Consider the following 57,671-nt stretch of genomic DNA (forward strand, 5'->3'; position numbering starts at 1 on the left):
GTCAAAAGCATTTTTTCTATCTCAGACGCAATGCGTTTAGTGTCTAAAGAATTTTTATCTCAGACGCAGTGCGTTTAGCGTCAAAAGTATTTTTTTCATCTCAGACGCAATGCGTTTAGCGTCAAAAGTATTTTTTTCATCTCAGACGCAGTGCGTTTGGCGTCAAAAGTATTTTTTTTACCTCAGACGCAATGCGTTTGGCGTCAAAAGTATTTTTTTTACCTCAGACGCAGTGCGTTTAGCGTCAAAAGTATTTTTTTTACCTCAGACGCAATGCGTTTAGGGTCAAAAGCATTTTTTTACCTCAGACGCAATGCGTTTAGCGTCAAAAGTATTTTTTTTACCTCAGACGCAGTGCTTTTAGCACCAAAAAAATATTTTTCATCTCAGATACTGAGTATCTAGCGTCAAAAGAATGTTTTTCATCTTAGATACTGAGTATCCAGCATCAAAAGAATGTTTCTCATCTTAGATACTGAGTATCTAGCGTCAAAAGAATGTTTTTTATCTTAGATACTGAGTATCCAGCATCAAATGTGTACTTTTTACCTCAGATACTGAGTTTCTAACCTTAAAAAAAATGATTTTCTGTAAATAGTTGTAAGTATGTATAAACCGACGTGCTTTTTTTGAAAATGTGTTTGGAAATATAGAAGTGGTTGATAGTAGCGGTAGCCTGTTATTGCGAGGGACGATGCAATGAACAGCTATAACGAATAGCGGGAGGAGTGTGCTGTGTGGCACTTTGGTGGTGCTCCTTAAAATAGGAGGGGAATACTAGTCTTGTAGATACAACCAATTATTCTTCGGATATCATTTTTTTATAAATGGCTTCTCTCCATTTTTCTATTTCTGTATGTAGTTGAAAAAATAGTGTTTCTGATTTATTAATTGGTTGCTTTTTTTTTAGTTGAATCCCGATTCCAACATTATGAGAAATAGTTGAATGGTTGATGACAAAGTCTTCGGTTTGAGAATCTTCCATGAAGGTATCTGCATAGCATCTTTCTAATTGCAGTTTGTCTACTTTTAATAGAAGTGTAATTGTGTTTTTTATTTCAATGGGTGTTTTTATTTCAATTTGCTTTTCAACTCTTTTAGTATATGTTTTTTTGTTTTTTCTATAATTGGGGATAAAATAACTACTATTAATTTTGCAATTGAAATAGATATCGATATAAAATGCTACTCTTAATGCTCTTTCTGTCCACCCATCTGTATAGGTATATGATAATAAATAGAGTTCATTTAGATGGTAGTTACCTGTTTGATCTATTTTTTGTATATCAATTGCGTTAAAATTCATTTGTTATGCTATTTTTCGTCCTTTAATACCTGTTGCACAACCATAAAAATAGCTTACATATTCTACTTCGAAATGTGGAATAGTAAACAGTTGGTGCACTTTTTTTGAGTTTTGGAATTCTTCTGTATAGATACCTAACATTTTATAGGTTTCATTATTCCCAAGGCATATTTTTCCGATAAGGGGGATTATTATTTTTAAATAGAACATAAAGAATACTTTTAAGATGCCATTTTTTGGAACAGAAACATCTATTAATGAAAATTTTCCATTTGGTTTTAATATTCTATTAATTTCATGGGCCAATTTTTGAAGTTGTTGGTCATTAAATGTTTTTAAACCAAACCCTGAAATTACATAATCGGCTGTTTCATTAGGGATTGAATTTTGAAAGACGTTTTCTTTTAAGATTTCAATTTTAGAATTTTTAAACTTAGTTTTGTTTTTCTTTGCTTTGTTTATCATTTCTGTAGAAAAATCGAGTGCAATTAGCATACTGTTTTGGTTACTTTTTTTTAGAATATGTTGCCAGCATTCTCCCATTCCTGTCATTAAATCAACCACAGTTTTTCCTTCTTGAATTTCAATTTCTTCTACGCATTCGCGTCTCCATTTTTCGCTAAAACCAAATGAAGTGATGTAATTCATTTTGGAATAGGAACCGCTCATTCTATCGAAGAGGTTCTCTACAAATTGAATATCATATATTTCTTTCATGGTTTATTTTCTTGTGGTTGAGTTCATTATTTTATTGATAACAGAATCTCGTTGGTTAATTTGGGTTAGGATAGTATCCATCATTTTTAGTTTTTCTTCTAATTTGTGATAACTACTTTCATTAATAGTTTCTTTTAATTTTATGTTTTCTGCTTTTACTTTTTCAAGTTCTGTAATGCAGGCTGAACATTGGTCGTTTTCTTTGCAACTGTTTGCAGCAAGAAGGATTAGTATGCTAATTAAATATTTCATGGTTTGTTTATGCGGATTATTTCTTTGATTCGTTTTTTAATTAATTCCGGACGTCTTTTCGGATTGTATAAACTTGGATTGTTTGTCATTATGATGAGTGTTGCCATTTGTTCAAAGTTTAATTCGGATAGTTCTTTTTGGAAGTAATAGTTTGAGGCTTCATAAACCCCTTTGTTATTATAAACAAAATCTACGTTTTGAAGATAATAGTTGAGACACTGTTCTTGTGTGACTTGTTTTTCTAGTTTCCAAGACAATACATAATTATTGCTGGTACTATTATTTTTGTAGAAAGAGTGAAGCATTAGACTAATTTCATTACAGGGACATTTCGTGTCGTATTGCTCTGTGAAACGATTGTATATTATACCATTAGTTGTGGTAATTGGATAGATGGATTTGTATACTTTTAGAAACTCAGGAGGCAAGGGTTTTGCATTTGCAATTGCTGTTTTTAAGTTGTTTAAATCACCTTCATCTATGGCTTTGTTCCAATCGCTTTTTAAATACTGAATGAATACAACTCCAAGAAATACAATTAGGAATAGGGCTTTTAAGGTGAATTTTATTATTTTTTTCATGGGTTTAGTCGTTCAAATTATAAATAGGTATTGGCTTTTAGTTTACATAAAATACTCGAAAAAGGAAAGAATGTAAGACGCGTCTTTTTCGGGAGGATTATTGCTAATCGTGTAGTCTAGTTTGTTTTTAAGCATGGGTTTGTTTAAAAAGGAATGCATTGTTTTAAATTCTCTAATACCAATTGAAAGTTGTATGCTTTGTTTGTTTTCGAAAATTTCTAATGTTGCTCGATGTACTATTTTTGTGGTATAGAACCCGAATTTTTTGACTCTAATTTCAACTTTATATGCAGTTAGTTGTAGTGCTGTTACTTCGTCTATTTTTATTCCAAAACAGTATATTTCCTGATTCAAATTGGCTCTTAGTAACAAACCGTTTTTTAAAACTTCCAAATTAATGAATATCGGATAGTTCCCTTTTGCAAGTATTGAATTATCGAGTTCCGAAATGCCACTTTTATAGATAAGTTTTGATGAACCAACGCCTTGCAATTGTAGTTTTTCTTTATAACTAAACGATCCTCCATAATGGTTTAGGTCTTTAGAAAATAAGTCGTTGCTGTTGTTAAGTGTAAGCTTTTGCATAGTATGAAATAATAGCGTCGATTAGAATCCGAATCGGTTTGTATATAATTGCGCTCCAATTTTTAAGAAAATAAAAGCAATAGGAAGGTTTGCTAGAACAAGAAAAATAGTATTTCGAATAGCAATTCTATTTTCTTTTTGATGGACCCATAAATAAATTAGTTGAAAGAGTATGATTCCGTTTGCCATTATTGCTAAAAGAACAAACAGTACGCCCATATAGGCTAAATTTTCGATGCTAAACAATACAAAAGAGACGAAAATAAGAGTGCCAATTAGGAAAGAACCAATGGCCATATTTTTTGCGTAATCGAGTATGTTCTTCTCAAATTCTTCCATTATTAACTTTGTGTTGTTTGTTTATGATGAATTTTGTCTATCCTAGCCAAATATAAAACAAACTTTTAATTGAGTAAACAGCAGCAAGACAAATTGTAAAAAAAGGAAGGCAGCACTTCTAAAAATAAATCCATAATTTTACAGCATCAATTTCAATAGATTTAAAACTCAGTACTACATCATGAACAATCGCAAAAATCAACTCGAAGCCTTCAATAGACTATTAGACATCATGGACGACCTACGTGAAAAATGTCCGTGGGATAAAAAACAAACCTTGGAAAGTTTACGCCATCTAACCATTGAAGAAACCTATGAATTGGGCGATGCAATATTGGATAATGACTTGCAAGAAATTAAAAAAGAACTGGGCGATTTATTATTGCACATTGTTTTCTATGCCAAAATTGGTAGCGAAACCAATGATTTTGATATCGCAGATGTTGCCAATAGTATTTGCGATAAATTAATAGACCGTCATCCGCATATTTATGGCGATGTGGTTGTGGAAGATGAAGAAGAAGTGAAACGCAATTGGGAAAAACTGAAATTAAAAGAAGGAAAAAAGTCGGTTTTAGAAGGTGTTCCGAAAAGTTTGCCAGCACTAGTGAAAGCCAGTCGCATTCAAGATAAAGTGAAAGGAGTAGGTTTTGATTGGGAAGAGTCGCACCAAGTTTGGGACAAAGTACAAGAAGAGCTAGACGAATTACAAGTTGAAGTAAAAGCAGGCGATCAAGACAAAATAGAAGCCGAGTTTGGAGATGTTTTATTTTCGATGATTAATTATGCACGTTTTTTGAAGGTGAATCCTGAAGATGCTTTGGAACGCACGAATAAGAAATTCATGAAACGCTTCATGTATTTAGAAAGCAAAGCAGGACAACTTGGTAAACCATTATCTGACATGTCTTTAGATGAAATGGATGTTTTTTGGGAAGAAGCGAAGCGCTTACCAAAATAAAGGAATTGGAAAATCTCTGATTTTCAAATCGCACTACTTTTTGGGAAGAAGCGAAGCGCTTACCAAAATAAAGGAATTGGAAATCTCTGATTTTCAAATCGCACTAACTTCGGGAAGAAGCGAAGCGCTTACCAAAATAAAGGAATTGGAAAATCTCTGATTTTCAAATCGCACTACTTTTGGGAAGAAGCGAAAAAATTGTAGAAGTTATTAAACAATAAACAGTTGAGTATAATAAGTTTTAGAATCAGCGCTTATCTGTTGAATTAGCGTGCTTTTTTTATTTTCACGCAGATTTTACTGATTTTCACTGATGAAATTAGTTTCTCTATACGACCTTGATAACTATCAGGTCGTATAGAGAATTTTTGTTTCTTTTTACTGCACAAAAAACACTCCAACTGAGGGTTTTAATAATTGCACACTACGGGTAAAAAATAAAAAACCACATAGCAATTTTTACATTTTGCTATGTGGTTTTTTTAAACTCTTACATTGAACTAACGCAAGTTCCTATTATTTGAATTTTCTCTTAAAGTTATAAATAGTTTCACTCACTGTAAACCAACAGAAATAGAAAATACCCACAGAGAAAATAATATCACCAATCATACGTAACCATTTTAAGGTTTGCACGGTTGGAGAATATAACAATTCGGAATCTCTTGCAAAAGAATAACCTTTTGTAATAGAAGTATAGGCTTGAATAATTCCAATAGGTAACAAACTAAAAATCACCATGGCTACAAGTCCAATGTTTAAACACCAAAATGCTCTTTTTAGTTTTGTACTTTCCCAAGCACGATCAGAATAGAAACGCAAGCAAATGAGAATGAATCCCATACCCAACATTCCGTAAACTCCAAACAAAGCGGTGTGTGCATGAACAGCAGTCGTGTTTAATCCTTGAATGTAATACAACGCAATTGGTGGATTAATTAAGAAACCAAAAACGCCAGCTCCTACAAAATTCCAAAATGCAACAGCGATAAAGAAAAAGATAGGCCATTTGTATTTTTGCATCCAAGCTTTACTTTTTAATAGATTCCAGTTTTCTCTAATTTCAAACCCCATTAAAGTAAGTGGCACAACTTCTAAAGCACTGAATGTAGCCCCTAATGCAATAGCTTGAACAGGTGTTCCAGAAAAGTATAAATGATGCAGTGTCCCGATAATTCCACCAGCTAAAAAGATAGTAGCCGAAGCTATAGAAACTCTTCCCGCGGTTTTAGTTGCAATAATTTTCATACGAGAGAAAATAAAAGCAATCACTACAGTAGCAAATACTTCAAAGAAACCTTCAACCCATAAATGCACCAACCACCATCTCCAGTAATTAATAACGGGTAGACTACTGTTTTCGCCATACATTAAACCAGAAAAGAAGAACATACCAATTGCCATTACCGAAACCAATAGGATAATCAATAAATCTTTCGATTCGTCGTTTTTACGAATACCATAAAGAATATGACGACTCACCATTACTACCCAAAGTACTAAACCAACGGCTAGAAATAGTTGCCAAAAACGACCTAAATCCATATATTCATACCCTTGGTGACCAAAGAAGAAATTGGTAGTTAAATCTAAAAATTGGTGTACACCCAGCCATTCTCCTAGCATAGAGCCTAAAACAATAATCAAAAGGGCAACGAATAGGAAATTGATTCCAAAAACTTGGTATTTCATTTCTTTACCCGAAATCATAGGAGCTAAGAACAAACCAGTTGCTAACCAAGTAGCAGCAATCCAAAATACTGCTAATTGTGTGTGCCAAGTACGCGTAATAGAGTAAGGAAGGAAGTTTGCCAAATCAAAGCCAAAGAATGCCTGACCTTCTACGGTGTAATGTACCGTGATGATTCCTAAAATGACTTGCAGACCAATTAGTAATGAAATTACAATGAAGTATTTCAAAATGGCTTTTTGAGAAGGGAATAACTTCAGATTCGTTAACGGATCACTTTCTGGTTTATCGATTAATTCTCCTTTTTCATGATTTAATAAATAATAATAAGTAAGTATTCCGATGAACAGTAATAATAAAACGATTGATAAACCCGACCAAATTATCGAATCATCTGTAATATTATTATCAATCAAAGGTTCATGAGGCCAATTGGAAGTATAGGTATACTTATGATTAGGTCTATTAGTACTTGCTGCCCAAGAAGTCCAAAACAAGAAAGCATTTAGCTGTGCTAATTTCTCTTTGTCCATTAAAGCTCCTTTCGGAATTGCATATTCTGCTTTACCTTCTGAGAATATTTTGGTGTAATGTTTTATATTGCTCTGAATGGCATCATAACGTTCTTGCGAAATAGTAATAGCCTTAGAGGAAGCATCAAAAGTATTCGTTTTAATATGCTGAATTAAACGTGCTTTTAAAGCCGCTTTCTTTTCAGTATCTAAGGCATCATAAGACAAGTTAAAATCTTTTTTCGCCCACGCTTCTAGCATGAACATCGCTTCTTTGTGAATCCAATCGGCTGTCCAATCAGGAGCCACATAACTACCGTGTCCCCAAATAGAACCTACTTCCATTCCTCCAATAGATTCCCAAACATTCTGACCTATTTGAATATCTTCTTTAGTATAGACTGTTTCATTAGTGTTTTTTACGATTACCTTTTCAGGAATAGGAGGTTGGGTTTGATAGATTTCTGTTCCCACCCAAATTAGTGCGACGAAGGATAGTACCACAACACTAATAAATGCAAACCATATTTTTTTCATTTTCTTCTTTTTTTTAGTTTTTAAAGTACGTTGTTAACACGTTCTACAGTGTCTTTTTTGTGCAATGTTAATCGGATAATTGAATCTTCAATACCTGTTAAATCATGAACTACATTCGCTTCAAGCGAAATAAGGTCTCCTTTTTTTAATTGGTATTTTGTTGTATCTACACCAAATTGAATAGCACCTTCAAAGAGTTCAATAACTATAGGAAATGGAGCTTTATGTGCTTTCATTACTTGATCTTTTTGAAGCAAAATTCGAATCTCTTTTGAAGATTCTGTCTCTAATAGTACCGATATTGCAGGCTTTGTTTCGTTATAGACACAGTTCTCTGTAAGTGACGTTTTTTTCATTATTGTAATTGTTTTAATTGATTTTTACCAAAAAGAAAAAGACTTATCACTTTGATGATTTCTAGCGCTACGAAAACAAAGTGAAGTTGACTTTTTGATGTGGTAATTCCTTGTATAATTTTGATGGCTCTTTCATTCAGTGCAGGTAATAACCAAAAGGTTTGCAACAGGAGAATGACAAAAGCGATAATAAAATATAGATTGATGTTTTTAGTTTTTTTAATTTGCAATAACAATAAGACAATGATGCTGGTACTCAAGAATAATTCTACTTTGTTGAGTGCACCAAACACGAGCTGACCAATTCCTAAACCAAGAGCTGTTGTAATATTGGGTGCTTGAAACTTTAACCAAGCTTCCATAAAACTAATCGCACAAACAAACCCTATCCATATAAAGGCAATTGCAGTGGTTATTTTTAGTGTTGTTTTCATAATAAGTATAAAAAGACCTTTTTATCTTTTATTTAGAGTTTAAAAAATAAGTTATCGCTTTAAACAAAAATTTTGAGTACTCATATCAGTAACAAGCATTTCTAAAGAAGTGTTTTCTAACATTTCTTTAAGTTGTTCTCTAATAGCTATAAATTTAAAATGGAGTGGGCAAGGATTGGCTTCATTACACTGACTTAAACCTAATCCGCAACCCGTATAGATAGAGTCGCCATCTAAAATTTTTACTACTTCACTTAGTGTAACTGTTTTCATTTTGTCATTTTCAATAACAAAGCCACCATAAGGACCTTTTATAGAGGTAACTACATTATTTTTGGTAAGTTGTTGTAAAATTTTAGCAGTGAATGCTTGTGGAGAATCAATAGCTTCAGATATAGTTGTTAAGCTTACCTTATTGTTATGTTCGGTTTGTTGAGCGATATATATTATAGCTCTTAATCCATACTCACACGATTTTGAAAACATAGCCTATTGATTTAATACTGCAAAGATATAGTATTTTTTATAAAGGATAAAAATATCCGCTATGTTTTTTTATGTTGTTATTTTAAAGTTAGGGGTATATAAAAAAAGAATATGCTAAAACGAAGTGGGAATCAACTTTTTAGCATATTCAAAACAATCAAAACTTAAATTTATATAAATAAAAACACTCTATTTAGATGTAACTACTTTTGCATTCTTCCATCGTACTATATCTGCATAAACATGACTCAATTTACTAGGTAATAAAGTTGGGCCTGTTTTTGCAAAATCATGATGACAATAAAAACAAGATCCATTTTCGTTATATGTAGTTCCATTTTGGATATACGTCTCCATAGTAGAATTAGCCAATTGACTTGTTCCAATAGCAACACCGCTACCCGTATTAGTTGCTGAGTAGCTACTACCGTTTGGTGCTTTTCCACTATCTGTCCAAGTTGATCCAATGAATAAATAATTTCTACGTACATCTGTACCTATTAATTGAGAAAATACAGAGTTGTTTATTGACAACACTTGACTATTGGAAGCAGCAACACTTGCATTTTCCGGATTGGGTACTCCTGCATTTGCAACACCCCAAGGTTTTGTTCTTGAAGTATTACTTGGACTTATAGTATTATTTGTTGTAGCAATGATACTACTTGTTTCTTGACTAAATGTCATGTGAGAAATATTAATATTTGTAGTATCTGTTGGTTTAGAATTCAATACCCAAGAACCACTAGTATCAGCAGAAACTGTTTTTGTTTTATTATTTTTATCTAGATAGCTATAACTTAGATTAGGAGTAGTTTCTTGATGTTCAAAAGTAGACCAAACCATTTCTGGATGTCCTGCTGTACTACCCACAATATGTACGCCTAAAAGTGCTAGTTTTACTTGTTGCGTCTTTTCAAGAATAGTCCATTTTGTAGGTGTTTTATCGTAAGTTGGTACTAAAGCATCAATAACTACATAGCGATCTAAATCTTTTGGATCAATTGTACTTGCATCTACCCAAGAAGTTTTAATTTCCATTGCTAGCGCTGTAGCGTCCGGTAATGGCATATTATTCGCTTTTGCATAAGCAATAATAGCATCTAATTCAGCTTGTGTTGTTGGAAATTGATCTCCTTTCATTTTTCCTGCATTAACTGCAGATAAAAACTGAGCATAAACATCATTAACCATTGTTATATAATATATTAATGCACCATTTTTAGACATTAAAGCATCTCCTGTTGCTTGTCCTTCTTCACTATCAACACCCACACTTTTTTCTAAACTAGGTAATGCACTTAATAATATTCCTGGTGCATGCGGAATTAATTTTCTTTCATTATTACCAAACTCTGGAGAAACGGTATAAAATACAGGAGATTCAAAAACACGTCCACTGGTACCGTAAACACCTGTATTAGGTGATGTAATCCATAGAAACATTTGCTCCGACCATTTGTAAAAATCACAATTGTCTTTGTGTCCAAAAGTAACACTATTGGCAGCTTTAACAGCTCCATTTTCTGTCGCTGTTCCGCTTTCGAACCAAGAATTAAAATCAGTAGAGCTAACTACGCAAGATTGTAAAACATCATTGGGTAGATAATCTGTAGGTGTAATTTCTAATTTAGCAACTTCTGTTTCTACTTTTTCTTCTTCTTTCGGCTTACATGCTACTACTAGCGTAAGAGTAAGCAGAAATAATCCACTTAATTTTAATACATTTTTTTTCATCTTCTTTGTTTATTTGTTATGTTGGTTTTAGTTATTGTAAAATTAATGTTTGTAGAATGAATGGGTATAGGTATAAATACCTGTTTTTTTTTAAGTAAAAATATAAAAATTAATATGTAATTTACTGAAATACAGTTATTAATATTAAAAAATAATCTTTTTTTAATATTTGGTTTTATTAAAAAAGGGTGATTCTATCCTTGTTGAAGAGATTGGTTAACTAATTATTTTGGATGGTGATGAAAGTAGATTTCTATCATAAATTTTTAAAAAAAATAGTATGATTAACAACAATTGGATTTTTGGTGGTAATGCTGGACTAGATTTTTCTACTTCGGTACCAACACAAGGAAACTCAATAGATGCAAAAGAAGGTTGTGCTTCAATTTCAGATACAAATGGCACACTCTTGTTTTATACTGATGGTAGTAAACTTTGGGACGGAAATCATGTACAAAGAGCTATTGGAGCTTCTGGACTAAAGGGAAATAATTCATCTATACAATCAGCTATTATTGTTCCATATCCAGGAAATGACAAACAATATTATGTATTTACTGCAGATGGATCGAGTGGTTCAAATAATCATTTTAATACTTTTTGATTACTAAAAAAACTCTAACAGCTTACTATTGATAGATTATTTTATTGTAGATAATAACCAAAGAATTCTCTAATAAGCGAATAAACATCCCTAAATTCAAAATAATAAGGACTAGCACTATAGATTGAAATAGTAGTATTTTTTCGAAATAACATTTTAGTTCTCGTAATATGAAAATATTGAGAAACGACAGTAATACTTTTAAAATTGTACTTTTCTTGAAGCTTTATAACATTTTGTACTGTAGCTCTTGTGTTGTTTCCCTCGTTATCCACAATAATATCTTCATTTGGAACGCCACAATGTATAAGATAGTTTTTCATTGCATCGCCTTCATAATGTCCTTCTTTTCCTAGACCACCACTTACTATTATAGTTTCTATTTGATTGTTCTTATATAATGCTAAACCACAATCCAAGCGTTTTTTTAAACGATTAGACAGCGTACCATCTTCATGAACAGTTGTTCCTAAAACTACAGCAACATCTGCTTTGTGTATATCATCATTTAATCCGTCATAAGTAATATAGATAGTATGAATAATGAACCAGCATAGCCCAATAAATAGTAAAAACTTAATTTTAGGCAATTTGTTTTTCATAGATGATTAGTATAGTAAAGGCAAAGATATTGTTTTAAGCCAGTTCTATTTTCTTAAAACAAAGGAACTTTTGTCCTTTAACGAAATATTAATAAACGTTATTTTAATTGCTATATAAGAAAGAGTACCTTTATGCTAATGAAATCGCTATAAAAATAGAATTATATAGTGAAATAAATACCAATTATTATAAAGCGATACCCTATGTTACCGCTTAAAAATAATTTTTAAACCTATGAAAAAGAACGACTATAAAACAGGGTTTCAGTTTACCAAATACGAAGCTCCTTTTCAAACCCCCTTCGAAAAATTATTCCCGATTTTTAAGGAATTAATCACACACACATCGGGCGATTTTGATGAAGCTATTGATTGGTTACGTCAGTTAGATGTAGAGTACCAATTAACCACACCTGACTATACCATTGATGATTTTGTAGAAGATTTGAAGAAAAAAGGCTACATCAAAGATGAGGTAAAGCCAGACGGTTCAGGAGGAATGGCAATTACAGCAAAAACTGAACGAGCCATTCGTCAGCACGCTTTAGAACAAATATTTGGCAATTTAAACAAAGCAGGTTCAGGAAATCATAAAACTAAACAATCAGGAAAAGGAGACGAGCAGACGGGCGATTTGAGAGCCTTTCAGTTCGGAGATACTGTAGAACAAATTTCGTTAACCGAAAGTCTAAAAAATGCTCAAATTAATAATGGAGTAGGTGAGTTTATCCTTACTGAGAATGATTTAGTAGTAGAAGACAATCATCACAAATCACAAATGAGTACCGTACTGATGATTGATATTTCGCACAGTATGATTTTGTATGGTGAAGACCGAATTACTCCAGCCAAAAAAGTAGCCATGGCATTAGCCGAACTCATCACCACGCGCTATCCAAAAGATACTCTAGATATTTTAGTATTTGGTAATGATGCTTGGACTATTAAAATTAAAGATTTACCCTATCTACAAGTCGGACCTTATCATACAAACACTGTTGCAGGATTGCAATTGGCAATGGATATTCTACGAAGAAAAAGAAATACCAACAAGCAAATCTTTATGATAACGGACGGAAAACCAAGTTGCGTGCGCGAGAAAAATGGAGAATATTACATGAACAGTAACGGTTTAGACCAATATATTGTAGATAAATGCTATAACCAAGCAGCACAAGCTAGAAAATTACACATTCCAATTACGACTTTCATGATTGCAAAAGATCCTTATTTGCAACAATTTGTCAATTATTTTACCGAAGCCAATCAAGGGAAAGCATTTTACACTGGTTTAAAAGGTCTTGGTGAAATGATTTTTGAAGATTATGAGAGTAATAGGAAGAAGAAGATTAGATAATTTTCAGTTTCCAGTTTGTCTCGAAAATTCGGGAGAGTCAAAACCCTTTTTTTTAATTCAATATTTATTAGATATTAAATGAAGCAAATAATTCTTGTTTTTACAATTTTAATTTCCAATTGGACTTTTAGTCAAAATGATTCTATTTCATTAGTAAACCAAATTTATGCTAGGGAGTTTGAGTTATCAAAACCATTAGATTTACCAAATTATGATTCCTTCAAAGATTTAAAAATTAATTCAATATTTAATTCATTGATGTTTATTGAGTATGTCAACAGGTTTAAAAGCAATAATGAATTTGCAAACTTAAAATTACAAGTATTTGATAGATTGAAAGAAATGTCCTTACTATTATCAGAAGAAGGAATATTTGTCCACCTAACAAACGGTTTGGATTGTTCTTATAATTCTGAGGAAAGGAATGAAAAGTTCAATGATACTAAAGAACTATATGTTTGCGTTGGTGATTGTATCATAACTTCGGGCGAAAGAGAAGGAATGGAAGTATTCAATAAATCCACAAGAGAAATCCAAAATAAATTAGCATATCAAAGAACAAAAAAAGAAAAATAATACAATATAAAATTACATATGAAAAACATAAAAACATTAGGTGAATTAAAAAAATCAGGATACCAACCTAAAAACATAAAAGACGAATTACGAATTAATCTACGCAACAAAATAAAAGCAGGAGAAACTACTTTTGATGGTGTTCATGGTTTTGAAAACACCGTAATTCCAGAATTAGAAAGAGCCATTTTATCGCGTCACAATATCAATTTATTAGGACTTCGAGGTCAAGCCAAAACCAGATTAGCGCGTAAAATGATTGAATTATTAGACGAATACATTCCAGTTGTACAAGGATCAGAAATAAATGATGATCCTTTAGATCCTATTTCTCGTTTTGCAAAAGAATTAATTGCAGAAAAAGGAGACGAAACTCCAATAACTTGGTTACACCGTAGCGAACGTTTCTATGAGAAATTAGCGACTCCAGATGTAACTGTTGCCGATTTAATTGGTGATGTAGATCCTATTAAAGCAGCCAATTTAAAACTAAATTATGCAGATGAAAGAGTAATTCACTTTGGAATGATTCCGCGTGCAAATCGATGTATTTTTGTCATTAATGAATTACCCGATTTACAAGCCCGTATTCAGGTAGCTTTGTTTAATATTCTACAAGAAGGAGATATTCAAATTAGAGGATTCAAATTGCGTTTACCCATAGATGTTCAATTTATTTTTACAGCAAATCCTGAAGATTATACCAATAGAGGAAGTATCGTTACACCTTTAAAAGATAGAATTGGTTCCCAAATATTAACCCATTACCCAGAAACCATTCAAATTGCAAGAACCATTACAGAACAAGAAGCTAAGTTTGACAAAGACCAACAAGAAACAGTTTATGTGCCTAGTCTAGCGAAAGATCTATTAGAGCAAATTGTTTTTGAAGCTAGAGAAAGCGAATACGTTGATGTGAAAAGTGGTGTTTCTGCTCGTTTGAGTATTACTGCTTATGAAAACTTAATTTCAGCAGCAGAAAGAAGAGCTTTATTGGCAGGTGAAGACAAAACAACAGTAAGATTATCCGACTTTATGGGTATTATTCCAGCCATTACTGGAAAAGTAGAATTGGTTTATGAAGGCGAACAAGAAGGTGCAGCAACGGTGGCACAATATTTAATAGGAGATGCAATTAAGACATTATTTCCAAACTACTTCCCAAAGATTGAAAAATTAGAACGTGAAAATGAAAAAACAGCTTATACAGAACTGTTAGAATGGTTCTTCGCAGAAAGTGGTTTTGAATTAACCGATGATGCAACAAACGAAACGTATCAGAAAATATTAGATGAGGTGCTACCTTTAGAAAGTATCCTACAAAAATACCAACCTGAATTTGCAAAAGAAGATAAAAACTTCTTAAAAGAATTCCTGTTATGGGGATTAGTAGAACATGAAAAATTATCTAAAAACCGATTCAAAAAAGGCTATCAATACAAAGATCTATACAGCAATTTTTTGAGTAAATTGTAATTTTTTAATACGATAATTATAACATAAAGGGTAGCAATAACGCTACCCTTTATTATTTTAATTTGTACTATTAATTTAATCGATAGGCAGCTACTCTAATTTCGTGTGCATATTTTTCAACGATATTAACCGTATACTTTTGACTTCCATTTTGAAAATCCCAAAAATAAGAAGAAGCTGGTATAGCCCAAAAATAATGACCATTTACTCTTTTACCATAATCTGCACCAACATAACCTCTAAACTTTACAGGCACTGTCCATAAACTATTAATAGGTCTCCATCTCTCTTCTAAAACAAAGCGTACTCTTTTACCTGGATCAACATCAATATGCGGTGTTCTATAATTTTCTGTAAACGTTGTACTCTTTGAACCACCACCACCAGCAGTTGCAGACAAACTTACTTCTACACTTCCTTCAGTTACAAAAGGAATACCAATTTTCCCACCAATTTTTAACCCAGTTGTAACTGATACATTCCAATTCGAAGTATTAGTGGTTGCTCTATTGTATAAAACAAACCCACCAAGGTCTTTCGTAGCATTAGAATAATTTTCTTCAACCCTAGCAGAATAACCGCTTACAGGTCTCCAGCTTACATATGGTCCAGCAGCAGTTGAAGAGCCAGAACCTTCAAACCTACGTTCTGTAACCCAATTTTGTCCAGAATTAGGATTGGTACCACTTCCTAATTTCACATCGTTTACACTAACATTTCTAGGAACATCATTAATGCTAATACGATCGTTAAACCTTGTTTTAGCAAAGTTTTCATTAAGAAATTGACCTAAATTTCCTAAATCGGTTCGAGTGACTTTTGTCCAACCAGTTTCTGTGCTTTTAGAAGCAGTCGCAGTTATTGTAGGCCTTTTTGAAACATAAGTTTCACTTGTTGCAGAAGGACTAGTTTGTACATTTTCTAAATCCTCATTTTTTTCACAACCTATCATAACGATAGTAGTAACTCCTAAGAGTAATAATTTAATTTTTTTCATAATTTGTTTGTAATTATTTGTTTTTAAAAGCTTTAAATTAATAATAAAAGGAGATTAAATAGATGGTTGTTGATATTCAATGAAAAAAGTATAGTTTTACTGTAATCAACTTAAAATCAAGTTTAAAATTTAGTACACTTCGGTTAAAAATGACTATCAATACAGCCATTTTTTGAGTAAATTGTGGCAGATTCATTTTCTGAATATTTTCAATTACTACAACCTATGTCAAAGTTCTAAAATTTGACATAGGTTATTTCTTTTAAAAAACGTAACGAATTAACTTAGAGATAAGTAAATTTATTAAGTTTGAGAATATAATTAAGTTGTGATTTTTTTAATATTTTATGAATATAACTAACGAGCCATTAGAACCTCATTCATTTTATCATATTTACAATAGAGGGATAAACAGTGTGAATATATTTAACGAGGAAAAGAATTATCACTTTTTTCTAGAAAAATTTTCTAAATACTTAGATAATGTGTGTGATGTATATGCCTATTGTTTAATGCCAAATCACTTTCATTTTTTGATAAGAATTAAAGCAGAAGATGAAATTACAAAGAAAGAAAATTTTACCTCTATTTTGAAAAATGAGTTTGGACTACATTCATCTTCAAACTATGTGAGTAAACAAATAGGGAAATGTATTAGTAGTTATACACAAGCTTTTAATAAATATGATAATAGACATGGACCTTTACTAGAGTCACCTTTTAAGAGGAAAAAGATAGTTTCTGAAGAATATCTAAAAAGACTAATTATTTATATACATCATAATCCAAAAGATCTAAATACAGATTTTACAAACTATAAATTTTCTTCATACAAAGCAATGGTTTCTAAATCAAAAACAAAATTGCAAAGAGATGAAATAATGACACTTTTTTAAGGTTTAGAAAATTTTGTTTATTGCCATGAAATTAATTTAAAAGAAGAATTTACTTGTTTTTAAATTAAAGATAATCGCAGATTTACCTCTGTCAAAGTTCCAAACTTTGACAGAGGTAAATAGGTAAATAGTTAATTATAAAGTTCCAAACTTTGACAGAGGTTAATCATTGCTTTGTCTCCCTTGAAAAGTTATAAATAGCACAATTAATTCGAATAAGTTGAAAAATCTAAATATTGAGTTAATTCTAGGCTAAAAAACTATAGTTTGAATAATACTATTTTTTTTTAATGTATTTTTACTTCTTATTTTAGATTAAAAATAATAGTTAGCATAAAAATATACTATTATTGCTTAAATTTGATTACAAACAAACAATAACATGACAGAAAAGAAAGAATACCGTCAAAGAATATTCCAGCATCTTGACGGAATAGTAACAGCACCTTCTGCTTATATGCTATATAAAAAAGGTATAACAGCCTATATTTTAGAAAAAGAAGAAATTACGCTGTCAGAATTAACAGAGAAATTTAAAGCCAACGAAGGATATTTAAATGTTTCCTTACGAACACTAGCTTCTCAAGGATTTTTAGAATACGATATTGACACAACAACCGATACCATTACAGTAAAAGTAAATGAAAAAAGTAGTTATGCTTTTTCACTGTTTCCTTTATACGAAGATGTCGTTACTTTACTAAAAGAAACCGAGCTATTCACCTCTGTTCGTATTGCTACAGATTCAATAACGCAATTAGATGTTATTTTCGATAAATGCAGAAATAATTTTGGTATTACCTTATCAGAAGACTTAGATAAAAAAGCCATTGAAGAACAAGTTCTACTTCATATTGAAGGGTATTTAGTGGCACCCATTATAGTAAGTCTTGGAATGTCGGGAATGTTTCATAAATACTTTATGGAAACCTCTTTCCGTCCAGAAGAGTTTCACAAACAACCCGAAGTTTTTAAATCGATTTTGAACTTCTTCACCTATTTAGGTTGGTTCAATGAAAAAAACGGAAATTATCAATTCACAGAAATAGGTTTGTTTTTTGCAAAAAGAGCTACAGCCTATGGTGTAACAGTGTCCTATTTGCCAATGTTTAAAAAACTAGAAACCTTATTGTTTGGTAACCCTAGTTTGTTAAGAGAAATTGCCCATAATGAAGACGAAATACACGTGAATAGAGAAATGAACGTTTGGGGAAGTGGTGGTGCACATGCTACCTATTTTAAAGTCATTGATGAAATTATTATAGAAGTATTTAACAAACCAATTCACGAGCAGCCTAAAGGTATTTTAGACATGGGTTGTGGAAACGGAGCTTTTTTACAACATATTTTTGAAGTAATTGAACGACAAACATTGCGTGGAAAAATGCTAGAAGAACATCCGTTATTCTTAGTTGGAGCCGATTATAACCAAGCCGCTTTGAAAGTAACTAGAGCCAATCTTATTAAAGCCGATATTTGGGCAAAAGTAATTTGGGGCGATATTGGAAGACCCGATTTGTTAGCAAAAGATTTATTAGAGAATTACACTATCGATTTGAAAGACCTATTAAACGTGAGAACCTTTTTAGATCATAACCGTATTTGGGAAGAACCATTGATTAAAAAAGAAGATAGAGTAAGCATTTCAACGGGAGCTTTTGCACATAGAGGAGAACGCATTGCGAACAATGCGGTAGAAGATAATTTGTTGCAACACTTGAAAAAATGGTCGCCTTATGTTCAAAAATACGGATTGTTAATAATTGAATTACACACAGTTTCTTCAAAATTAACTGCTCAAAATATTGGTAAAACGGCCGCCACTGCCTATGATGCTACACATGGCTTTTCAGATCAGTTTATTGTTGAAATAGATGTGCTACACAATATCGCTGCAGAAGCAGGATTGTTTCCTGATCCAATGTATTTTAAAAAGTTTCCAAATACAGACTATGCTACAGTAAGTATCAATTTACTAAAAGGATAATTGAAAAAAATCTTGCGTAATTTGGGTTAAAAAATAGATTGCGGACACTAATTTCATAAATAGAATTGTAAAATTTATGGAATTAGTGTTCTTTTTATAATGATTTAAATATTTTTGCCCAAACTTTTAAAAAATGAAATGCTATTGTAAATCAGAGTTAGAATTTGAAAACTGCTGTAAACCCTATATTTACACCTTAAAAAATCCAACAACACCAGAACAGTTAATGCGCTCTCGATATACAGCCTATGCATTGCAAGAAGCCGATTATTTAATACAAACCACACACATTTCACAACGACGACATTATAAAAAGAAAGACGTTTTGGAATGGTCAAAAACAAATACTTGGTTAAAGTTAGAGGTTGTACAAGCTGAAGGTGCTATAGTAGAATTTAAAGCCTATTATATAGATGAAACACTGCAAGCACAAGTGCATCATGAAAAATCTACTTTCAAACAAGAAAAAGGAATTTGGTATTATGTAGATGGTAAATTCTATTAATACCATTTATTATTTGAATTTACTGGTATAATAAACCTAGTTTGGCCCATTAAAACAAAACACCTTGAACAGGTTTCAAATGAGAATTGCCTTCAAAAGGAAAATAATCAATGGCTTCAAACTGTTTTTTTGTAGTGTCTAGCTTTCGTAAAACCAATCCTTTAGCAATAAACGTCAAATGTATAGTTGTAAAAAGCTGATTAGCCATTTGTAGTTGTTCTTCCGATAATTTTCGACCAATAGAAAGGTGAGGAGCATTGCTTTTATAGCTGTTTTTCAAACCCAATTCGGTAGTCACTTCCTTCATAATAGTTTTCAACGATAGCGTAGAAGTAGCATCTGGAGCAATAAAAAAAGCACCATTAGGATAGGAATTAAAATTATTCAATACTACATCAACAGCATCAATTGTAGCACAAATTCGCTTTAGTTTTCTCTTAATAATAACCAAGGGCTCTTCAGTAGTTTCAAACTCACAAATTGTAATATGTCCTAAAGAATTTTTACTGTGATACCAACCAATTTTTTCAGCTAATACTGCCTTCATCGCCTTTATTTCGTTAAGTACTAATTCTGGTGGTTGAAACACAATAGAGTAGCGGTCCATTCGGTTATTTTTTGTAGAAAGGAATCATTTTTTGTGCAGTTGCATACCAATCCTCTTCAGTAGTCAAATACATCACTTCTAAAGGAAAATCCAAAGTGTGCCCTTGCATTCCTTCATTAATAGCATTAATAACCGCTTTTCTGCTGTTCTCGGTATGGTTTTTAATAACAAAAGCCAAAGTAAAAACCCTTTCGTCATTTTTTGTCATACCAAAATGAAATACCTCATCTATAGCAGAAATCTTTTTGAAAGCAGTTTGCAATTGCAATTTGTTTGCTCCATCAATAGGTGCTTCTGGATGCCAAACCAATACTTCTGTAGCCTCTTCAATAACTTCCGTTTTTATATTGGGAGCCGCTTTTTCTAATACAAACATAGTATCTTGGTCACTATCAATAACAATACGACCAAAACCTTGTTCCTGTGCAATTTCGAGTACCGCTTTTGCTGGAATCATTTTATAAGGCTTCATATCGCTAGCCCAAGCCATTAACTTCTCTGGAGAAGTAAATACCCCAAAAACTTTCAAACCATCCATGTCGAAAACGGTCGAAAAAGTAATAGTGTCCCCCTTTTCAAGCGTAGACCAACTATTAGATTTTACTTTGTCATCTATAGTTGTTGGCACAACCAAAAAAGTTTCCTCTTTTTGTAGTGCATTAAAAACAGCCATAAAATGTTCGTTGTCTCTATTGTTTTGAAAGGCTTTAAGCGATTGAATTAATTCCGAATTGTCTGGTGAAAGCATGGTGATATAAAATAGTGTAATAAAGAAGCAAAGATAGAAAAAAGGAGGGAGTTATTGATGATTAGTTACAACTTAAAAAGTACAAGGTCGAAAGAAGTGTTACCATGTAAATGTGTTTGTATTTGTAAATAGATTTGTAAGTGTGTGTAGTGTTCAACCATCAACTATTACCATTAATAATTGAAAATTAACCATCAACCATCAACTAGTAACCATCAATAATTACTAATATTGCAGAAAGATTAAAAAATGTATCCAGACAAATATATTTACTGCCTAGAAGGTGTAGCCGATGTAACTGAAAACAATAAAAGCCAAATACTCCCTTCGTTAGAAAACCTAGCGCTACATTTCGGAATAACCAATGTTTACAAAACCTGCGATTGTATTGAAGGTTTAGAAGAAAGCCTAAGTACGTTACTCTATGAAGACAAAAGCTTTAAAGACTATGCCATACTATACTTAGTTTTTGAAGGAGAAGGAAATAAAATAGAATTAGACGATTACTATTATACCTTAGAAGAAATTGCTGAGTTTTTTGAAGGCAAACTAACCGATAAAATTATTCACTTTACCAATACCATGCGTTTGGATTTAGACGAAGAAGGAGCACAGTACTTTCTTGACGTTACAGGAGCAAAAGCCGTTTCAGGATATAATAAACCAGTACCCATATTAAGTACCGTCTTAGATAATCCTTACTTTTCCCTTTGTCAGGAATATGACGATGTTGTAGCTCTTGTAGAAGAACTCTACGAAAGACACTATGCATTGTGCAACACAATGGGGTTTGTCTTGTATTATTAAGTCAAAAGGCGAAAGGCAAAAGTTGAAAGTTGAAAGTTGAAAATGATTTGATTACGGAATACAATTGCAATAACTTGTTTTTATTTTTGAAAGATATTTGTATTTATGTAATTATCTTATTAATATAGTGTAAAGTAATTAAAATCAAAAGAATAAATGATTAAAAAGTTAAAAGTAATTTGATTATGGAATACAATTATAATAACTTGTTTTTATTTTTAAAACTTGTTTGTATTTAATTATCTTGTCAAAGTATTTCATTAGAAACGCTACAAAATAGGAGTAAATTCTAAATTGATTAATTTGGTTGATTAATTATTATCACGCAGATTCTTTTGATTTTAGCAGATTTTATATACTCACAATCTTTATCCGCAAACATTAAAGACTGTAAACCGTAAACTGAATACTGAACATCTATAACAGAGCACTTAAAACTTAAAACAAATTGCATATTGGTAATTAACTGCTTATCTTTACTTACAATTAAGCCATAAAAAATATATAGATGAGTTCTACAGAGTTTTTAATTTCTTTTAGCACAATAATGATGATGTTAAGCCTCATCTCTGAAAGAGCCTCAAATTTTGCAAAACTCTATTTTCAAGGGAAAATACTCTACATTCCTTTTCTATATAGATACGATAAAAAATGGATTACCCACCTAAAAGTCAAACTCGATATTTTATCCTACAGGCAACCCACTTTAGCAGGAGAAAAAGAGCGAGAATATCGGTTAATGGTTATTAATATACTTATTGGTGTTATTATTGCCACTTTAGCAAATGCGAATTTATTTGAAATTATTCGAGCCATAAAAACCAACATCAAAACAGTACCCATAAGCGGTCATAACATAGAAACAATAGATTCCTACCAAGTTGTAGGCTTTTTATATATGTTCTTCTTTATTTGGTCTGTCAGTATCATATTATTCACAAGATTACCCGAATATCATTTAAAAATAAAACAAAAAGTATACAAATACCCATTTCTGCTTTGGGCACTAGCCACAATTGTATTTGTATACCTAGGTTTAAAACATGAAGTAGCATGGTGCTTACCCGTTGTTACACACACAATAGGATATGTATTGGTTGGACTTTTTATTAGTCTAGGTTCAAAATTTTGGCATGATATTCTTGATATTCTGTTTAAATTAAAAAATACCCAACAAGTTCTAGCCGACGAAAAAACCTATACCAATTATGATACTGCCGATGAACTAATGGCACTGTCTGAAACTTCTCAATATGAAATTGCAGAACAACTTTTTGAACTGTATAAAGACGACATTGCGGCAATAGACGGAGTGGTTTCTTATGGTTTAAACACCATTTTAGACGAAAAGACAAAACTGTATAAAAAAATAATAGAAGTAGAGTTTATGAGCGATACTGCACAAGGAAAATTGCAACGCGTTACCTTTAGTGGTTCTATTACAATAAACTACAATACCTTCTATTTGAAGAACTATTTAGAGTATCGCTATACCTCACAACTAACGGCAATATCGGCTATAGAAACACACCCAATTTGCTACGCCTATAATGCAAACCCATTAAATAGTAACCCTTCTAAAGGTTCGTTTTCTGTTTATAAAGATGGCGATAATTATTTTGCAGTTGGAAACCTGCATGTTTTTGCCGATGATGTAGAGTTTAAACAATTCGAGAACAACCCTTCCTATGCTTTAGTTAATAGAACCGTTCAATTTGTTATTAACGGAGATACTACCCAGACAGGAACCATTATAGACTATACTTTTGGAACATTTGAAGGCTATGGTATCGACCGTTGTGTTTGTAAGGTAGATAAAAAACTATACGATTTGTTTTTGGAGCACATCGATATTGATAACCTTATAAGCATTGACGAAAGTACTATGAAAATGTTTGGAGCCTATACCAAATATGCTCATTTTCATCCTTATAGAAAACCAACCACGTGCTATGTTGAGTATAACGGCTTTAGAAAAAGGAAAGAAATGTATTTGTTTAAGATAGCCATTTCATCAATAGGAATAAAAAACATTAGTAAAGGAGATAGCGGAGCCACGCTATATTATAAAATTAAAAGCAATGACAATATTGAACTTTTGGCAACAGGGATTTTAGTAGCCAAGAGCGATAACTATGCTTATATCTTTAGAGGAAAATTATTTACAAACACCAATACACTCGAATTATGGAAAAATGGATCACAAGTTTAGCACTTTTGTTTACGTTCAATTGTATGAACGCACAAATAAAAGTAGAAATAAAAGACCAAGTATTAAATGTTAATGATGGTAATGAGAATAAAAAAGAGTTTCATTTAATTCATGGAACAGATATAAACAAGAATAAAACAATTAATTATGGAGTCTATGATTTAATGACAGACGGAGCAGAAGCAACGTTTGAAGGAATAATTAACTATAAAAAAGTAGCTGCAGAAAACAAAATTATGTTTTGGAAGAAGGGAGATTTGGAAGGAAATGCATATATATATTACTACTGTGCAACAGATTCAATATTTGTAAAAGACATTTCAAAATGTACAAAAGAAAGCACTTCCAAAACAATTTCCTATGAGCATGCGAATCAGATACCATTTCCTTCTTTTCAAGAACCAGATGATACGAAGTTAATAGCCAATAAAACCAATAGATATTTAATTATTGATGCTAGTGCTAATCATAACAAAAAAATAAACAATAGTCTTTTTAAAGCAAAAGATGTAGATACTTTTGGAGAAGCAGATGAGTTTGATAAGAATTTTACAAAAGCCGATGCATTGCCGGTTAATGGTAGCGTTACCATTTTCATTAGAAACTATAATTTTCACGATTTAGAGAAAATAGCAGTCGAAATGAGTGGTGCCGATTTCTCCTACAGTTACAGCATTAAAGACATACTAGCACAATTAAAAGACAAAATAGACGATCCAAAAAAAGAAGTAACAGCAGCTACAGCATATAAAGAAAAGGAAAAATTAAACAACGATCTAACCAATATATTAGCAAAGTTTAAAGAATACACCTATTTAAACCTAAACGATTTGTATAAAATTGAAGAATACAAAAGACAACTGTATCAATTCTATGAAAAAAACTATGCCACTTTCGGAGAAGAAGAAATAGCCATTTTTAGCGAAATAATACATTGGTATCCAGCTTATTTATCCATTACACCCATTGCGATAACCGTTCCAGAAAATGATGAAGTGGCAATAAATGTTACCCTTAAAAACAAAAACGACGATACACCCTACCAAACCAAAGTAGGACAATTTAAAACCACAGGAGGAATAGGTTTCAATTTAGGAGGAATGTTCTATATTACCAATTTAAAAAATAACTCGGTCTATACCAAAGCATCCGAAACCACAGGACAAGTGAGAGCCTTTATGAATTCAGACAATCAAAGTTCAGTAGGGATAGGGTTAAACTCCGAAATCTATTTTAGAACAGGCTATCTAGTGCGACCTACTTTAAACATGGGCTTTTTTCTGCCATTCGATGAAGACTTAACGCCCTTTGGAGCTATTGGTCCAGGAATAAGCATAGCCTCTAAAAAAGTAAAGTTTAGTATCTCTTGGGGATTAGCAGTAGGTAAAATAAACACCATTAGAGAACAATACAAAGACGTAGAAATAGACCCAACCGATTTAACCAATGACCAACTAGGCGAAAAAGTATGGAAATTTGGTAACTATTTCGGATTTGGTCTCACTTACAATTTATAATCCTTCAATAGCACAGCATACCATAAAGAAACCCGTAAAACAATCTGTTTTGCGGGTTTTTTCTATTAATTATAAGTTGAAAGCTTACAGATGAAAGTTGTTTCAAATTGTAGGTTTCAAGTTGAATATTTCCACAAACAAGACCATTAACAATCAATCATGATCCACAAACTTGTCATCCTGAAAGGATCCCATTAGCAACTCCTCAAACAAGACCATTAACAATCAACCATCAATAATTCACCATCAATTTCAGAGCCATCGGCTCGATATATTTGTAAGGCAGGGTTTCAACCCTGTCATTACAACGTACCACGAGGAAAAAGAGCCGTAGGTTCGGTATATTTAACCACAAACCAAATCCCCAATCTTGTCATGCCAAAAGCATCGCATCAGCAACTCCACAAACAACATCATTAACCATCAATCATCAACAATTTACCATTAATAATCAACCATCAATAATTCACCATCAATTTCAAAGCCGTAGGTTCAACACATTTTACATATTCACCCCAACCATTCGTTTCATGGTGTCAAAGAAAGCCTGATAGAAAGCATCATCTTTAGCATAGAGCTTATACAAATTCAATTCGTTTTTTCTTTGTTGCGACATGATTTCATCAAGTATCTTTTTAAAAGCCAAATCCCTATTGGCAATATCTTTATTTTCAGCCACCTTAGATAAATAATCAGGATGCGCTTGTATCTGTTTTGTTAATGTAACAAATTTAACCCTTTGATCTTCTGGAGTAACATCCCAACCTTGAAACCATTTCTCATTAAAACTATTAATAATTAAATCTAAAGGATCTAAATCCTCATCATTACCATGTGCACCTCTAGGATTTGGGTTTTGGGGGTCTAATTCAGTTTCCGAATCATCCAAGCCAATACTTTCATTTAGTTTAACACGTTCCAATCCATAGGTAGATAAATCAACAGATTCTAATAGTTCGTCAATAGGATCAATAGTGTCATTAATAATTAATTTAGGAATTAAAAACTTCAAAAACCAAAATAACTTTTCCCAATTTAGTACTTCATATTTTAAAATAGCAGCCATTTGACCGTAGATTTTAACAAACTGTTTCGCCTTAATTTTAAAATCCGCTTTATCGGCATCTTCTAACTCTAATTCAGTATTAAAACGTTCAGCTGCTATATCAATAATCGGACTTAACAATTGCGCATCTACTTTATTAAAATACTTAGTAACAAAATCTTCTACTTCATGCCATTCATAAACGCCCACATCATCTAAAATCCCTTTAATTTCATGCAATACATTTACATCTGTTGCACCACTTAATGTTGTAGCGGTATAAAAAGGGTCAAAAGCTTCTTTGATATCTTCTACCGAATTAAAGAAATCCAATACAAACAAATCTTCTGTTTTCTTACCTAATTTATCAGCAGCTCTGTTTAGTCGAGATAAAGCCTGTACAGCCAAAACCCCTTGTAGTTTTTTATCCACATACATCGAAGACAATTTAGGCTGATCAAAACCAGTTAGGTATTTATTCGCAACCACTAAAATGCGATAATTATCCTCATCAAATTTGTCTTTAGTGTCTTTTTCTGGGAAGTTATTCAAACCATCTTCACTATATTCAATACCATCCACCATTTTCTTACCCGAAAAAGCAATGACTATCTCAAAAGGATTGCCTTTGTCTTTTACTATATTTTTTATGGCAAAATAATAACGAATAGCCGATTCAATACTTTGAGTAATCACCATTCCTTTGGCTTTTCCTTTTAGTTTTTTAGTATTGACTACTTTATGAATAAAATGATCCATCATTATTTCCGCTTTAGAAGCGATAGTTTCTTTGTGTCGTTCCACATAAGCGCGTAATTTTTTCTGAGCTTTTGTAGTATCAAATAACGGATTATCTTCAATCGATTTTTCTATTTCGTAATAACTTTTAAACGTAGTATAGTTTGCCAATACATCTAAAATAAAACCTTCCTCAATAGCTTGTTTCATAGAATACAAGTGAAAAGGCTTAAATGTTCCATCTTCTTGTTGTACCCCAAATTTTTCTAAAGTAATACTTTTGGGAGTAGCTGTAAAAGCCAAATAAGAAGCGTTGTCTTTCATTTTTCGAGAACGCATTATTTGATTAACTTTATCTTGTGTATCATAGCTATCCTCATCTTCAGATTCAATATTAGCAACACCCATAGCTCGATTCATATTATCCGAAGCAGTACCACTTTGACTACTGTGTGCTTCATCAATAATAACAGCAAAGCGTCTGTCGCTCAAATCGGCAATACCGTCTATAATGAAAGGGAATTTTTGAATAGTGGTAATAATAATCCGTTTGCCACTTTCCAAACTTTCTTTTAGTTCTTTAGAAGAATAAGCAGGAGCCACTATGTTTTTTACTTCAGAAAACTCTTTAATGTTGTCCCTAAGTTGTTTGTCTAATAACCGTCTATCCGTAACTACAATAACCGAATCAAATAAAGGATTGGAAGTGCCTTTACTTCCTGGTAATGTATCACTTTCTGGATAAGTTTCTATCAATTGATAAGCAGCCCAAGTAATGGAATTTGATTTTCCTGAACCAGCTGAATGTTGAATTAAATAATTCTGTCCAACCCCTTTTTTACTGGCATCGGCAATAATTCTTCTAACTACATTTAATTGATGGTAACGTGGAAAAAACAAAGTTCTTTTATTCAAACCATCTTTCTCCGAACCATCAAAACGTACAAAATGCTGAATGATATTAGCAACACTTTCTCTGGTCAACACTTCATCCCACAAATACGATGTTTTGTGTCCAAACGGATTGGGTGGATTTCCTTTTCCGTGTTTGTTTCCTAAATTGAAAGGCAAAAAGAAAGTACCTGCACCATTTAATTTGGTAGTCATATAAACTTCATCAGTATCCAGTGTAAAATGGACAATACAGCGCCCAAATTGCAATAAAGGTTGGCTGATATCTCTTTTAAATTTATATTGATTTTGACCATGTACTTTTGCGTTTTGTCCTGTCCAATGGTTTTTGAGTTCCATAGTAGAGAAGGGCAGACCATTGATGAACAAAACCATGTCTATTTCTTCCGCTGGATTGGTTACCGAATAACGCAATTGTCGTGTAACACTAAACTCATTGCTTTCAAAATTATCTTTTACGGTTTTGCTACTACTTGCCAAAGGCAATACATAAAACAAAGTAAAGTGTGCATCATCAACTTCTAAGCCTTTTCGGAGTAACTTTAAAACCCCATACTTTTTTATCAAACGATCCAAACGCTCTAGAATCTTTAATTTCCAATCGCTTTGTTTTTGAATTTTTGCTAATTCTTCGGCTTGGGTAGTTTCTAGAAAATGCCAAAAACGTACTTCATCAATAGCATATTTTGCATTGAAATCGTTAGCCTGACCAATGTAATAGCCATTGCCTAAACGATACAATGCTCTTGGGTCGTTTACATTACCGGCTTGTTTGTTTTCTTCTAAACAAGAACCTGTTAGTTTTTTTTCTATGGCTTGCTCTAAGGCTGCTTCGTTAGTTTGGCTTGGCATAATAATTTATTTTATTGAATCAATGAATTCTTCAATTGTCTTGAATTCTAATAATTGCTTTTCTTTATGAATATAATACTTTTTCGTGTTATGATTTCTTCTCAAATTTATCGTTAAGTCCCCTTTCTTAAAAACAATACCAGGTTCATTATCCTGTCCTTTCACATAGTCATATGAAATTTCATATTTTGGAATAATAGAACAACCTTTTTCATTTTTCAAAAACCAAGCATATGTGTAAAGTTCAACAAAATATCCTGAAATTCTTGTTGAATTTAATAAATAATAATTTTTATTATGTTGTCTGATAATGTTCTTTTTGGCGTAAAGAAATAATTTATAATTATTTACAAACTTGCCATGATATTTACCTTTTGAATTTGGGAATTCAGTTTTAATAATAGAATTAAGAGACTGGATTATATTATTTGCATTAAAATCAGGTCTATTAATTATAGTTTCGATGAAATTTAGTTTTGAATCAAAAAACTTACGCCAATTTTCAGTTCTATTTCTGAGAGTTCCTCTTACATTTGAATTAAAAATTCGTTCGTTCCCATTTATATAAAAGCAATCACCTATTGCTAGTAAACTTCTTGTGAGTAAAAATGTTGTATCATTAAGTACTTCTTCAGAAAATAACGACGCTACTTTTGTATAATTAATGGTAAAAGTATTAATATCAATCGGGCTATTACATAGTTTAAATATGAAGCCTATTTGTCCATAAAAATAAATATGATTTTCTGCTTCAATAAATAGTTTTTCCCATCTATTATCTTGAACTATTAATTGTGCCTTAAAAATTTCTTCCGTTTTTTGTGATGGAGAAAAGAAGATCATTTCTTCTTCTCTTAAAGTATTTATTACTTGATATATGTTTTTTGAGTCAACTCTATCAATTAATAAATCTATACTTCTTATTGCTTCAATAAATAATTTTGGAGTATCTATTTTGGTATTATAAATTAAGTTAGAAATTACTCTCACCCATTCACTAAAATAAGTTGAATTATTCTCAACTTTTAATAAATATCTTGTTATAGCATAATGTAAAGTTGTATCCCACCAGGTCAATTTATTCAGTTTTTCACCAAAAAGGAGCTTAAACAAATCAGTATCAATATATTTTTTTAATAATTGATCTTGATTAATAAAAGCTACTGAAGATGCTAAATCTAGAATTTCGACATATTCATTAATTTTATCTTTGAATAAATCATAGTTTTGGAAAATCTCTAAAGGATTAGAATCTTTTTTTCTTAAAATTCCAATTACAGATTTAAAATCATCTAAATCTAAGGTTTCAGTATCATAATTTTCTAATTCAGCATCATCATTCATCCTTGAATCATTTGAATTTTGAGACTTCATATAATCTCCTAAAAATAGAATTTTGAAATGTTGTAAAAACTCTGAATCAATTTTATAAATTGATTTTTCTTTAGCCTTCCAAAACAAATCATACCATTTAATGTCAAATTTCTTTTTCCAATCATCTTCCAAAATAACACCATCATAATCTTTAATTAACCAAGATTTGAATATTTCAAAATTCGTCAAATGTCTGCCTCTAGCATTCATTTTGATATACAAATCGTCTGTTAATTCAAAATCATCTAAATCAAAAAAATCAAATGTGATTAAATTTTCATTAGTTAATTTATTCCAGCAATCTTTATAATCAACATCCTTAGATTTAAATAATTTATGTATTTCATCAATGACAATTAGCATACTATTTACTGTTGGATCTTTTTTCCATGAAGAAAAATATTCTTCACTATTTGAAATCAAATCTGAAACAGAATCAGTTTTAGAATCAAAATTGTATTGTTTAAAACATAATATTTTACAAAATTCTTTAGAACTAAGCCTTGTAGAATAACTAAACTTGTTTAATGAACTCAAAGCAATTACATCATTATTTCTTTGTGCTATATACCAATGAATTAAAAATAAAGTAGTCAATCTTTGCTGACCATCTAAAGGGATGAAATTTATTTTCCCTTCTAGCTTAGCATTACGACTTACAACTTCATCAGAAATTTCTATATTCAAATCAGAAGCATATAGTTTAATTGTTTTTAATAAAGATCTAATATTATTCTTATTTCGTTCTTGTGTTATATGGTTTTCTTTACCTAAAAGTTTACCATAAACGAAATCAAGATTGAGAGGGTTTGGAACAATTATACTATTTATTATATCAGCAACTAATTTTTCTCTAATTGTTGTTGCCGATTTTCTACCATAAGTATAATCCCTTTGAATTGTGGGAATTTCAATTTTATTATCATTTATGATACTCCAGAATGTATTATAATTCTCTATACTCATTTAAGCTCCTTTAAGATTAGGTAAAAATGATTTTAATTGATTTTCAATAAATTCAAAATAAGAATCCATATCTGATTTTCCGAAAAATGAATTAGCTACACTATTTTTATCTGTGGTATATATTTTTGAAAAAACATTTTTAGTACAAATTGGAATGAAGACTTTCTTTTCATTATTCTTCGAGTCCATGTATTTCCCATCTTGATCAAGCTTTAATATTATTTCTCTTTTTTCTAAAAAAAGCTTATTTCCTAATTTACTGTTAGAATTTCTGTCCAATAGTGCTAAATTAGATATGCCATGAAGGTTCAATTCATTACTTATAGCTTCAATTAATTCTTCTAACTTTGTTGTCTTTGTTTTGTCAAATTTCAATTCAGAAAGTTTTCTTTTATCATTAATATCTATTTTATCAAAATAGATTAGTACTATTTCTATTTGCTTACTAATTGATAAGGATTTATTTTGTTTTGTAAAATATTCTTTGTTTGATAAAAGCCAGTTTTTTATTGAACCTACATTATCAAATTCACGCGGATTTTGAGGATTGATATGTTCCACGCTCCATTTTTCTAATTTGTATAATTCGAATGGAAATTTATTGTCACTCAGATTATTGATGTAATAATTTATGTTTAACAAAATCAATAAATTTTCACACTCCTTTCTTGAGTCACGATAATCTAAATTCTCTAACTGATATACATAATAATCGCTTCCGCTTTCTTGTTTACGAGTTTTTTCAAACTCTTTATCAATAGATTTAAGTAGCTTTTTCTTAAAATCACTTTTCGAGATACCTTTGCTCATTGTTATAATTGAAGAAAGAGACTTTATTTTGCTTACAATTAGAAAACCAACATAGTGATAAAGATCTTTGTCTTCATACCATTCTAACAATTTATTGAATGTATTCTTAACTTCTAACCAGTTTAAATCTTCTTTCAGCCTGAACCTTTTTTCATAAACGCAATAAGAATGTAAAACACCATCCTTGACACCCCTCTTATTTACTATATCAAAAATATAGTCAATTTTGGTTGAACTATCATTATAAAGGTCGTTATCACAAATAAAAAACCAAAAAGAATTATCATGAAGTTTATTTTCAATTTGATCCCACTCTAAAGCTAACTCTGTTGCTTTAAGTTTATAAATCTCTTTTGAATTATTATTTTTACATTCTAATATAAAAAGTGCCTTTATCAATTCAGAACTAGTCAATGCTATTTTACCAGCATTAAGATTTAAAAAAACTTCTTCAGCAGAAACATCTATTGAAGTATTGTTTTGAGATTTATCGATATCATACCAAATCACATGTACTATGTTTAAAACCTTCTCTAGGAAATTTATTTTGAAATCTTCATCTTTTTCAATAAACCAGTCATGAATAGTTTTATAAACAGTATAAAAATGATAAATATCAACGTTGTCATATTTTTCAAATCCATCAATAGCAATAAATTCTTCCCACTTTAAACCAGTTTCAACATATTGATTAAGTTCAATTATCTTATGAAACAAAAACTCTTTACTTTCTGTTCTTGTTTCATAAGATATATAATATATGTCATTATTTGATTTTTTTAGAAAAACTAATAAAAGATAAAGACTTGTAATTCTTTGTTGTCCATCAATCAATTCCAATGAGCCATCTTCATTTTCTCTAACAATTACTGGCTGTAAACAATATTTTCCATCATTCTCACTGTGTTCGTTGAAATCATTTAGTAACTCTAATATTTCTTTAGATTCCCATTTGTAGCCTCGCTGATAGTCTTTAACAATAAATGTTTTACCAATTAATGAGCTTACAGGTCTAAAAAAATTTATTTGTTCTTTTTCTTTCATATTCTAACAAACTCTCACTTTCCCAGTAACAACCCCATCAATCAAACTCATTTTATACTCCTTCAACTTCTCAATCTCTTTCTGTTTTAAGGATATGGCTGTAGCGATTTTTGTAGTAGCTATTTCTATAAATTCTGCTATTTCTTTTTGTTCTTTAAGAGGAGGTGTGGCAGTATATATAGTCTTTAAATCATTAATGTTAAATCTAAAAACTTTAATTCCAGTAGCGTACTTTCTTAGTTCTTTAGAGAAAACTTTAGAAGAAAAATATAAATAATGACAATTTATTTTCTCATTATATGGTTTTAATATTAATTGTTCTCCTCCCAATAATCCCAAATCATTTCTATTATAAAATGCTGAATGACCCAAATCTTCGATTGTCTCAGATGTTGAGATAAAGATAGTATCACCATAATTTACTATTTGGGTTTCCTTGTAAAATTCATCATTGACATAAAAGTTATAATTTTTGTCAACTTCATTTACTTTATAAGTTTTTCCATATTGCAAAGCGACATACTGACCATCATTCAATAATTCATCTTTACTAAAAGTTGAATTTCCTCTAACAAAACGACATAGACCAATTAGCTTTTTCACCTCCCAGTGCTCCGGAATTTCCCCAATCCATTCCACACCGCTGTCTTTCAATTTAACGTTTTCATTTAAACCTCTGGTAACGGCTTTATGAATGAGTATTTGTCTGCGTTCTTTGAGCAGTTCTATTTGTTGTTGCTTGATGGCAATGGCTTGGTCTATTTTGGTGGTTTTGTCGTCTAGGAAATTCGCTATTGCGGTTTGTTCTTCTAATGGTGGAACAGGTAATTCTAATTTGCCAAAATCATTAAACCTAAAATCTGACGACCTTTCTCTAATTCCTTTCGCTAAAGATTCGATGAAACCTAATTTAGCTAAGTTTCTTAGGAAATAAGTATAAAAATATGAGTTTACTTTATTTTCAATCCGATGAGTACATACTGAATATACTGGAGTTGATTTACCATCAGAATCAGAAATACCAATTGCTCCTGCAAAAGCATCCATATTATGGATAACTAAATCACCTTTTCTGATTCCTTGATAACCATGTTCTTTTAGTGCATTTGTAAAACCATCAATTTTTCTATTTTTTCGTAGGGTAACCTCACCATCTCTAAAGCAAGTTACTATATCATCTTCCTTCCTTATAGGGCGTTCCATTTTTGTAAACAACCATTTTCCTTTAATTATTTCCCAATGCTCAGGAATTTCACCCAACCATGCTACACCGCTGTTTTTATAGTGTTGATATTTTTTCATCATGAGGCAAAGAATTTATCTTCCTGCCATTTTGCAGGATTGTTAATGATGTAATTAGAGATTCGGTTATAGACTGTTGCATTACGTATAATATGGTCGTGAAATCGGGATTGCCATTCAAATGGAATATTATTTTTTCGTGCCCATGTGGTTACGGCAGATTTAAAACCACGAACGATGGATGCCAAATTTTTGGTTTGTGGTCCAAATGTGTTTTCGGTATCGGTAGAGACGCCATGCATGGCGTCTCTTTGATGTGTATCGATTGCATCGCGCATGGTATTTGTTTTTGAGACGCCATGCATGGCGTCTTTATGATGCGTGTCAATTGCATCGTGCATGGTATTTGAAATTATTTTGGAATCATCATTTGTTTTTGAGACGCCATGCATGGCGTCTCTACGATTAAACGCATTATTTCCAATAAAAATAATCCCATGAAAATGATTGGGCATAACCACAAATTCGCCCAATTCTAAATGCATATCAGGTCGAATTTCGATGGTTTTTATCCATTCTTGTGCTACAATGGTGCCCAAAACAGATAAATTCATTTTTCCATCTATTATTTCTCCAAAAAAAGGGTCACGGTTGGCAGTGCAAATAGTGATGAAATAGGATGCACAACTGCCATAATCCCAATTTTTTAATCTGGCTGTGCTAATGCTATATTTCTTTTGATATTTTTCAGCCATCGTTAAAAATTTAAAATTTCAGCAATTAAACCGTCACTTTCTTTTTCTAAAGCTAAAATGTCAGCGGTTACTTCTTCGATTTCTCGCAAAGGTTTGTGTTGGTAAAAGTATTTGTTAAAGCTAATTTCATAACCAATTTTGGTAGCATCTAAGTTTATCCAAGCTTCTGCTACATGCGGTTGTACTTCTTTTAAAAAGTAACTATGTATGTTTTCTTTTAGGGGTATGTTTTCGGTATCCCGTAAATCGCTTTCGGTTTCGTATGTTAAATAGTCTCCTTTTTTAGTTGTTGAATAATACCCATAATCAGCTAGTTCACTTTCTTTGCAATTTAAATGTTCTAGTACTTTTTCTAGTTTGTCGCCAGTTAATTTTGCTGTGCCTTTAATTACTTTTTCAGCATCAGCATCATACCAACTCACAGCGTTCAGTATGGCATTTTTTTCAGAAGCACCAAGTTTTAGTTTTTGGTCTTTAATTACTGTATCTACTTTTTGTTTGAAAAGGTTAAAGTCATTAAAAACTTCGTCACTAATAATTTTAGCCAAAATGCTTGCTTGTTCCAATAATAAAGCTTGTTTGTCCCAAGTTGCTTTGGCAACTAATTTCTTTTGGTTGGCAGCATTAAGATTAAGTTCGTTTTTCTCGCACCAGTCTAAAATTTCTTTTTTATGTTTTTCTATATCTTTATAAATAGCTTCACCGTAGGTTTCATAAGCATGTACCATAGCTTCTTTTAAACCTTTATCATAGCGCAAGGCTGAAATACGTTCGGCAGTGAATTGCGCTTTCAAACGTTTTGGTCGTTCAATAGTTACTTTGTGATACCCAAAATCGCTATTGTCAAATACTTTAGCAGCAATACCTTCATCCGTAGTGCGTTCAATCGCTTTTAAATCGGTATAAGTTTGTACAATTTCTGTAATATGTTCAGGAGCAAACTCACAGTTTTTGTTTCCAAGATTTTTGCGTAGTTTTCTATACAATTGTCCCGCGTCAATTAACTGTACTTTTCCTTTTCGGTTAGCCGTTTTGTTGTTGCTTAAAATCCAAATGTAAGTGGTAATTCCTGTATTGTAAAACAAGTTGTTGGGTAGTTGCACTATGGCTTCTAACCAATCGTTTTCAATAATATACCTACGAATGTTACTTTCACCACCACCAGCATCACCCGTAAACAAACTACTTCCATTATGCACAGAAGCAATACGTGTTCCTGTAGCACTTTGCGAAAGCGGTTTCATTTTGCTCACCATTTCCATCAAAAACAACAATTGTCCGTCAGAAGAACGAGGAATAGCATCTGCATCTTCTGCAATGCCCCAATAGTTTTTCAATTGAATTTGAAAACGAGGATCAATTACGTCTTTTCCATCTTTGATGTTTTTTTGCTCACTAGCCCAAGATTTCCCATAAGGAGGATTAGATAACATAAAATCAAAAGTAGTGCCTGCAAATTCATCGGTAGAAAGCGTAGAACCCACACGGATATTCTCAGGGTTATTCCCTTTAATCATCATATCACTTTTACAAATGGCATAGGTTTCATCATTAATTTCCTTTCCATACAAATACACATCCGAATTAACCGCTTTAATTTCCCCATCAGGATCTACAATAAAGTTTTGCGATTCGGTCAACATTCCACCACTACCACAAGCAGGATCATAAATCGTCATTACAGGTGGTAAGTTATTTTTTATAGGGTCAAAAATAATGTGTGTCATCAGGTCAATTACTTCACGAGGGGTAAAGTGTTCTCCGGCTTCTTCATTATTTTCTTCATTAAACTTTCTAATCAATTCTTCAAAAACATAACCCATTCCTAAGTTAGATAATTCAGGTAATTTTCTACCATTGCTATCTAGTTTTTCAAAAGGAGTCAAGTTGATATCGGGTGATGTAAATTTTTCTAAAACATCAAGCAATACATCTTTTGCAGCCATGTGTCTAATTTGGCTTTTCAGCTTAAACTTTTCAATGATTTCTTTTACGTTACCACTGAAACCGTTTAGGTAATCTTCAAAATCAGCCTGTAATCTTTGTTGGCTATTAGAAGCCGTATTGTGTAAACGTTGTAACGTCCATTCACTTGTATTATAAAACACATAATTTGATGCTTCTCTTAATCCATTTTCATCCCATTCCGTAAAACCAGCCTCATCACGTTGAAAAGCCAGTTCTTCCATCACAGCATCCTTTGTAGGTTCTAATAAAGCATCTAAGCGACGTAAAACCACCATGGGTAAAATAACATCACGGTATTTTCCACGAACGTAAACGTCTCGCAAACAGTCGTCTGCAATAGACCATATAAAAGAAACTAATTTATTATGTACCGATTGATTCATTCTTTATTTTTTCTTAAAAATCATTTTCCCAAACCTACCAAAAATAAACCATTTCGGCAATAGGAGTATAGGTATTTCTACCTGTTTTTACAAATATAAAACCCGTAAGTGGATTTATTTTACGGGTTTTCGCATTGGTAATAAAAATATGTTTTTAAATCATTATCGGTAGAGACGCGATGCTTCGCGTCTCTCTTTTATCGTTAAACGCCATGTGTCTCTATTTATCGTTAAATGCCATGCGTCTCCTTTATCGTCCAAAACATTATGTTTTGATGATTCACACGCATTACGTTTTTATATGTATTGAAACGGATTGCGCTTTTACATGTATTGAGACGCATTGCAATGCGTCTCTACGTAATACAACCAAATACTCTATTTATCGTTAAATGCCATGCGTCTCTATTTATCGTTTAAAACATTGTGTTTTGATGATTCACACGCATTGCGTTTTTATATATATTGAAACGCATTGCGTTTTTACATGTATTCACACACATTGCAATGCGTCTCTACGTAATACAACCTAAAACATCATTTATTAAAAACATCCAAATTCCATTTTTTCGGATTATCAATAATATATTGTGAAATATTCTCATACGCATTTGGATTCCGTATAATATGATCATGAAATCGTGCCTGCCAACCAAAATCAGGATTAATACGTCGTGCCCGAACCGTCACCGCAGATTTAAACCCACGAATAATCGATGCCAAATTTTTGGATTGGGGTCCAAATTGGTTTTTGTATACATTACCGTTACCATGCATCGCGTCACCATTACCATGTATTGTGGATACGCCATTTATGGCGTCTCTACCATTAAATTCATTATTACCAATAAAAATAATCCCATGAAAATGATTAGGCATTACGATAAATTCCCCCAATTCCAAATGCATATCAGGTCTGATTTGTGGTGTTTTTATCCATTCTTCTGCCACGATTTTTCCAATTTCTGACGGCACCATCTGTAGAGACGCCATGCTTGGCGTCTCTACTACAACACATGGCATCTCTTCAATACATGGCGTCTCTTCAATGCTACCAAAAAAATGTTCCCTATTTGCAGTACAAATCGTTACAAAATACACCGCCTTTTGCCCATAATCCCAATGTTGCAATCGGGTGGATTCTATTCTATATTTGTTATTGAATTTTGTCATAAATATTGAAGAGGATGGCTTGTAGTAATGTTAGTAATATTAAGCAATTTTATACAGAAATTAATTTTAATTTCCAGTTTCAAATACTAATATTAATGAGGCATTTTGATTATCTAGAAATGTTTTAGAAGAACTTCCTAAAGGCATATTTATAGCTACAGTAAATTTCTTAGCTATCTTTAAACCAGTATTGAGTTGAAATAAACTAAATTTATTATCATTTATTTTATCTGAAAATTTGCTACCTCCATTATAATAGGACAACTTTCCTGATACAAATAATGTGGCTAAATCAGCATCTTTCTTATTTTGTAGTAAATCAAAACTAACATAAATGGATGACGAAATTTCATTGTAAAAAAAAGTGTCCTGTAAGTTAGTATTGTTTTTAGCATCATCTAAATGAAATCTTGTTTCGAGAGGCATATATACAACTACCGAATTATTATCAAAGTATTTCCAGTTTGAATAGAATAGCGTATAAGTTAACCCAACATTAAATAAACCACCTCTAGGAATTTTATCGGCAATTGTTTTAGTGGCAATAGTATCATTGTTTTGAGTAATGGTAGAAGCTATATTAATTTTTAAAGGTAAATAGCTATTAAAAAAAGGAAAAACAGCAGTAAGTATTGAGGAATTTAATGTGTTTGAACCATTAAAATTATTATGATAAGTAACATCTTTTATAAATGAAATTTTTTTTTCTCCTTCTACACTCTCTAAATAAAATCGTTGGGCTTGAGCTAAACTTCTTAACGGAAAAAATCTTCTTAAAAATTTTGGAGAACCATCTAATGAATTAATAGCTCCAAAATAATCTCTAGCTTTTTGATAATCTTTTATTTTCTTTGTTAGTTCTATACTATTTTTATTTATGGAATCTGCATTATTAGAGTTTTTTATTATAATGTTTCTTCTTTTTTGTAATTCTATAATAGAATCGATACATATTTTTTGAAATCGATAAGCAGCATTAGGATCAACGATCGTATCAGTAATTTTTAATAGCTCATGATTTTCATTATTAAATACTATTGTATCTTCTATGAATATTGTTTTTTTTATGTTCTTATAATTGGCACTATAGTTTTTATTAATAGATTGAACCAGTTGCGCATTCATTTTTACACTTAAAAATAGTACTAGAAGTAGAAGTAATAATTTTTTCATAATTGTTGTTTTTAATTTGTCATAAAATTAAGGGTTAAATAAAAGCCAGTCAATACGTATTTATACCTATTTTTGACCCTTTTTTACGTTTTTTTGTACGTATTTATACGTACATGAGGTGTTTTTTGATGAAAAATGAAATAATAAAACACAAAAAAAACTCCCTGCTGTAAAAAACAACAAGGAGTTTAAAAAAAGACTCTCATAAGATTATAAAACCTCCAAAACATGTAAAACATTATACGATTCATTTTTTAAAGAATACTGCACCCCATTAATCTCTTGATAAAAAGTAATACCAATTAAAAAAAGTTGCACACCCGTACCTGTTGGCACACTACTAGGCGTAAGAGTCGGAGAAACAGCCGTTAAATTAATCGGAAGATTAACCACAGGACTATAAGCCAATTCAGAAACCTCCGTTTCAAAATCAATAGCCAAAACAGCACTCTGTAAACTCACATGCGTAGCCCCTTGAGGAAATTGCAACTGCTCAGCAGCAACAAAATCAGTAATACTAATACTTCCTGTTGCAGTGTCTAGCACATGAGGAGCAAAAAACACACTCTTAAAAGGACCATTCGCATTAAAATCAAACCCCTTTAAAGCCAGTTTCCCTTCAGCACTCGTTAAACCAACACCCACTTTTCGCAAACCCCTAGCCGAAACCAAATCTAAATTTTTAATGCGCGACATCGTGCCCAACAAACGACTAGAAAGCTTACTATCCTTAGCCTTAAAAACCAAATTCCCTAAAGCCAAACGAAGCACTTTTCCACTCGTGCCACTATGCCCAAACTCATTGTTGTTCTCACGAGTACGAACAAAATTCGCATCATTCTCAATACGCTCCTTAGAAATGCCCCCTTTTCTACGAACATAATTCTTCCCGTCTTTCTTGTAGAAGGTTAAGTCCTCAACCGTACCTTCAATCTTGATAATTCCATTAGCTTTTGCCATGATATAATAAATTTAAAATGAAACAATAAGGTGATCTCAAAATCACTTGCTAAACCCAAATCAAGCACAATGCCAAAACCAAAAAAAAATAACCCACCAGTGCCGTAACTATCTAATAATGCCTTTTTTGCCGAAAAAGGCCAAAAGCGATCTTAAAAATATGTTAATAGATAATTCCTACAAATAAATGGAATGAAAATTGCATGATGAAAAATTACTAAGCCGTATCAAAGCCGTATCAAAGCCGTATCAAAGCCGTATTAAAGCCGTATCAAAGCCGAGGATAAGTGGAGGATAAGTGGAGGATACCATTTGTAACTTGAATTTACTGTAAAAGAAAATGATAATTTTTTTCTTGATATGAAATCCCCATAAACGAGTAGTTTGCGTATGCAAACACTCATGATTAAAAAAGGGATACCATATGTTACCGCTAAAAAACAAAGTTTAAACATATAAAATATAAAACCAAAGCATAGCATCGCTACGTTTTTATTCTATATTAAAATAGCGAGGAAAAAAAGGTTTTTATTGCAGTAAATTCAAGTTGCAAATGGTATAAGACCCCATTAAGAAAAAAAGGAAGTAAAACAAACAAAAAACAGAACAACATGAACAGAATTTGCATTTACCCAAAAGACATACAACGAATAACAGGAAAAAGCGAAAGACAATGCAGAAACATCATTGCCAAAATAAAAAACCAATTAAACAAACAAAAACACCAAGTAGTCACATTAGAAGAATTTTGCGAATACATGGGATTAGAAATGAATCAAATACTACAATTCATGAAATAGCACAAACAGCTTGTTATAACACAAATAAGAACTAAAAAAAGACAGACAATAATCACCGTAGACAGCAGTGTTCAGTCTCAGTATTCAGTTTTTCAAGTTTACGAGTAATCAATCTATTAAAATCAGTAGAATCAGCGTGCCAAGATAAACAGTGTTCAGTCTCAGCATTTATTATATATCCAAATAACGAGGAATAAACAGCCTTTTTATTACAGTAAATTCAAGGTATAAATGCTAATAGTTAGTAAAAATTATCAAAATAGTTCTAACTTTGTTTCCGAAAACAACGAAGTGAATTCTTATAAAATATGAAAAAATACTGCTTTTTATTACTATCGCTACTTTCGGTAGCTGTATATTCTCAGGATACATTAACCTATTGCTTTAAATCGGATAAAATACCGTTTCCCTTTACTTTTAAAAAAGTAGCAATGGGCAACAAAACGTATATGGCAAATACTTTAGAAACTCGATTTCATTTAGATATGGATGCAGAAATAGAAGATGAGAAAGACTTTAATGAACTATTGAGAAACGTTGAAAGCATTAGTTATACTTATAATGAAAGTATTTTAACATTTAATGAAAAACAGCCATTGCTAGACCATACTACTACATTAAAAGAATATGATTTAGAATTGAACGGTTTAGAATCTAATGAAATAGAAAACATAAATTATTCTTATAAAAAAGATTCGGTTACTGTACAAATGAGTATCGTATCTTTTCTACCAGAATATCAAAAAGAGGAGAGAATAAAAACCTATAAACAGGATCGCCTAGTAATTGACCATGATTTCAATACTTTATTCTTTTTTTGTCAAAATTTACATAAGTGGAACCATCAATATATCGAAGTAGAATTTAGACGTCAGTTTAGTGTTCGAAGCGGAATGAAGAAATTGTTGAAATTAGGAAAAAAGACTATTCGACAATTTGAAAAAGATATAGAAGTAAACAGAATTGTATTAGTAAGAAATGAAAACATTGAAGATATTATAAAAGAAGAAGATGCAGAAGATTATCTAGATATTGAGTTTGAATTCAATGTTGATAATGATGGAAATATTGTAAGACTTACTGCTTTTGATGAATTTAGTGACACTATCGATTTTGATTGGTACAAAAATGAAAAATGTACTACCGATATAATTAAGCTTTTGCTAACTAAAATTAAAAAGAATTGATTTTTTCATTGCAATTAAGAATGTTAAAATGAATTAATAGTAGAGTGGGTAGAGGTTGTTTTGTTAGTAGAACAAAGTTTGTAGGTAACTATTCAATATATAAATAGACAAATAAAATAACTATGCGTTTTTTAAGAAATATAGGTGTTAGAATACTGTTAGGTCTAATGTTGTCAGGTATGGTATTTGACTTAGTAGAACCAAATTTAGAAACTACTGTTCCATTGATTCTTTTTAAAATTATTGTAGCTTGTGTTTTCTATTATTTTCTTACTATATACGTTAATAGCAGAAAAAGCTAAAGTGTAGATGCAATGTTCAGTTTACAATTTTCCGAGTAGTTAGTCTACAAAATTCACTAAATTAGCATTCCAAAACACCAAGCAAAACAACCCCATGGATTCTTTTACACAAATTGTTTTAGGTATTGCTACAGCAGAAGTAGTAGCAGGCAAAAAACTGCAAAACAAAACAGTGCTGTATGGAGCTATCTTAGGTACCATTCCCGATTTGGATATTCTTGTTGGTAAATTCATGAGCGATGTAGACGGTGTTGCAATTCACAGAGGACTAAGCCATTCATTGCTCTTTTTTTTAATTCTAGCACCGCTCTTAGGCAGATTGATTACAAAAATAGAAAAAGGAAAAATAGACTTTAAAACCGCATTTTGGATGTCTTTTTGGTGTTTAGCAACCCATGTTTTCTTGGATATGTTTACTTCTTGGGGCACTCAAATTTTGTGGCCATTACACTATAGATTTGCTTTAAAAACGATATTCGTAATCGACCCATTGTACACCATTCCCTTATTCATTTCACTAATATACGTTTGGAAAAATAAAGAACACAGTATTCGAAAAAAATACGTGTACAAAGGCATATGCATTAGTTCGGGTTATTTACTACTAACATGTATTTTAAAATTAGTAGCCGTACATCAGTTTGAAAAAGCATTGAAACAACAAAACATAAGCTACCAAGAACTCATAGTAAAACCGACCGCTTTTAATACCATTCTTTGGAATGCCAATATTGCAACCACAGAGGGCTATTTTTTAGGGGATTATTCTTTCTTTGACACCCAACCCATTTCTTTTACTTTCTATGCTAAGAATAGCGCTTTAGAAGAAAAACTGAAAGCGACTCAAGACTTCCAAAAACTAAAACAAATTAGTGAAGGTTGGTATTTAGTTACAGAAAAGAAGGATAGTCTGTATTGTAACGATTTGCGCTTTGGTTTATTGAACGACAACCCCAAACAACCCCAATTTGCTTTTAGTTATGTATTCGTATCCGCTAATAATGGAAAATTGGAAGCCAAAGAAGTTCCTAAAGAAAAACGCGATGGAAAGGCATTATTAAAAAAGATTTTCACACGCATTAAAGGCAATTGATATTTTATAGTGTTCAGTTTGGGTGTTCAGTTTTTAAGTAATCTGCTAAAATCAGTAGAATCTGAGTGCTATAATAAATCAGTGCTTAATATCATTTTACTGTATTCAGCACGACAAGCTAATAGATAAATGATTCGTTACATTCATAATTTTTGTATAACTATATAGTAATGAGTATTTTCATTTTAAATATGTTTTAGAATTATTTCAGCTATATTTGTAGCTAATTATTTATACTTGTTTTTAGATGAAAAAACTACTTTATGTTCTTATTATTTTGAACGTTCTAATGGTCTCTTGTAATATTAATGATGAAAACGCAGACGCTTCAGAAGTTCCTCCTCCAAGGTCATACACTACTTATATTTCTCAAAATTCTGTAACACTGAATGGTCTTATCGATAATTCGAATAATTATTATCAAGGTGAAGGAACATATAAAGTTGGGTTCATTTTTAGAACAGGAGATATAAATGATTCAAGTAACGACCAAGTTATTTTAGTAAATGAGAATGTAGAATATACACATGATAAAAAGTATTTTAGTACTATTATTGACGAATTAGAACCAAGCACAAAATATTTCTATACTTGTTTTACAAAAAACGGAAATTATCAAGAGTACGATTGGGAAGAATTTACTACATCAGCAACTCCTTGTAGCTATACACAAAATAATTATATTAGTATTTCAGGAGTTTGGCAAAGTACTTCTGTTCAAATATATGATCCTTCTTGTTGCGATGAAGGCAATTTTGGAATTAGATTTGGAGGTTGGCCAAATAATTATGAACTCAGCTTCAATGAATTAAACAACGGCTATCCAAAAACAGGTCAATATTTTGGTGTTAATAATGCATTCGATATTAGTGGTTATAATAGAGAAATTCTAAAATCGTCCAATCAACTATTAATTGAAAATAACTCAACACCAGAAACAGAATTATTTGTTGTGAATAATGGTACTACTTTAACATTCATTTTTTGTAATACAATCTTAAATAATGGTAAGATTTTGAACGGTAAAGTTTCAGTTGCTATTCCATAATTAAATTTTAAATAAAAAATCATAACCGATTCAATTTTTTTTGAGTCGGTTTTTTTATAGTCTTTCTTGAATAAAAATGAGATATTATTTCTCAAGATATAATGTTCTTTCTCTTTATTTATAAGGAGAGAGCCATACAAAAGAGGCTATGCAATAATGAAATTGTTTACAACAAAATAATATTATATTTTTGTAACAACTAGCACCTATTATGAATTTTAGATATATAATTGTTTTTTTTATTTTTTTTTATTCTTTCTCTCAACAACAAGATAAAAAAAATGATATAGATGATCTTTTTTTGGGTGACTCAACATTTAAGTTGAAACAACAAAAAAGTTTAAAATCTTTAGATAGTCTTTTGGTCATTTGGAGTAGAAAAAGTGAGAATGATAAACACAATACCATTCAAAAATATTATTTATCTAAGGACATAGCTAAAAAATACCGTAATCTTAGTTTAAACTTAAAAGCAATAGAGTTTTATAGATACTCTGCTACTTTATTAAATGAAATAAAGTCTTTTGGTAGTCAAGAAAAAGCAACATTCTATTATGAGCTTTGCGAATTTTATTATTCAATATCCAATAATAAGCTTTTTAAAAATAATTTAATTAAAGCTATAATATTATGGGAAAATGATTCGAATAAATATTCAAAAGAATTAGTAAAGGGTTATAGTAAACTAATAAATAATTATCTTGAATATGGCGATATAAATAATGCTAAGTTATATTTGAAAAAAAACAATAATCTCTCAGTAAAGAATGATTTTATCCAAGATGAATTAAGACATCAATTTAAACTTACAAGTTTTCTTTATAAATTGAGAATTTCATTAGCAGAGAAAAAAAATACTGCTTCAGAAAGCAGCTATAAAGAACTGACACAATATTTCATTAATTTAAAAAACAAAACTAATTATTTGACATATTATGCAGATGCTACTAATTTCTATGCGGAAGCGATTTTTAGCTTAGGAAGAACCAATGAAGCACTGGATTTACTAAAGGCATCAATTATAGTGCATAAACAAATAGGTAATGATTTGTCTCTTATTACTGCTTATTCTTATTTGAGTTATTTTACAAGAGAATTAAAGGATTATAATAGAGCTCACCAGTCAATAGATGCAGCAATACATTTAATTTCACCCGATAATTTTTCTGATTTAGCAGGTTTATATACAAGTAAAGCAATTATTTTTTTTGAAGAGAAGAATTATAAGGAGTCTGAGATTTATTTTGATAAAGCACATCAATTAATTAAAAGAATAGATAATTCCAATTTTTATTTACTGTCATATAATGTAGAAATATCAAAAAAATATTTTGAAATTTATGAAATGACAGGAAATGTAAAACTGCTCAACAAATCGTTTAAATCTTATAAATACTCTGTAAAACAATTTCAAGATTTCTATGAAAACGATTTTTTCAATCCGTTACTTTCTGAATATAAAAATTTAATTATAGATGGTTTACTAACTCTTGGATTAAAATCTGAAAATAGTTTAGTAGCAATTATTGAAATGATCGAAAACATTCAATCTAAATTTTTATTAAAGAATTATCTGTTAAATAATAAAAACGGAAGCGTTCAAATTGTTAATGAACTATCGGAGATTAAAACATTAAAACTTAATTTAGCATCTATCTCTAGTGTACAAAAAAATAGAGACTCGTTAGTTTTAAAAAAAACACAGATTAAAAATAATATTGAGTTATTAGAAAACAAATTGATAACCAAATATCCTCACTTTAATTCTATATTAAATCCAACCTTTAATTTTAAAGACTTTATTTTAAAAAATAAGGATGAAATAATGAGATTTTATGTTACTAATACAAGTGTATTTAGTATTTATATTAGTAGTCAAAATAAAATTTGTCTAAAAAGAATTGATAATTTTTCAACTATTAAAGAGCACATTTCTTCTATTGTTTTAAATATTAAAAGTAAAAAACCGATAGAAAAACAATCTAAAGCATTATACAATAGTCTATTAAAACCCTTTGCACTTAAAAATGATGAAATAACAATAGTTTCAAACTCTTTTTTAAACGAGGTACCTTTTGAATTATTAATTGATGATGAAGGTAAATACATAGTTGAAAAATATAAAATAAACTATTCAAATTCTTTACTACTTTATGATATTCAAAGAAAGCATAAAAATTCAAAAGATTTTAAACTAGCAATTTTTCAACCAAACTATAAAAATAAAAATCTAAACATTTTACCATTTGCAGAAAAAGAGGCTTTGTATTTACAAGAAACGTTTCATTCGATTCTTTTTTCAAATGAAAAAGCTACAAAGCAAAACTTTGTTAATGGGGTATCAAATTTTAATGCTTGCCATTTATCTATGCATGCCATTATTGATGAAAATAATGAAGAAGTTTCAAGATTAGTATTTAATGATGAAAATTTTTATTTTTCCGATTTCTATGCACAAAATTTACCCTTAGATTTAGTAGTATTAAGTGCTTGTGAAACAGGAATAGGAAAGCATATTGAAGGAGAGGGGTTAATGAGTCTATCTCGTGCTTTTACTTATAGTGGTGTTTCTGCTACTATTCATAGTTTATGGCAAACTCCAGACAAACAAGGTTATGAAATCATGCAGTATTTTTATGAATTTTTAAATGATGGATTGCCTAAAAATGAAGCTTTACAAAAAGCAAAAATTAAATTCCTTTCTACAGCAAAAGCTTCCGAACTGAAACATCCTTATTATTGGTCGGGTTTTGTTTTGAATGGTAATTCTGAAGCTTTAGTTTCAAAAACTAATTATTTCTATTCTATTCTTTTAGGATTAGCAACAATAGGAATTTTATTGTTTTTCTTCTTAAAGTTTAGAAAGTAGGGCTATAGCTTCCGAATTTTTAAAAGTTCCTTTTTCTGTAAGTAGTGTTAATTCTTTTTTAGCTTCTTTTACTTGATTCAGTTTTACATAACAAAGGGATTTAAACCACATAGATTTCTCTTTGTATGCCTCTGACCAATTTACAGATTCAAATAAGTTTAAAGCTTCTTTATGTTGTTCTAATTCCATTAAAGAGATAGCTTTGTAAAATTGAATATAATCAGATGTAGAAATTTTTAAGGCCAAATTAAACAACTCATTTGCTTTAGCATACTCTTCCAAATCATAAGCAATAAAAGCTTCTTCAATTACCGATTTGTCATTTACATCACTTCTAGTATTTGAGACTTCTGTATTGGGATAGGCTTCAAAATAGCTGTTGTATAAGTCTGTATTATTGGGGTTGTTGCTAAAAAAAATAAACCATAATGAAAGCATTACTAATAAAATAGCAGCATATGGTAAATAACGTTTTAGATTAAAAATAGGCATATCATCACTATTTTCAAATTGTTGGATTTCCTTTTTAATTTTTTGTCTTTCTGAAACAACAACAGCATTTTTCAATTCGCTATAAAACTCAAATTCTTTTTTAAAATCGGAATCTTCAACTAGCAATTTATTGAAAAGTAGTTTTTCTTCTTCGGTTAAATTGTGTTCAAAATATTTTTCAATTAATTCATGCATCATTTCTTTGGATTTAGGGATTTTTTTAAATGAGAAATGCATCTCGACTTCTGACTTTTTAAAACATCTTTATTCTCATAGTTTAAAATCGTTTGTATTTCTTCTAATTTTTTGTTTTCAAAATAAAATAAACTTAAAATTTTTTGACACTGCTCTCCTAATTGTTCATACGCCTTTTTAAGTGCTACTTCTCGCTCGTTTAAAGCTTCATCATCAATTGAAAATGATTCTGTTACTGCAGTATTTTCAAACTCACTTAAATCAACTGTTTTTTTAGCCTTCAGATAATTAAAAATCATAAATTTTCCGATACCAATGAAATACGTATTTATACTACTTTTTAAATCATCAATGCTGTTTTTTCTAGCATTTTCTACAAGTGCAACAATACTATCTTGATAGATATCTAAGGCAACTTCATTAGGAATACTATAACGGTTTGCCAACTTAAAAAAAGACAATTTATTCTCAAGATAAATCTTTTTTATAGTCGCTGTGTCATTTTGTTTTATTCTCTCAACTATGTTGTTTTCATTCATTAGTAGAAAATGTTTTGTAAAGTAAACTTTAAGGCAAAAATAATATTTATGGGTTTACCTTTTGGTTTTTTTTCTACAAATGAGCAATAAACATTTAAAATCTACAAATAATGAAAAAAATCTATCTAATGTTAGTGATGACTTTTATTTTTAGTCATTCCATTAATGCTCAGTTTTTTAAAAGATTACAAGACAAAGCCCAACAGTCTATGGAACGTGCTTTGGAAAGAAAAACAGATGAGAAAATTGATCAAACTACAGAAGCGACTGTAGATACTATTTTTGAAGCCCCTAAAAAAATAACAAAGAAAAAACAAAGAAAACAGAAAAAAGCAAGTAAAGAATCAAATGTTGATACACAAGAAATGATTGCTCAAATGGGAAATGCTACTCATGAACCCAAATATGTTTTTCCTGTAACAGCCATTATTGAAGTAGAAGATGTAAACGTAAATAGTAAAAAAACAACTATGAAACAAGGTTATGGCAAAGAGGCTTTGATCACAGAAATGGAAAAAAATGGAGGTCCTTTTATCATTGATATGAAAAATGAATCTGCGATTATGTTAAATATTTCTAGTGGAACAGCCCAAGTAATGTCTTTAGAATGGATGGAAAAGATAATGGGGAACCAAAGTATTTCTAGTCAAGAAGCGTCAGACGTTGTTCCCACAGTAAAGAAAACAGGAAAAACCAAAGTAATGAACGGCTATACTTGTCATGAATATACTATTACTTATGAAGAAGGAAGAATAAACGCTTGGTATGCACCCGATGTAAAATTTGAGTACCAAGATTATTTAAGAGGGATGTCAAAATTATTTTCCAAGAAAAAAGAAGAAAATCCAATGCAACTTCTAAATACAGATTATGGTTATGTTATGGAAATGACTTTTTTCAATAAACAATCTAAAAAGCAAAATACTATGAAAGTAGTCGCTTTAGACGAAAAAGTGAGAATGATAAATATGAGTTTGTTTAAAATCCAAAAATTATAATATGAAAAAGATCAATTTAATTCTAGTCACAATTCTAGTATTTATAAGCTGTCAAAATGCAAAAGACAAAGCAACAGAAAGTGTTACTAATTCAGTAATTGAGAAAACCTTAGATCAAGTGGGAGTTGCTTCTGAGAATATAGAAAGAGCCAATCAAAATAAAGCTGAAATTGAAATTACTTATGACGGACAAAATCTATTTAGTAAAGATGAAAATTTTAAAACTATCATGAATACAGCAGGAAAACAGATGATGGTTTTCTCTATTGATAGTGAAGATGCAAAGATTAATATATCCTTCTCAGGACTGAAAGATATGTTAGACGTCAAGCCTATTATTGGAAAAAATAAAGATGGAAAGTTAGCTCCTAAAGACGCTAATGGTACAGTAGTAACTATTGTAATTGCTAAGGAAAATGGGTTTGCGTATACTTTATTAGATGGAGAGGCTACACTATCAAAATTAAATCAAGATGAAGTGGTAATTGAATTTTCGGGAAAAGCAGGGACTTTTTTAGATGCTAATAAACCCGAAAACTGGAAATCTATGCAAGGAAAGATTGTAAGTAAATATCCTGTAATGAATTTTATTCAAGTTAAAAAAGAAGAGTTATTCTATTAAAAATTTAAAAAAATGAAAAAATATATTTTAAGTGTCATTATTGTATCAACCCTTTCTTTGGTATCCTGTTCTAAAGATGATGATGCTACTCCACAACAAGAAACATTAGGAAATGCTAAAAAAGTAATACTTAATACTTTTTCAGAACAAGGCAATTTGACAACAACTACTTTGTATGAATTTAGCTATAATGAAAATAGTTTACTATCGGCAATGAAGATTTCCAATGTTGATGGTGTTAAGAACAGAACAATCAATTATAATCCAGATAAAAAAGTTTCTCAAATTACTCAAACATTCAATAATGTTGCTAAAATTCTTTCTGTAACTTATAGTGGAGAGAATGCTACAGTTTCAATATCTGGACAAAATGAACCCTATGGTTTAACTTATAATACTACTAATGGCACTTATAATTATTCCAATGGAACAGACTCAGGAACCCTCACCTATGGAGAAAATCAGAATTTGATAGGAATTTCTTCAAATAATATCTCTGTATTTTCTAAAACCATAGTACCAAGTATTAGAGGTATCTACGCAAATCAAGATAAATTATTCGCATTTATTTCATCTTTTTTATCTAATGGAGATTTTTTATTTTTTGATAGAAATGCTGCATCAACATTGTTTTATAGTGGTGAAAATTATTCAATTACGAATGAATCAGAAAACGGTAGTTTAACGTATTATGCTATGATAAACACTAATACTCAGGTAAAAATTGCCGATGTAATAATCATTTATTAATTATTTCATACTGAAAACAAAATGAAAAAAATCACAACAATAATTACATTTTTGTTTGTAATACTACTACAAGCACAAAATTTTACAGGCACTTGGAATACTTCCTTTGGTGAAGTAAAACTTATACACGAAGGTCAAATTGTATACGGAGATTATTCTTCAATAGGTATAATTGATGCCATACAAACAGGATATACTATTAATGGGAAGTTTACCAATAATGGAAAAGTAGGAGAGTTCTATTTCAAATTAGCATCAGACAATAAATCATTTACTGGTGAATGGAAATGGCAAGGAGATACTAAAAATCAAGGCAATTGGACAGGAACTTTAAAATCTGATGCATTTCCAAGTTTAAAAATGGACAAATGGACTGGACAATACGAGTTCAATGCTTATCCAGGAGTGTTTAATAAAAAACTAAACTTACAACAAAAAGGGTTACGATTGGTAGGTAAATTTGATGATGGAAAATCTTTTTTCGGAAAACTAGACAATGATTTGAAAACGGTAGCCTATGGTTCGTTTTATCATGAAAATACTCAGTATAGTCTTTACAAAAGTTATATAAAAACAGAAAACAGTGAAAATATAACAGCTTGGTATGGACAAATAGGAAAATTAAATACTAATGAAAAGGTTAAGTTTTATGCAAAATTTTTAAAACCGATGACTGTAGCTGAATTTACTTCTTTGACAGGAGGAAATAGTACATCGGCTACAAATTATACAAAAGCTACTGGAGGCTTAACAACAGTTTCACAAGAATTAAGTAATTCAACTAGTAGTATAAAAACGAAAAGAGATTATGAGGGAAGATATAGAGTAACACTCACACATATAAAAGCGGATATTGACACTTTTTTTTATGATTTAGATAATCCTTTAACATGGAATGTAGATATTTTTGGTACAGCGGGAATTCGGATGTATGGAAAGTCAACTTCAAGTAATGTTGAAATTAAAGCTATTGGAAATAAGAAACCAAGACTATGGGATATTTCTTCCTCAGACCCTGTTAAACTGAAACAAAATAGTGGTCTGAATAATCCAGATAGTAGTAACGAAAATTCTGAAAGCATATATGAATTAATAAAAGTTTCAGATTCTAACATGTATTATAATATCGATAGGATTATCGAATTTGATATAAAAGGAGATTTAGCAAATGAAAATTTGGAAGTAAATGTTCAAATGGACGTTACACAAAAATTAACAGGAAGACCAGATTATAAATTTGGTTGGAAACAAAGAAGTATAAAAATCAAAGACATCGAGTTTGGTAAGCAATATTATTTAGTAAATAAAAAAGACAAAGATAATTGGATAGCAATAGGTTTTAAAATTGAAAAAAACTAATAAAATGAAAAATCTAAAAATAGTTATTGTTCTCTTTTTAATTCAATTCTGTTATGCTCAAGTTGATGGTACTTACAGGACTGATTTTGGTATAGTAAAATTAATACAAGAAGATTCAATTGTATACGGAGATTATGGAGAAAGAGGAACCGTAGTGGGTAAATTTATAGTAGATAAATTTAATGGACAGGGATATCTAGTGGGAACCTTTGCTCATGGTGATAATAAATGGGGTTCGTTCAAATGGAGTTTTGTATCCAATACATTTTCTGGAAAATGGGGTTGGAATTCCTCATTATCAGGAGGAAATTGGAATGGAGAAATTATATATGATAAACCTTCTACTACAATGAAATCCGCTATTTGGAGTGGTATTTGGAATACTGATTTTGGTAAAATTGTTTTAGAGCAAACTGGAAATAAGGTTAAAGGGAAATATAGAAATCTTGGTTACATAGAAGCAACTGTTGTTGGTGATAAACTTATAGGAACTTTTACAAATAATGGAAGTAAAGGAAATTTTGAATTCACCATGGAATGTAACGCTTTTAAGGGGAAATGGAGTTGGAACAATTCTCTAACAGATAAATGGAATGGTACCAAAGCTACAAAATCAAATTTGTGTGATGATTCTCCATATTCAGGGCTTTATAGAATTAAGGTGATTGATATGCAAACTACATGCATTGGAAGATCGCAATTAGCTAGTACGATTCAACTTTATGGTGCGATAGGAGTTAGAATATATGGAAAGAGTAAATCAGGAACTATTGATATACCATCAATTAAAAATTACCCAGCTAGAATTTGGGATTATAGTGGTGGTTCTAATACGTTTGATGTGAAGCAAAATGCAGGAGCAAAGTATAACGATGTTTATGGTGATGCTATTTTTTATTTAGGTAAAAAAGCGATTAATAAGGAACGATTTTATTTAATAAAAGGAGAATTAGCCAATCAAGAGTTACAAGTAAATGTACAATGTAATTTGCAAGAAGAAAAAAACTTGCGACAAGATATCAACTTTGGTTTTCACCAAAGATCGATTCTTATTAAGGATGTGAAAATGGGTAAACCCAACTATTTTATAATTGTAAATGGAGACAACACCTTCAGAATTACATATATAGTTGATAAATTATAATGAAATGAAAAATATAATAAATGTAATAGTAGTAGTATTGCTAATTAGCTGTACTACTAAAAAAGAAAATGTAAATAGTAATGAAGCGACAACAGAAAATGTAGTTTCGGAAAAAGTAGCTTTAATCAATCCATGTGATTTAGTTTCTATGGATGATATTGCTTCAGCTTTTGGAATAGATATTTCAACAATCGAAAGTTATGCTAGAAACCCATATCCAGATACTAATAGATGTGAATTTATATGGAATGATCCAAATGAGGTTACTAAAGCAAGTCAAATCATGATTACGATTTCTTCTAATTTAGAAATGGAGGATATGCCTCGTAAATTCTCCAATATGTTACGAATGGACATAGAAAAAGGAGTTATGGGAACTAAACAGCAAATCATAAAACCAACTCCAATTGACGGCTTTGGAGCAAATGCGTATCATTGGAAGGAACCTGATTTTCAAAATGTTCAAAAAATTAAATTTCAGTCTAATGAAGCCTATTTAATTGAGATACTTTTTAATTCTTCAGAAACAGTAAATTCAGAAGAGATAAAAGAAAAACTAATTCAAATTGGTAAAAACATAAAACAAAAAATATAATGACAAAAAGTATATTAAAAACAATAGCAATTTTATTCTTATTAACGATTGCATCATGTTCAAAAGATGATGATAGTGATCCTGTTGAAACACCAGAAAAAAAGCTTAAAAGCATCACTTCTTCTCAAGGAATAACAACAAAAACAACTACTTTTAATTATGATACTTCTGGAAAATGGATATCTGGTGTAAATCGTTTTGGTAAAAATTACAGTGTAAATTATACTAGCAATGATAAAATTTCATCGTTTGATGTAGAGAATCAATCTAGTGGTGTAGAATACCTGTATTCTCCAGCTCCTGATTTTTCTTTAAATAAAATTAAAGTAGATACTTATGAAACGGATTTAATATACAACAACTTTAGAATATCAGACTTTGAATTTTACGATCCTTCTTTGGAAAACACTGTCAATGTTACTTATGATGCTGTTGGTAGAATAGCAACAATAACGAATAATGATGAACAAACCCGTTTTTCTTATACTTACGATTCTTCGAATCGAATTATTCGAGTAGATCAATTAGGCACAGGAAGTCCTGCAGAGCCTTATGTTTTAACATCGTATGCTGAATATGAGTACGAATCGCATAAAAATCCGGTCTATAAATTCTTTAAGCAACAAATGGATTTTGGTCAATTTATATTTTCACCAATTGAAATTTATCCTTATTTCAGTCGTATTTTCAATTATACGGATTATAACAATATTTATATTTTACCAGAATATAACATTAAATCTGTTAAAGAGTATAGTGTAAATAATACTACTCAACCTATTTTTGACGTAACCATGAGCTATACTTTAGAAAATGAAAAAGTAATGTCTTTTACAACAACAATTATCTATAATGGAACTACTTCTTCTGAACAAACAAGCTATACATATGAAAATTAAAATTTTATTTGTTACGTTGCTATCATGCTTGTCATTAGTAGCTCAAGATATTGATAAAGCAAAAGATCATGAATTATTGACTCGTTATCCTGGTTCTAAAATTATTTATTACTTCCAAAAAGACTATAATGAATTAAAATTTGCTGTTAAAGCTGGAAAACCAGAAAAAGAGCCTCAAAAATGGTTAGATGTTTCAGGATACCAAACTTCAATTGTGTATGAAATTCCTTTGGGTAAATCAACTGTTGAGGTAATGAAAAATTATCAGGATGCTTTTAAAGCCAATAATGCCGAAATTTTGTTCCAATGTAAAGGCGGTGAATGTGATGGAACAACGGCTTGGTATAGTGCTAAGTTTTTTGAAAAAGTCTACGGTAAAGACAACCGACAAAGTAATGGTGAAACAGGACATTATTATGATTTTGGAGCCTATCATGTTGCCCAACGCTATATGGTTGGTAAAATAATTACTTCTGATAAAATTTATTTCATTGAAATAGGAATGACTCCAACTTATGATGGGAAACCTGTAAAAGTATGTGTGGAAGTAATCGAACAAGAAGCATTACAAAGTGGTTTAATTGCAATTAATGCAGACCTAATCAAGGAAAAATTAGAAAAAGAAGGAAAATTAATTTTAGATGGAATCTTATTTGACACAGGTAAAGCTACTTTAAAACAAAGCTCTTTTTCTGTACTGGAAATGGTGGGAGAATATTTGAATAAAAATCCAAAATCTAGAATTTATGTTGTGGGCCATACTGATGATGTAGGTTCGTTAGATGCAAATCTGCAATTATCTGAAGATAGAGCAGCAGCAGTTGTAAGTGCTTTAATGAATAATTATGGTGATTTTGGAACCCAATTAACTCCATTAGGCGTTGGACCTGCTTGTCCAGTTGCTACCAATGAAACAGAGGAAGGAAGAATGAAAAATAGAAGAGTGGAAATTGTTTTAAAAAAGAAATAAGATAGATTTTTTTTGTTTTTGGGTTTACTTTTTAATTGGTTTTCTACCAATGAATAAAGTGAACCCATTTTTTATGCTAAAAAGTGGATGAAAACAATTAAAAATCTTTACTTATGAAAATTAAAAAAATTACTTTATTACATGTTTGTCTATTATTTTCCAGTTTTTTATTACATGCTCAATATAATTTTGAGCTTATAAAAGACATTAATCCAAATGGTGATTCTAACCCAGGCAAATTTACTTACTTTAACAACAAACTCATTTTTACAGCAGACGATGGAGTACATGGTAGAGAACCATGGATATCTGATGGTACTAACGCAGGAACTTTTATGCTTAAAGATTTTGTCTTAAATGGGAACTCAGATATTACAGATTTTCAAGTTTATAACGATAAAGCTTATTTTAATGCTGATGATGGTGTAAATTCAGGTATTTGGGTCACCGATGGAACTACAGTTGGAACACAATTTTTAAAGAATGTTCAACTTAATACATATTCAGGTATTGTTTTCAATGGTTTATTATATTTTTCAGGTAATGATGGCACATCAGGAAGAGAACTTTGGGTAACAGATGGAACAACAAATGGAACAAATTTGGTTAAAGATATTAATTCTAATGGAGATTCAGACCCTCAACATTTTTTTGAGTTAAACGGAAATTTGTATTTTTTTGCTAGAAATCCTCAAAATTTTTTACGTAGAAATTTGTGGATAACTGACGGAACTACAACTGGTACGATAGTGGTTAACAACGATGTAGATTTTGCAAATGAAATTAATTCTGATGTTGTTGTATACAATAATAAAGCCTATTTCCCATCATTTTCTTCTGCAAATGGTTCAGAGTTATGGTCAACAGATGGTACAACTATTGGTACTCAATTATTAAAAGATATAAATCCTGGAGCAAATAGTTCATCAATTAGTTTTTTTAAAGTTTTCAATAATAAATTGTTTTTTAGTGCCAATGACGGTAGTGTAGGAAGAGAACTTTGGGTAACAGATGGCACAACAAATGGAAC

Annotated in this window: 51 protein-coding genes (1 of these 51 cut by a window edge); 25 read left to right on the plus strand and 26 right to left on the minus strand. The window is 30.9% G+C overall.

What is annotated here, in order from left to right; genetic code table 11:
* Positions 1–799: 799 nt before the first annotated feature.
* The 6 genes from L2Z92_RS14595 to L2Z92_RS14620 are packed head-to-tail and all read right to left on the minus strand — an operon-like array spanning position 800 to position 3,780.
* Entirely contained in the window at positions 800–1,306 is a 507-nt protein-coding gene (locus tag L2Z92_RS14595; protein ID WP_236454939.1) for a hypothetical protein, read from the minus strand.
* A gap of 3 nt (positions 1,307–1,309) precedes the next feature.
* Entirely contained in the window at positions 1,310–2,023 is a 714-nt protein-coding gene (locus tag L2Z92_RS14600) for a class I SAM-dependent methyltransferase (protein WP_236454940.1), read from the minus strand.
* Positions 2,024–2,026: 3 nt separating this feature from the next.
* A complete protein-coding gene (locus tag L2Z92_RS14605; protein WP_236454941.1) occupies positions 2,027–2,275 on the minus strand; it encodes a hypothetical protein in 249 nt (82 codons plus the stop codon).
* Positions 2,272–2,856: a transglycosylase domain-containing protein gene (locus L2Z92_RS14610; RefSeq protein ID WP_236454942.1), complete on the minus strand. Its 585-nt coding sequence runs from the start codon at positions 2,854–2,856 to the stop codon at positions 2,272–2,274. The genes L2Z92_RS14605 and L2Z92_RS14610 overlap by 4 nt, the downstream gene beginning before the upstream one ends.
* A 42-nt stretch (positions 2,857–2,898) precedes the next feature.
* Positions 2,899–3,441, minus strand: coding sequence for a hypothetical protein (locus L2Z92_RS14615; RefSeq protein WP_236454943.1), 543 nt, complete (start codon positions 3,439–3,441; stop codon positions 2,899–2,901).
* 21 nt (positions 3,442–3,462) lie between these two features.
* Positions 3,463–3,780 carry a hypothetical protein gene (locus L2Z92_RS14620; protein WP_236454944.1) on the minus strand — a complete coding sequence of 106 codons (318 nt, stop codon included), beginning with the start codon at positions 3,778–3,780 and terminating at the stop codon, positions 3,463–3,465.
* 181 nt (positions 3,781–3,961) lie between these two features.
* On the opposite strand from L2Z92_RS14620, the gene mazG reads away from it, so the two are divergent.
* Positions 3,962–4,741, plus strand: coding sequence for a nucleoside triphosphate pyrophosphohydrolase (mazG, locus tag L2Z92_RS14625; RefSeq protein WP_236454945.1), 780 nt, complete (start codon positions 3,962–3,964; stop codon positions 4,739–4,741).
* 516 nt (positions 4,742–5,257) lie between these two features.
* Here mazG and L2Z92_RS14630 read toward each other — a convergent pair.
* From L2Z92_RS14630 to L2Z92_RS14650, 5 genes are all read right to left on the minus strand, one after another.
* Entirely contained in the window at positions 5,258–7,480 is a 2,223-nt protein-coding gene (locus tag L2Z92_RS14630) for a nitric-oxide reductase large subunit (RefSeq protein ID WP_236454946.1), read from the minus strand.
* Positions 7,481–7,500: 20 nt separating this feature from the next.
* Positions 7,501–7,836 carry a cupin domain-containing protein gene (locus L2Z92_RS14635; protein WP_236454948.1) on the minus strand — a complete coding sequence of 112 codons (336 nt, stop codon included), beginning with the start codon at positions 7,834–7,836 and terminating at the stop codon, positions 7,501–7,503.
* Complete coding sequence (locus L2Z92_RS14640; RefSeq protein ID WP_236454950.1) at positions 7,836–8,270, minus strand: hypothetical protein; 435 nt, start codon at positions 8,268–8,270, stop codon at positions 7,836–7,838. The genes L2Z92_RS14635 and L2Z92_RS14640 overlap by 1 nt, the downstream gene beginning before the upstream one ends.
* A gap of 51 nt (positions 8,271–8,321) precedes the next feature.
* Entirely contained in the window at positions 8,322–8,756 is a 435-nt protein-coding gene (locus tag L2Z92_RS14645) for an RrF2 family transcriptional regulator (RefSeq protein WP_236454951.1), read from the minus strand.
* 189 nt (positions 8,757–8,945) lie between these two features.
* Positions 8,946–10,493 carry a hypothetical protein gene (locus L2Z92_RS14650; protein ID WP_236454953.1) on the minus strand — a complete coding sequence of 516 codons (1,548 nt, stop codon included), beginning with the start codon at positions 10,491–10,493 and terminating at the stop codon, positions 8,946–8,948.
* 280 nt (positions 10,494–10,773) lie between these two features.
* Here L2Z92_RS14650 and L2Z92_RS14655 point away from each other — a divergent pair, with 280 nt between their 5' ends.
* Positions 10,774–11,097, plus strand: coding sequence for a hypothetical protein (locus L2Z92_RS14655; protein WP_236454955.1), 324 nt, complete (start codon positions 10,774–10,776; stop codon positions 11,095–11,097).
* 41 nt (positions 11,098–11,138) lie between these two features.
* On the opposite strand, the gene L2Z92_RS14660 is transcribed toward L2Z92_RS14655, so the two are convergent.
* Entirely contained in the window at positions 11,139–11,699 is a 561-nt protein-coding gene (locus L2Z92_RS14660; RefSeq protein ID WP_236454957.1) for a YdcF family protein, read from the minus strand.
* Between the two features lie 235 nt (positions 11,700–11,934).
* Between L2Z92_RS14660 and L2Z92_RS14665 the strand changes: the two genes are divergently transcribed.
* From L2Z92_RS14665 to L2Z92_RS14675, 3 genes are all read left to right on the plus strand, one after another.
* Positions 11,935–13,056, plus strand: coding sequence for a vWA domain-containing protein (locus tag L2Z92_RS14665; protein WP_236454958.1), 1,122 nt, complete (start codon positions 11,935–11,937; stop codon positions 13,054–13,056).
* 78 nt (positions 13,057–13,134) lie between these two features.
* Positions 13,135–13,632, plus strand: coding sequence for a hypothetical protein (locus tag L2Z92_RS14670; protein ID WP_236454960.1), 498 nt, complete (start codon positions 13,135–13,137; stop codon positions 13,630–13,632).
* Positions 13,633–13,650: 18 nt separating this feature from the next.
* Entirely contained in the window at positions 13,651–15,108 is a 1,458-nt protein-coding gene (locus tag L2Z92_RS14675) for a sigma 54-interacting transcriptional regulator (RefSeq protein ID WP_236454962.1), read from the plus strand.
* Positions 15,109–15,178: 70 nt separating this feature from the next.
* Here L2Z92_RS14675 and L2Z92_RS14680 read toward each other — a convergent pair whose 3' ends face one another.
* Positions 15,179–16,105, minus strand: a complete 927-nt coding sequence (locus L2Z92_RS14680) for a hypothetical protein (protein ID WP_236454964.1) — start codon at positions 16,103–16,105, stop codon at positions 15,179–15,181.
* A 347-nt stretch (positions 16,106–16,452) separates the two neighbouring features.
* On the opposite strand from L2Z92_RS14680, the gene L2Z92_RS14685 reads away from it, so the two are divergent.
* The 3 genes from L2Z92_RS14685 to L2Z92_RS14695 all read left to right on the plus strand — a co-directional run bounded on the left by L2Z92_RS14685 (position 16,453) and on the right by L2Z92_RS14695 (position 19,493).
* Complete coding sequence (locus tag L2Z92_RS14685; protein ID WP_236454967.1) at positions 16,453–17,001, plus strand: transposase; 549 nt, start codon at positions 16,453–16,455, stop codon at positions 16,999–17,001.
* A gap of 382 nt (positions 17,002–17,383) precedes the next feature.
* Complete coding sequence (locus L2Z92_RS14690) at positions 17,384–18,988, plus strand: class I SAM-dependent methyltransferase (RefSeq protein WP_236454968.1); 1,605 nt, start codon at positions 17,384–17,386, stop codon at positions 18,986–18,988.
* Positions 18,989–19,121: 133 nt separating this feature from the next.
* On the plus strand, positions 19,122–19,493 hold the full coding sequence (locus L2Z92_RS14695) for a YchJ family protein (protein ID WP_236454970.1): 372 nt from the start codon (positions 19,122–19,124) through the stop codon (positions 19,491–19,493).
* A 49-nt stretch (positions 19,494–19,542) separates the two neighbouring features.
* Here L2Z92_RS14695 and L2Z92_RS14700 read toward each other — a convergent pair whose 3' ends face one another.
* A complete protein-coding gene (locus L2Z92_RS14700) occupies positions 19,543–20,100 on the minus strand; it encodes a 2'-5' RNA ligase family protein (RefSeq protein ID WP_236454972.1) in 558 nt (185 codons plus the stop codon).
* Positions 20,101–20,104: 4 nt separating this feature from the next.
* Positions 20,105–20,848 (minus strand): SseB family protein, encoded by a 744-nt coding sequence (locus L2Z92_RS14705; RefSeq protein ID WP_236454973.1) that lies wholly within the window; start codon positions 20,846–20,848, stop codon positions 20,105–20,107.
* 249 nt (positions 20,849–21,097) lie between these two features.
* Here L2Z92_RS14705 and L2Z92_RS14710 point away from each other — a divergent pair, with 249 nt between their 5' ends.
* From L2Z92_RS14710 to L2Z92_RS14720, 3 genes are all read left to right on the plus strand, one after another.
* Positions 21,098–21,655, plus strand: coding sequence for a DUF6642 family protein (locus tag L2Z92_RS14710; RefSeq protein WP_236454975.1), 558 nt, complete (start codon positions 21,098–21,100; stop codon positions 21,653–21,655).
* 508 nt (positions 21,656–22,163) lie between these two features.
* Complete coding sequence (locus L2Z92_RS14715) at positions 22,164–23,867, plus strand: hypothetical protein (protein WP_236454977.1); 1,704 nt, start codon at positions 22,164–22,166, stop codon at positions 23,865–23,867.
* The gene (locus L2Z92_RS14720; RefSeq protein ID WP_236454979.1) at positions 23,843–25,384 is read left to right on the plus strand and encodes a hypothetical protein; all 1,542 of its coding nucleotides are present in this window, start codon (positions 23,843–23,845) and stop codon (positions 25,382–25,384) included. Before L2Z92_RS14715 ends, L2Z92_RS14720 begins: the two co-directional genes overlap by 25 nt.
* Positions 25,385–25,886: 502 nt before the next feature.
* On the opposite strand, the gene L2Z92_RS14725 is transcribed toward L2Z92_RS14720, so the two are convergent.
* The 9 genes from L2Z92_RS14725 to L2Z92_RS14765 all read right to left on the minus strand — a co-directional run bounded on the left by L2Z92_RS14725 (position 25,887) and on the right by L2Z92_RS14765 (position 40,779).
* Positions 25,887–28,931 (minus strand): type I restriction endonuclease subunit R, encoded by a 3,045-nt coding sequence (locus tag L2Z92_RS14725; RefSeq protein ID WP_236454988.1) that lies wholly within the window; start codon positions 28,929–28,931, stop codon positions 25,887–25,889.
* Positions 28,932–28,937: 6 nt separating this feature from the next.
* A complete protein-coding gene (locus L2Z92_RS14730) occupies positions 28,938–31,271 on the minus strand; it encodes a GmrSD restriction endonuclease domain-containing protein (protein ID WP_236454990.1) in 2,334 nt (777 codons plus the stop codon).
* A complete protein-coding gene (locus L2Z92_RS14735) occupies positions 31,272–33,125 on the minus strand; it encodes a DUF262 domain-containing protein (RefSeq protein ID WP_236454992.1) in 1,854 nt (617 codons plus the stop codon).
* 3 nt (positions 33,126–33,128) lie between these two features.
* Entirely contained in the window at positions 33,129–34,430 is a 1,302-nt protein-coding gene (locus L2Z92_RS14740) for a restriction endonuclease subunit S (protein WP_236454994.1), read from the minus strand.
* Complete coding sequence (locus tag L2Z92_RS14745; protein WP_236454995.1) at positions 34,427–35,122, minus strand: transposase; 696 nt, start codon at positions 35,120–35,122, stop codon at positions 34,427–34,429. Before L2Z92_RS14745 ends, L2Z92_RS14740 begins: the two co-directional genes overlap by 4 nt.
* 2 nt (positions 35,123–35,124) lie before the next feature.
* Positions 35,125–37,473 (minus strand): type I restriction-modification system subunit M, encoded by a 2,349-nt coding sequence (locus L2Z92_RS14750; RefSeq protein WP_236454996.1) that lies wholly within the window; start codon positions 37,471–37,473, stop codon positions 35,125–35,127.
* 537 nt (positions 37,474–38,010) lie between these two features.
* Positions 38,011–38,646: a transposase gene (locus L2Z92_RS14755; RefSeq protein WP_236454997.1), complete on the minus strand. Its 636-nt coding sequence runs from the start codon at positions 38,644–38,646 to the stop codon at positions 38,011–38,013.
* Positions 38,647–38,712: 66 nt separating this feature from the next.
* Positions 38,713–39,819 carry a hypothetical protein gene (locus L2Z92_RS14760; RefSeq protein ID WP_236454998.1) on the minus strand — a complete coding sequence of 369 codons (1,107 nt, stop codon included), beginning with the start codon at positions 39,817–39,819 and terminating at the stop codon, positions 38,713–38,715.
* Between the two features lie 210 nt (positions 39,820–40,029).
* Complete coding sequence (locus L2Z92_RS14765; RefSeq protein WP_236454999.1) at positions 40,030–40,779, minus strand: hypothetical protein; 750 nt, start codon at positions 40,777–40,779, stop codon at positions 40,030–40,032.
* A 611-nt stretch (positions 40,780–41,390) separates the two neighbouring features.
* On the opposite strand from L2Z92_RS14765, the gene L2Z92_RS14770 reads away from it, so the two are divergent.
* The 5 genes from L2Z92_RS14770 to L2Z92_RS14790 all read left to right on the plus strand — a co-directional run bounded on the left by L2Z92_RS14770 (position 41,391) and on the right by L2Z92_RS14790 (position 48,078).
* Positions 41,391–41,579 carry a hypothetical protein gene (locus L2Z92_RS14770; protein ID WP_236455000.1) on the plus strand — a complete coding sequence of 63 codons (189 nt, stop codon included), beginning with the start codon at positions 41,391–41,393 and terminating at the stop codon, positions 41,577–41,579.
* Positions 41,580–41,887: 308 nt separating this feature from the next.
* Positions 41,888–42,766, plus strand: a complete 879-nt coding sequence (locus L2Z92_RS14775) for a hypothetical protein (protein ID WP_236455001.1) — start codon at positions 41,888–41,890, stop codon at positions 42,764–42,766.
* Positions 42,767–43,162: 396 nt separating this feature from the next.
* Positions 43,163–44,161: a metal-dependent hydrolase gene (locus L2Z92_RS14780; protein WP_236455003.1), complete on the plus strand. Its 999-nt coding sequence runs from the start codon at positions 43,163–43,165 to the stop codon at positions 44,159–44,161.
* Positions 44,162–44,408: 247 nt separating this feature from the next.
* Positions 44,409–45,209 (plus strand): hypothetical protein, encoded by an 801-nt coding sequence (locus L2Z92_RS14785; RefSeq protein WP_236455005.1) that lies wholly within the window; start codon positions 44,409–44,411, stop codon positions 45,207–45,209.
* 322 nt (positions 45,210–45,531) lie between these two features.
* Positions 45,532–48,078 (plus strand): CHAT domain-containing protein, encoded by a 2,547-nt coding sequence (locus tag L2Z92_RS14790; RefSeq protein ID WP_236455007.1) that lies wholly within the window; start codon positions 45,532–45,534, stop codon positions 48,076–48,078.
* Here the strand turns inward: L2Z92_RS14790 and L2Z92_RS14795 are convergent.
* Together L2Z92_RS14795 and L2Z92_RS14800 are read right to left on the minus strand one after the other, a co-directional pair.
* Positions 48,061–48,768, minus strand: a complete 708-nt coding sequence (locus tag L2Z92_RS14795; protein ID WP_236455009.1) for a tetratricopeptide repeat protein — start codon at positions 48,766–48,768, stop codon at positions 48,061–48,063. The two genes, L2Z92_RS14790 and L2Z92_RS14795, sit on opposite strands and share 18 nt — an antisense overlap.
* Positions 48,765–49,304: an RNA polymerase sigma factor gene (locus L2Z92_RS14800; RefSeq protein WP_236455010.1), complete on the minus strand. Its 540-nt coding sequence runs from the start codon at positions 49,302–49,304 to the stop codon at positions 48,765–48,767. Before L2Z92_RS14800 ends, L2Z92_RS14795 begins: the two co-directional genes overlap by 4 nt.
* Before the next feature lie 110 nt (positions 49,305–49,414).
* Between L2Z92_RS14800 and L2Z92_RS14805 the strand changes: the two genes are divergently transcribed.
* The 9 genes from L2Z92_RS14805 to L2Z92_RS14845 form a co-directional block, all read left to right on the plus strand.
* Complete coding sequence (locus L2Z92_RS14805) at positions 49,415–50,302, plus strand: hypothetical protein (protein WP_236455012.1); 888 nt, start codon at positions 49,415–49,417, stop codon at positions 50,300–50,302.
* Between the two features lies 1 nt (position 50,303).
* Complete coding sequence (locus L2Z92_RS14810; RefSeq protein ID WP_236455014.1) at positions 50,304–50,924, plus strand: hypothetical protein; 621 nt, start codon at positions 50,304–50,306, stop codon at positions 50,922–50,924.
* A 12-nt stretch (positions 50,925–50,936) separates the two neighbouring features.
* Positions 50,937–51,674, plus strand: coding sequence for a hypothetical protein (locus L2Z92_RS14815; protein WP_236455016.1), 738 nt, complete (start codon positions 50,937–50,939; stop codon positions 51,672–51,674).
* 21 nt (positions 51,675–51,695) lie between these two features.
* Positions 51,696–53,033: a hypothetical protein gene (locus L2Z92_RS14820; protein ID WP_236455025.1), complete on the plus strand. Its 1,338-nt coding sequence runs from the start codon at positions 51,696–51,698 to the stop codon at positions 53,031–53,033.
* 4 nt (positions 53,034–53,037) lie between these two features.
* Positions 53,038–54,177: a hypothetical protein gene (locus tag L2Z92_RS14825; RefSeq protein WP_236455027.1), complete on the plus strand. Its 1,140-nt coding sequence runs from the start codon at positions 53,038–53,040 to the stop codon at positions 54,175–54,177.
* A gap of 4 nt (positions 54,178–54,181) precedes the next feature.
* Positions 54,182–54,772, plus strand: a complete 591-nt coding sequence (locus L2Z92_RS14830; protein ID WP_236455029.1) for a hypothetical protein — start codon at positions 54,182–54,184, stop codon at positions 54,770–54,772.
* Entirely contained in the window at positions 54,772–55,671 is a 900-nt protein-coding gene (locus tag L2Z92_RS14835; RefSeq protein ID WP_236455031.1) for a hypothetical protein, read from the plus strand. Before L2Z92_RS14830 ends, L2Z92_RS14835 begins: the two co-directional genes overlap by 1 nt.
* Entirely contained in the window at positions 55,661–56,641 is a 981-nt protein-coding gene (locus tag L2Z92_RS14840; RefSeq protein ID WP_236455032.1) for an OmpA family protein, read from the plus strand. Before L2Z92_RS14835 ends, L2Z92_RS14840 begins: the two co-directional genes overlap by 11 nt.
* A 113-nt stretch (positions 56,642–56,754) precedes the next feature.
* Positions 56,755–57,671: the 5' portion of an ELWxxDGT repeat protein gene (locus L2Z92_RS14845; protein WP_236455033.1), read on the plus strand. The gene runs 712 nt beyond the window's last position; 917 of the gene's 1,629 nt are visible here — the first part of the coding sequence; it begins with the start codon at positions 56,755–56,757; its stop codon lies beyond the right edge, outside the window.

It is taken from the genome of Flavobacterium jumunjinense, assembly GCF_021650975.2.
GTDB lineage: Bacteria > Bacteroidota > Bacteroidia > Flavobacteriales > Flavobacteriaceae > Flavobacterium > Flavobacterium jumunjinense.

Coding starts and splice junctions, on each gene's coding strand:
- L2Z92_RS14595 (WP_236454939.1), bottom strand. CDS start 1,306: ATGAATTTTAACGCAATTGATATACAAAAAATAGATCAAACAGGTAAC.
- L2Z92_RS14600 (WP_236454940.1), bottom strand. CDS start 2,023: ATGAAAGAAATATATGATATTCAATTTGTAGAGAACCTCTTCGATAGA.
- L2Z92_RS14605 (WP_236454941.1), bottom strand. CDS start 2,275: ATGAAATATTTAATTAGCATACTAATCCTTCTTGCTGCAAACAGTTGC.
- L2Z92_RS14610 (WP_236454942.1), bottom strand. CDS start 2,856: ATGAAAAAAATAATAAAATTCACCTTAAAAGCCCTATTCCTAATTGTA.
- L2Z92_RS14615 (WP_236454943.1), bottom strand. CDS start 3,441: ATGCAAAAGCTTACACTTAACAACAGCAACGACTTATTTTCTAAAGAC.
- L2Z92_RS14620 (WP_236454944.1), bottom strand. CDS start 3,780: ATGGAAGAATTTGAGAAGAACATACTCGATTACGCAAAAAATATGGCC.
- mazG (WP_236454945.1), top strand. CDS start 3,962: ATGAACAATCGCAAAAATCAACTCGAAGCCTTCAATAGACTATTAGAC.
- L2Z92_RS14630 (WP_236454946.1), bottom strand. CDS start 7,480: ATGAAAAAAATATGGTTTGCATTTATTAGTGTTGTGGTACTATCCTTC.
- L2Z92_RS14635 (WP_236454948.1), bottom strand. CDS start 7,836: ATGAAAAAAACGTCACTTACAGAGAACTGTGTCTATAACGAAACAAAG.
- L2Z92_RS14640 (WP_236454950.1), bottom strand. CDS start 8,270: ATGAAAACAACACTAAAAATAACCACTGCAATTGCCTTTATATGGATA.
- L2Z92_RS14645 (WP_236454951.1), bottom strand. CDS start 8,756: ATGTTTTCAAAATCGTGTGAGTATGGATTAAGAGCTATAATATATATC.
- L2Z92_RS14650 (WP_236454953.1), bottom strand. CDS start 10,493: ATGAAAAAAAATGTATTAAAATTAAGTGGATTATTTCTGCTTACTCTT.
- L2Z92_RS14655 (WP_236454955.1), top strand. CDS start 10,774: ATGATTAACAACAATTGGATTTTTGGTGGTAATGCTGGACTAGATTTT.
- L2Z92_RS14660 (WP_236454957.1), bottom strand. CDS start 11,699: ATGAAAAACAAATTGCCTAAAATTAAGTTTTTACTATTTATTGGGCTA.
- L2Z92_RS14665 (WP_236454958.1), top strand. CDS start 11,935: ATGAAAAAGAACGACTATAAAACAGGGTTTCAGTTTACCAAATACGAA.
- L2Z92_RS14670 (WP_236454960.1), top strand. CDS start 13,135: ATGAAGCAAATAATTCTTGTTTTTACAATTTTAATTTCCAATTGGACT.
- L2Z92_RS14675 (WP_236454962.1), top strand. CDS start 13,651: ATGAAAAACATAAAAACATTAGGTGAATTAAAAAAATCAGGATACCAA.
- L2Z92_RS14680 (WP_236454964.1), bottom strand. CDS start 16,105: ATGAAAAAAATTAAATTATTACTCTTAGGAGTTACTACTATCGTTATG.
- L2Z92_RS14685 (WP_236454967.1), top strand. CDS start 16,453: ATGAATATAACTAACGAGCCATTAGAACCTCATTCATTTTATCATATT.
- L2Z92_RS14690 (WP_236454968.1), top strand. CDS start 17,384: ATGACAGAAAAGAAAGAATACCGTCAAAGAATATTCCAGCATCTTGAC.
- L2Z92_RS14695 (WP_236454970.1), top strand. CDS start 19,122: ATGAAATGCTATTGTAAATCAGAGTTAGAATTTGAAAACTGCTGTAAA.
- L2Z92_RS14700 (WP_236454972.1), bottom strand. CDS start 20,100: ATGGACCGCTACTCTATTGTGTTTCAACCACCAGAATTAGTACTTAAC.
- L2Z92_RS14705 (WP_236454973.1), bottom strand. CDS start 20,848: ATGCTTTCACCAGACAATTCGGAATTAATTCAATCGCTTAAAGCCTTT.
- L2Z92_RS14710 (WP_236454975.1), top strand. CDS start 21,098: ATGTATCCAGACAAATATATTTACTGCCTAGAAGGTGTAGCCGATGTA.
- L2Z92_RS14715 (WP_236454977.1), top strand. CDS start 22,164: ATGAGTTCTACAGAGTTTTTAATTTCTTTTAGCACAATAATGATGATG.
- L2Z92_RS14720 (WP_236454979.1), top strand. CDS start 23,843: ATGGAAAAATGGATCACAAGTTTAGCACTTTTGTTTACGTTCAATTGT.
- L2Z92_RS14725 (WP_236454988.1), bottom strand. CDS start 28,931: ATGCCAAGCCAAACTAACGAAGCAGCCTTAGAGCAAGCCATAGAAAAA.
- L2Z92_RS14730 (WP_236454990.1), bottom strand. CDS start 31,271: ATGAGTATAGAGAATTATAATACATTCTGGAGTATCATAAATGATAAT.
- L2Z92_RS14735 (WP_236454992.1), bottom strand. CDS start 33,125: ATGAAAGAAAAAGAACAAATAAATTTTTTTAGACCTGTAAGCTCATTA.
- L2Z92_RS14740 (WP_236454994.1), bottom strand. CDS start 34,430: ATGATGAAAAAATATCAACACTATAAAAACAGCGGTGTAGCATGGTTG.
- L2Z92_RS14745 (WP_236454995.1), bottom strand. CDS start 35,122: ATGGCTGAAAAATATCAAAAGAAATATAGCATTAGCACAGCCAGATTA.
- L2Z92_RS14750 (WP_236454996.1), bottom strand. CDS start 37,473: ATGAATCAATCGGTACATAATAAATTAGTTTCTTTTATATGGTCTATT.
- L2Z92_RS14755 (WP_236454997.1), bottom strand. CDS start 38,646: ATGACAAAATTCAATAACAAATATAGAATAGAATCCACCCGATTGCAA.
- L2Z92_RS14760 (WP_236454998.1), bottom strand. CDS start 39,819: ATGAAAAAATTATTACTTCTACTTCTAGTACTATTTTTAAGTGTAAAA.
- L2Z92_RS14765 (WP_236454999.1), bottom strand. CDS start 40,779: ATGGCAAAAGCTAATGGAATTATCAAGATTGAAGGTACGGTTGAGGAC.
- L2Z92_RS14770 (WP_236455000.1), top strand. CDS start 41,391: ATGAACAGAATTTGCATTTACCCAAAAGACATACAACGAATAACAGGA.
- L2Z92_RS14775 (WP_236455001.1), top strand. CDS start 41,888: ATGAAAAAATACTGCTTTTTATTACTATCGCTACTTTCGGTAGCTGTA.
- L2Z92_RS14780 (WP_236455003.1), top strand. CDS start 43,163: ATGGATTCTTTTACACAAATTGTTTTAGGTATTGCTACAGCAGAAGTA.
- L2Z92_RS14785 (WP_236455005.1), top strand. CDS start 44,409: ATGAAAAAACTACTTTATGTTCTTATTATTTTGAACGTTCTAATGGTC.
- L2Z92_RS14795 (WP_236455009.1), bottom strand. CDS start 48,768: ATGATGCATGAATTAATTGAAAAATATTTTGAACACAATTTAACCGAA.
- L2Z92_RS14800 (WP_236455010.1), bottom strand. CDS start 49,304: ATGAATGAAAACAACATAGTTGAGAGAATAAAACAAAATGACACAGCG.
- L2Z92_RS14805 (WP_236455012.1), top strand. CDS start 49,415: ATGAAAAAAATCTATCTAATGTTAGTGATGACTTTTATTTTTAGTCAT.
- L2Z92_RS14810 (WP_236455014.1), top strand. CDS start 50,304: ATGAAAAAGATCAATTTAATTCTAGTCACAATTCTAGTATTTATAAGC.
- L2Z92_RS14815 (WP_236455016.1), top strand. CDS start 50,937: ATGAAAAAATATATTTTAAGTGTCATTATTGTATCAACCCTTTCTTTG.
- L2Z92_RS14820 (WP_236455025.1), top strand. CDS start 51,696: ATGAAAAAAATCACAACAATAATTACATTTTTGTTTGTAATACTACTA.
- L2Z92_RS14825 (WP_236455027.1), top strand. CDS start 53,038: ATGAAAAATCTAAAAATAGTTATTGTTCTCTTTTTAATTCAATTCTGT.
- L2Z92_RS14830 (WP_236455029.1), top strand. CDS start 54,182: ATGAAAAATATAATAAATGTAATAGTAGTAGTATTGCTAATTAGCTGT.
- L2Z92_RS14835 (WP_236455031.1), top strand. CDS start 54,772: ATGACAAAAAGTATATTAAAAACAATAGCAATTTTATTCTTATTAACG.
- L2Z92_RS14840 (WP_236455032.1), top strand. CDS start 55,661: ATGAAAATTAAAATTTTATTTGTTACGTTGCTATCATGCTTGTCATTA.